We start from the raw sequence: 56,439 nt of genomic DNA, 5'->3' as shown, positions 1-56,439 counted from the left end.
GGCGGAAGAGGAGTAAATGCGGAAAGTGGCGGGCATGGGGGGAGGCTGGAAGAATAAGAGCTATCCATGGTTTACCCAATAGTAGGGTAAAAAGGAAGATACACTTAGCTTGTATGCTAGTAAGCTAGAGGACAAAAATTGCCAATCAATTATGACAAAAGCGAAGTCTTGGGAAACGATTGAGAGTCATTACGCAAAGGGCGTAAGCTCTGGGAGAAAGGTTGAGCCGCTGTTGAAAGTTGTACAGTTGATAAGCGCATCTTCACTTTCTACAAGGCTCCACGCGTTTACTTCCTTGGATAGATTAATCGTCAGCATTTATCCTGACATCATACCGGATAGCGAGGCGCTGCACATAACATTCGATCATTATGGGCAGCGATGGGAGTTTAAATACTTTGCCAAACCCCATCAAGAGCCAGAATTTGTGCGGTATTACCCTGCTGAAGCCGTGGTAGAGAAATTCGAACAATTCATTCGAATGATTCGCTGGTAATCTTTATTCCACCGTTCCCCACAGCCGCTCCACCATTTCCGGTGTCATGCGCACCGGGCGCTTGGTCTGCGGGTCCAGCAGCACCCACTGCGTCTCGGCTTCGCAGAGCAGCTTCCCATCCTCGGCCCGCTCGATGCGTACGAACCGCTGGCTTTGGGCCCCGCGCACCTCGCCAATCCAGGTGGTGCAGCGCAGCTCCTCGCCCAGCAGGGCCGGGTGGCGGTACTGGATGCGGTGCTCCCGCACCACCCAGATAAAGGCGTGGCCGGCGGCGGGCGGGTAGGCGGCGTGCCAGTGCGCGGCGGCCGTGTCCTGCACCCAGCGCACGTACTGCACGTTGTTGGCGTGGTCGAGCTCGTCGATGTCCTGGGGCTGCACCGTGAGCAGGTGCTGGAAGCGGAAGGCGGGAGTAGCGGGCAGTTCCATAGCGGCCAAAGGTAGGGTCGCCGCTGCGGATGCGGCCGAGGGGGCGTTGGCTACACTAAAAAAAACGGCTCATCGTTGCCCCAGCCTTCCATATCTAAAATATACCTGTATCTTTGGACCAAGTTAAGAAAAAGCGGTTTCGTCGCCCGGTTGAGTCCTTTCGTAAAGTCAGGAGTAATCAAGCCCTAGGCTGCCTTTCTTAAGGAATCATCCATCATCATCAGAGTACCCATGCAGACAGGAACTGTAAAATTCTTCAACGAAACCAAAGGTTTTGGTTTCATCAAAGTGGACGAAACCGGCGAGGACGTGTTCGTACACGTAACCGAGTGCATCGACGAAATCCGCGACCAGGACAAAGTTGAATTCGAAATTGCTCAGGGCCGCAAAGGTCCGAATGCTGTTAAAGTGAAACTGGCTTAGTTGTAAGCCCGCTTCCTTTGCAGGATAGCACACTGAAAAAGCAGGTTCCCCCGGGGAACCTGCTTTTTTTGCGTTCAGGGAAAGTAGAGTAGTCGAATTGCTATTCCGCCGAAGGAGGAATCTGGCTGGCGAAGTTGAATAATGTTACGTTGGCTCATTCCTGCCGGATTCCTCCTTCAGCAGAATGACATTTGTGCTATTCTCGCTTTTCTAAATAAGAAACCGTATCTTTGCACCCGCATTTGAGAACGGCCACGTTCCGCGCAGCTTGTGAGCTGCCTTAAAGAAACTTGTTGGGCCGGCTTTGTCTTCCGTCCGTTGCTTCCGTCACTTGTCGTTGTGTTGAGTGGGAGAGAAGAGCGTCGCTGAATCCGCTGTTTTCAGAGCTATTCACTCCACTCCATCCACACTGACATGGAAAACGAAACCGTTAAGACCAAGTTCAGCGAGCTGACCCTCTCTGAAGAAATGCAGCGTGCCATCACCGAAGTTGGCTACGAAGAAGCATCCCCCATCCAGGCCGCCGGTATTCCGGTCCTGCTCCAGGGCCGCGACGTAATCGGCCAGGCCCAGACCGGCACCGGCAAAACCGCCGCCTTCTCCATCCCCGCCATTGAGCGCATCGACACCGACTCGCGTGAGGTGCAGTGCCTCGTGCTCTGCCCCACCCGCGAGCTGGCGGTGCAGGTTTCGGGAGAAATCCAGAAACTGGGCAAATACAAGCGTGGCCTGGCCGTGGTGCCGATCTACGGTGGCTCCTCCTACGACCGTCAGTTCCGCGCGCTGGAGCGTGGCGTGCAGATCGTAATTGGTACGCCCGGCCGCGTAATGGACCACATCGAGCGGGGCACCCTCAAGCTGGAAAGCTGCAAGATGATCATCCTCGATGAGGCCGACGAAATGCTTGACATGGGCTTCCGCGACGACATCGAGACGGTGCTCAAGAAAATGCCCGAAGACCGCCAGACGGTATTCTTCTCGGCTACCATGAGCAAGCCGATCATGGAGATGACTAAGCGCTACCAGAAGGATCCGCAGATCGTGAAGGTAAACCATCAGGAAATGACGGTTACCAACATCGAGCAGAGCTACTTCGAGGTGCGCGGTCCGCAGAAAAAAGACGTGCTGACCCGTCTCATCGACATGTACAACATCAAGTCGGGCATCGTCTTCGCTAACACGAAGCGCATGGTGGACGAGATTGTGGGCGACCTGCAAGCCAAAGGCTACTTCGCCGAAGGCCTGCACGGCGACATGGGCCAGCAGCAGCGCCAGAACACGCTCGATAAATTCCGCAAAGGCACCCTCGAAATCCTGGTAGCCACCGACGTAGCCGCCCGCGGCATCGACGTGGACAACGTGGAAGTAGTAGTGAACTACGACCTGCCCGCCGACGAGGAGTACTACGTGCACCGCATCGGCCGCACCGGCCGCGCCGGCAAGCAGGGCAAGGCCTTCACCTTCGTGAGCGGCCGCGACATCTACAAGCTGCGCGATATCATGCGCTTCACCAAAGCCACCATCAAGCAGGAGCGCGTGCCCAGCTTCGAAGATGTGTCGGAGGTGAAAACCACGCTCATGCTCGCTTCCATCAAGGAAGTGGTGGAGAAAGGCAACCTGGAAAAATACGTGGGCCGCGTGCAGCGCCTCATTGACCAGAGCGCCGACGAGAACATCACCTCCCTCGACATTGCGGCGGCCCTGCTCAAGATGACGATGAAGGAAGACAAGCGCGCCCAGGAAAGCCTCGACGCCAGCCGTACCCAGGGTGCCGCCCGCGCCGGCTTCACCCGCCTATTCGTCACGATGGGCAAGAAGGACCGGCTGCACCCCCGCGACATCGTGGACCTGATTGCCGAGAACACCAGCCTCACGGCCAGCAAAGTCGGTGATATTGCCCTCTACGACAAGTTCAGCTTCGTGGAAGTACCCAACGAGTTTGTGGAAGAGGTGGTGAGCCAGCTCGGCCGCAGCTCCATCCAGGGCCGTCCGGTGGCCTTCAATATTGCTACGCCCCGCCAGGAAGGCGACGCCCAGCAGGAAGGTGGCAACCGCGGCGGCTTCGGCGGCGAGCGTCCGCGTCGGGGCCCGGGTGGGTTCGGCGGTGGCGAGCGGCGCGAAGGCGGCGGCAGCTACGGCGGCAACCGCGGCGGCTCCTATGGTGACCGTCGCGAAGGTGGCAGCTACGGCGGCAACCGCGGTGGCGGCTCCTACGGGGGCAACCGCGGCGGCGGCAGCTACGGCGGTAACCGCGACGGGGGCTCCTACGGCGGCAACCGCGGCGGCAGCAGCAGCTACGGCGGCGGCTACAAAGGCAAGCGCCGCGACGACGAATAAATCACGGATTGACGCTGATTAATCGTGATTCCACTGATTTCTGTTCAGTAAATCGTAATAAAAAAGCTGCTTCTCCGGAAGCAGCTTTTTTTGTTGGGCTTTGTATAGACTCCACGATGTAGCTCGAACTACCAAGTTCGAGCTACGGTATGCCGACCTGAAGATTGCGCCAAATCGTATTAGCCAGCCACGAACCTGCCATCAGATTTATCCGCCGCCAAGCTATCCAATCAGATGGCAAAACGCTTTAAACAGAAAGACCCCGCTTCAATGAAGCGGGGTCTTTCTGTTTGTGTGATGACGTTAAAAAATCAGTGAAATCACGATTAATCAGCGTCAAGCAGTGATTTACTTCTTGGCGGCGTCGCGCAGGTCACGAATTTCGTCGTGGCCTTTCTTGATGCCGGCGGCCTGCTTCTCGATAACGGCTTTGAGGTCAGCAGGAATATCCTGGATTTTCTGCGCTTTCTCGTAAGCGGCTTTGGCGTAATCCTCACCACGCTCACACTCGGCCAGAATGCTGTAGCGGTCCTTGCCGGTAATCAGCCCTTTCAGGTTGATGAAGGCGCGGTGAATGGTGCCAGTGATGGACGACTCTTCCTCGGGGTGGAGGTTGAGCTTGTGCATCTGGTCTTCGAGTTCAGTGATATAAGAAGAGCGCTGAGCAGCGTATTTTTTGAACGTCTCTTTCAGGTCGGCGTCCTCTACGTCGGTCATGGCTTCGGCGTAGCCTTTCTGGCCGTCTTTGAGGGTTTCAAGAAGTTCGTTGAGGCCGGCTTGCATTGCTTTAGCTTCCATAAGGAAAGGGAATGTAGGTTGGGTGTTAGTGGAAAGGTATTGTGCCTCTCTTTACTGCTAACCTCCCGTTGGGGTTGCCGGAAGCCATGATTTTGCAACTTACTCCGCCCGGCTCAGGGCCCGGCCGGCCAGGTAGCCGGTCGTCCAGGCGGCCTGAAAGTTGAAGCCCCCGGTGATGCCGTCGATGTCGAGCACCTCGCCGGCGAAGTGCAGGCCCGGCACGAGGCGGCTTTCCATCGTCTGCATATTGATTTCGCCCAGCGTAATGCCCCCGCAGGTCACGAATTCGTCCTTGTAGGTAGTCTTGCCGCGCATGGGCAGGGCCGTGCGCAACAGGGCCTCAATCAGACGGTTCTGGAGTTTGGCGGGCAGCTCATTCCAGCGGGTTTCGGCCCCGATGCCGGCCTGCTCGGAGAGAGTGCGCCAGAGCCGCTGGGGCAGCCCGAACAGCGGGTTGCTGCCGACGGTTTTGCGGCCGTGGGGGCCGCGGTGCTCCTGCAGCTGCTGGCGCAGGGTATCCTCCGTGAAATCGGGCAGCCAGTTGATGAGGGTGGTGCTCTGGTAGGCCAGTTCGTGGAGGCGGCGGGCGCCCCAGGCCGAGAGCTTGAGCACGGCCGGCCCGCTCACGCCCCAGTGCGTAACCAGCACGGGCCCCTCGTATTCGAGCTTTTCACCGGCCACCTTCACCCGGGCCCGGGCCACGCTCACGCCCGGTAGCTCGCGCAGGGGCGAATCGGGGACGTTGAAGGTGAACAAGCTGGGCACGGGCTCCTGCACGGCGTGGCCCAGCTGCCGGAGCCAGTCGTACTGCCCTGATTTGGGCGCGCCGCCCGTGGCCACCAGCACCCGGGCCACCTTCAGCTCCGGCGCAGCTACGCGGGGGCCGCTAAGCACCAGCTGAAACCCACCGCCGGCCAGGGGCTCAATGTGCTCGGCTGTGGTCTGGAGCAGGATTTCCACCCCGGCCCGGCGGGCGGCCTCGAGCAGGCACTGGGCAATGGTTTCCGACGAATCGGTGGTGGGAAACATGCGGCCGTCGGGCTCCGTTTTGAGTTGCACGCCCCGGCTCTCAAACCAGCGGACCGTATCGGGGGCGCCGAATTGCTTGAACGGTTCCTTGAGCTGGCGGGCGCCACGGGGGTAGTGTTGCACAAGCTGGGCGGCGGTGTCGGCGGCGTGGGTTACGTTGCAGCGCCCGCCGCCCGAAAGGCGCACCTTACTCAGCAGCTTGCCGGTTTTTTCCAGCAGCAGCACCCGTAGATTGGGGTTGGCTTCGGCGCAGGCAATGGCCCCGAAAAAGCCCGCCGCCCCGCCGCCCAGCACGGCTACAATAGTTCTTTCTTCCTTCACAGGAGCAAAGATAACCTACACCAACTCGTGGTCAGCAGAAGTTGAGGGCGGCCACCACGTCGTCGTGGCGGAACTGGTAGCGGGTCAGGTCGCGGATGAGGGTGGAGTCGATTTGCTTGCCGCCGCTGGTGCCCTCGGCGAAGGTGGGCGGCTGCAGGCTCAGGTGAGTAGCGGCGGCGGTGTAGAAGGTGCGGCGGCTGGGGTGGCTGTTGGCGCTGGCATTGAGCGTGTGGCCCCAGAGCCCCAGTTCCAGAATCCGCACCAGCAGCCCCACGCAGTCGTGCAGATGAATCAGGTTGACGGGCGCTTCGCCGTGGGCCACGCCGCTGCGGCCGGCCAGGAAGCGCCCCGGCGGCCGGCCCGGTCCCATCAGCCCCGACAGGCGCACCACGGTGTGGGCGGAACCCTGAAACAGGGCCTCGGCGCGCAGCAGGGGCGCGTTGGCGTCGAGACTGGCGCGGGCGTCGGTTTCCTGCATGAGGCGGGCCTCGTCGGGGTAGACGCCGGTGGAGCTCACCAGCAGCACGTGGGCCACGCCGGCGGTGGCGGCAGCTTCGGCCACCAGGCTCAGCAGGGCCGGGTAGGCTTCCGGGGAGCCGGCCCCGCGGGTGGGCGGCACGTTCAGAATCAGGGTTTCCACGCCCTGAAGCAGGGCCTGGAGGGTATCGGAATCGGTGGCGGTGGGGGTAGGGGCCAGGCGCAGCAGAAAGGGGCGGATGCCGGCGTCGCGCAGGGTCAGCAGTTGGCCGGGCGTGGTGGTGGAGCCGTGGACCGGGTAGCCGGCCGCTACCAGGGCGCGGGCCAGGGGCAGGCCCAGCCAGCCGCAGCCCAGCACGGCCACCGGGCGAAGAACAGCAGAAGGAGCGGGTTGAATCATGCGGGGTAAAGGTGGCAAAAAAACTTTCCCGGGCAAGCACGCCGCCAAGGAATCCGTAAACTGTTACCTTGCGTCCCAACAAGTATGCAAGCATACTATCTATGCCCGCCCCGTACCGCCTGTATCCTGACTTCCCCCGCGACTTCGAGGCCCGCGTGCGGATACTGCGGCCCGAGGAGAGCGGGCGGCAACGGCCCCCCTACAACGGTATCCGCTGGGATTTTAGCTATGCTCCGGTTACCTCCGGGGTGCTTCACATGATGCTGTACCCCGACTTCTTCGACCCGATTACCGGCGACTCGTGGCGGGAAATGCCTTTGCCGGTGGATAAATGGCTGCCCGCGCGGGTCAGCGTCGTTTCGGAGCAGATGCGGGTCGGGACGAGTCTTTACTACTGCGAGGGCAGCCGGATAGTGGCCGAGGGTACCGTTACCCGCATAATCGGTTTATTTGAGTCCTGGCCGCAGGCCTGATTTTCGACCTTTACTTTTCCCACTTCACCTTTCTTTCGCTTATGTCCTCTGCGCATCCCTACGCCCAACCCATGCTCCGCGACAACGCCCTGCAGGGAAAAACCATCGTCGTGACGGGCGGCGGCACCGGCCTCGGCCGGGCCATGACCACGTACTTTCTCCAGCTCGGGGCCAACGTGGTCATCAGTTCCCGCAAGCTGGAAGTGCTTGAAAAAACGGCCGCCGAGCTGCGCGAGCAAACCGGCAACGCCAACGTGCTGGCCGTGCAGTGCGACGTGCGCAAGTACGACGAAGTAGAATCCCTGCTCGAGAAAACCATCAGCACCTACGGGGGCGTGGATGTACTGCTCAATAATGCGGCCGGCAACTTCATCAGCCCCACCGAGCGCCTCAGCCACAAGGCTTTCGACGTGATTGTGGACATCGTGCTCAAAGGCTCCTACAACTGCACCCTGGCTTTCGGCAAGCGCTGGATTGCCGATAAAAAGCCCGGTACCATCCTGAGCATTGTCACGACTTACGCTTCCGTGGGCTCGGCCTTCGTGGTGCCCTCGGCGGCCGCCAAAGCCGGTGTGCTAGCCATGACCCGCTCCCTGGCCGTGGAATGGGCCAAGTACGGTATCCGCTCCAACGCCATTGCCCCCGGCCCGTTCCCGACGGAAGGCGCCTGGAGTCGCCTCTTCCCCGAGCCCCTGGCCTCCAAGCTCGACCCGGCCGCCAACGTGCCCCTCAAGCGGGTGGGCAACCACCAGGAGCTGGCCAACCTGGCCGCCTACATGGTGTCGGATTTCTCGGCCTACATGAACGGCGAAGTGGTGACCCTCGACGGGGGCGAATGGCTCAACGGCGCCGGCGAGTTCAACAAGCTCGAGCTGCTGACCTCCGAAATGTGGGACCAGATCGAGAAAACCATGCGCCGCTAAATCACAGATGATGCAGATAACGGGATGCCGCAGATTCGTTCACCTTCACCATTTAGCAAGCTGAACGAATCTGCGGCATCCCACTATCTGCATCATCTGTGATTAAAGTTTGTACCCCTTGAAATCCTTGGTGAACTCCTGGGCGGGGATGGGCTGGTTGGCCACTACGTCGTGGAATTCGAACTTCTCGAACAGGCCCTTGTCGTCGTGGACCTGCACGACCAGGGGCAGGAAGAGCTTCTGATCCACGCAGAGCAGGATGCGGCGGCCGTAAGCGTTGGGTACCTGCAGGGTTTTGCCGGCCGGTACTATGGCGCCTACACTCAGGTTGTTGCGCTCCAGAATGCGGTATTCGCCGCAGCCGAATTTGTCAGCAATGGTTTTGGTGCTTTCCGCCTTGGTGGGCTTGTAGCTCACGTATCGGAACTGCGGGTACACGGAGCGCAGCACGTAGGCCGGGCGGCCCTGCACGGTGGTATCGGCGGTGTAGCGGAAGGTTTTTTCGAAGCCCGGATTCAGGCGCTGGCCCGAGCCGTCGAGCATTTCGGCAATGGTACCGTAGCCGGCTTCCAGGGCGCTGTGGTGGATGCTTTTACGCATCAGGGAGCCGTTCGGGTCCAGGCTCAGCGTCACGTACGGAAAGCTGTTGGGGTACACCCAGGCGTCGCCGTTGTTCTGGCCCGTCACGTAGAGCACCTCAATGCCCTTGTCGTTGCGCAGATACACTTTGTAGGGGTTGAAGCTCATCTTCATGGCCGTGCGGTTCTGCTGGTAGGCGGCGCCGATGCGCTCCTGGGCCCGCACGTTGCAGCGCAGCGTTTTGAGGTTCTCGATGGCGCTGCTCAGGCGGCTGACGAGGACATCGGTGGTGATTTTAGGCTCGGCGGGAATGGTAGCGGTGCTGCCCAGGCCCAGCAGCAAAACGGGCGCCAGGCGGTAAGAACGAAGCATACGTAACAGATTCAGAGGAAAGTAAGGAGGTAAGTCGGCCCGTTAACACAAACCGCGCCGGAAGGAGGGAGGAAGAAGCTGTTGAATGGCTTTGCGGCTCTGCTCAGGATGAAAATTACCCCACCCACCCAACAGTCCACTCAATTCAGGCTGATGGGCGGAAACCGGCTGGCTTTGCTGTCGAAGACGAAAAGCTCGTCAATTTCCACGGCTTGCAGAAAGCGGAAAAGGGGAAACTGCTCCACCACAGCCTGCACAGCGGGGGCATCCTGGCCATTCATCGTGACCCAACCCCGGCTCCGGTCGGCGCTGATGGCGTAGGCCTCAATCACGTTTTGCTCGATCAGGCGGCTGATAAAGGCGCGGTGCCGGGGAATGAGGGCAATAAATTCTTCGTCGAAGAAATCGGGCAGGCGCAGGGTGACAACGAATTTGGGCATGAGCGCGAAAGGCTAGTTTCTGCTAACGCCCGGCCGCCGTCGAAAGTTGACTTGTAGCTCTTCGCGGCAACTTTTTTTGGCTTTTAACAGAATACCCGCCCATGCACTTTACCGTCATCACCCCCACGCACAACCGCCTGGCCTACCTGCCCGAGGCCGTGCAGAGCGTCCGCGCCACCGTTACGGCTCCGCTGGATTTCTCCTTCGAGCACCTGATTTGTGAAAATGCCTGCTCCGACGGCACCGCCGCGTGGCTGCCCGAGGCGGCCGCCCAGCCCGGAGCGCCCCTGCGCTTCCGCCGCCAGTCCGAGCTGCTGCGGGCCGGGCCAGCCCGCAACGTGCTCATCCGCGAAGAAGCCCCCGCCGACGCCTGGCTGGTGCCCCTCGACGACGACGACCTGCTGCTCCAGCGCACCCTGTTCCACTACGCCAGCCAGATCCACCAACACCCCGGCCGCCCCTGGCTGGTGGCCGATTTCCTGCGCGTGGACCAGGACCGCCGCTACCTGCCCGCCGACGATTACTACGCCTGGCAGTTCGACTCGCCCCAGGACATGCTGCGGGCTATTTTTCGGGCCGAGCACTTCATTCAGGGCAACGTCTGCTACAGCCGCGCCCTGTTCGAGGAAGTCAACGGCTACGACGAGCAAATCGAAATGGCCGAGGACCTCGACCTCTACGTGCGCTTCCTGCTGGCCGGGCACCTGCCCGTCATCTGCCCCCACATCAGCCACCTGCACCGCTTCCACAGCAGCAACGTCAGCATCGGCGTCGATGCCGGCAAGCACGCCCAGGACCTGCGCGTCATCTACGATAAGTACGCCGCGCAACTGGGGGAATGGGGGATTGAACGGCCGTAGTAACGACTATCCGTGAAATAGAACGGTCATTTTGAGCGGAGCGAAGAATGACCGTTCTAGTTTTCGACCACCACCCCGCCCTTCACCACCAGCTTCACCTGCCGCAGGGCGCTAATGTTCTGGGTGGGGTCGCCGGAGACGGCGACCAAGTCGGCGAGGAGGCCGGGTTTGAGCTGGCCGCGGTCGGGGAGCTGGAAGAGGCGGGCGTTGGTGCTGGTGAGGCCACGCAGGGCCTGCAGGCTCGTGAAGCCATATTCGCGCACCAGCAGCTCAGCCTCGCGCAGGTTGTCGCCGTGCGCGAACACGCCCACGTCGCCGCCGATGGCCAGCTCCACGCCGCTTTGGAGGGCGGCTTTCAGGCTGAGGCGTTTCTGCTGGATGCGGTCGGGCTCGGGGCTAGTGCCTTTTTGCCAGCCGCGGTACCCGGCAATGGCGTCGCCGGCGGCTACAGTGGGGCAGAGGGCCACGCCGCGCTGCTTCATGAGCCTGAATACTTCCAGCGTGCCGCCGTCGCCGTGCTCGATGGTTTGTACGCCGGCCAGGGTGGCGCGGCGCATACCTTCGGGGGTGCTGGCGTGGGCCACCACGGGGCGGCCGGCGTTGCGGGCGGTCTGCACTAGCAGGTTCAGCTCGTCCTGCGAGAAGGTGGGCCGGCTGGGCTCGTTGGGACCCCAGCGGTAGTCGGCGTACACCTTGATGATGTCGGCGCCCTTGCCGATTTGTTCCCGCACGGCCCGGATGAGGCCGTCCACGCCGTCGGCTTCCTGGGCGCCCTGGGGCACGTCTACGTCGGCGGAGAGCTTGGGGCCGTAGGAGCCGGTGGCGACCAGGGCCCGGGTGGCCACCAGCAGGCGCGGGCCCGGAATCAGACCCTGCTCAATGGCCTGTTTGAGGCCCACATCGGCGTAACCGGCGCCTTCCGAGCCCAGGTCGCGGGCGGTAGTGAAGCCGGCGGCCAGCGTGGCGCGGGCGTGGGCGGTGGCGCGCGCCACCCGCAGTGCTTCGGATTCGAGCAGCACCTGATCGTTCCAGGGCGTTTCGTTGTAGGGGTGGAGCAGCAGGTGGCTGTGGCCCTCAATCAGGCCGGGCAGTAGCGTGAGGCCCGGCAGCTCCAGGGTGCGGGCCCCGGCCGGCGCGCTCAGTTGGGCCGCCGGCCCCACGGCCTTGATTTTGTCGCCCTCCGTGAGCACGGCCCAGCCGGGGTGCAGGGTTTCACCATCGAAGACGGCGGCGGGCCGCAGCAGCAGGGCCGCGGGCGCGGGAGAAGCGGCGGGCAACTGGGCCAGGGCCGGGCCGGCCGCCAGCAGGAAAGCGAGGAGGAGAATGGAGCGCAAGGACGGGGCGTGAAGCGGGTGGAGCGAAGCCTAAAGCTACGGCTGCTTCCGCAAATCGTACGACAGGCCCACCTGCGCATCCCAAACACACAAGCGCCGGTTTTTGAACCGGTAATCGGCGTCTTCTACCGGTAGGCTGGCAAGAAGTAGGCGGGGATGGAAAACGGCCTCCAGATTAAATCGGCTGCCGCCTAACTGCCGATAGGTGAGCGACGACCACAGCCCGAATCCCGCTTTGGCTTCTGTACTCCGCTGCCGGGCCCCCACCAAATAAAGGCCCGCGCTGGGGCCGGCCAGCACTTCCAGCCGGGGCGCGAGCTGCAGCCGGCCGGCCACAAAGCCTTGCAGGGAGTAGAGCGAGTTGTGGTACTCCGTAATGACGCGGGGAAGGCTGGCCGGATCAAACGGATCATCACTCGGAATGATATCCTGGTAGTTCTGGCGGTGGCGGGCTACCGTCAGGCCCACGCCCGCCGCTACGTGGCGGCCCAGCGGCAGCACGGCATGCAGGCCCCCGGAAGCCGCGCCGGTGAAGGACGTTTCGCCCACCCGGGTATAACCGCCCGTGAGCAGCACTTTCTGACTGAAAGCCGGAGTAGCTGCGAGAAAAAGCAGGAGCGGGATAAGTAGGAATCGAGTCATAGTTGGGGAAATCAATAAAAGAAAAGCGGCCGGCTACAAACAGAGTAGCCGGCCGCTTCATAGGTTGCAAGGAAGTAGCGAACCAGCAATCGGGTTTCCGCATAAACGGAAACCCGATTGCCGGTGTATGCCCCGGGATTTAGCCCCGGTCCTGAGGTGCTACGCTTTCTTGCGCTTCACTTTCACCTTCTTCACTTTCTTATCCGGAGCCGAATCGGCGGACCCGGGGCCGCCCACGAGGGTCATTTCCTTCACGAGGTGGCCGGCGCCAGCGTATTTGTCTACCACGAAGAGCATGTAGCGCACATCGAGGGTGATGTTGCGCACGCGGTCGGGGTCGAACATGATGTCGGACATGGTGCCTTCCCAGTTGCGGTCGAAGTTGGTGCCGATGAGCTCCCCGCGGCCGTTGATGACGGGCGAGCCGGAGTTGCCGCCGGTGGTGTGGTTGGTGGCAATAAAGGCCACCGGCACGGAGCCTTTGTAGGCGTAGGGGCCGTAGTCCTTGTTCTGGTACAATTCCGCGAGGCGGGCCGGAACTTCAAACTCGGGGTTGGTGGGGTCGGCCTTCTCCATGATGCCGTCGAGGGTGGTATAAAAATCGTAGTGTACGCCGTCGGCGGGCTCGTAGCCGGCTACCTGCCCGTAGGCCAGGCGCAGGGTGGAGTTGGCATCGGGGTAGAACTTGCGCTCCGGCTGTTGCAGGCGCAGGCCCGCCACGTAGGTGCGCTGGAGCAGGGCAATCTGGTCGGTAGCGGCGGAGTAGGTGGGCAGGATGGCCGCGCGGTAGTTGCCCACAATGGTCGTGGCGAGCTGCACGGCGGGGTCTTGGCGCAGGGCGTCGGGTTTGCCGTTGGCTACCTCATCGAGCACGGCCAGGGCGCTGGCCTGTTCCGTGAGGCGCGACTTATTGAACAACTGGGTCGTGTAGGCGTCCCAGCCGGTGGCGGCGTACTGCTTGCTGAGCGTCTTTACATAGGCGGGCAGCAGGGCCGCCGGGGTGCCGGTGGCGTAGAGGGGCAGCAGCTGGGCGGCCACCTTCTGGTCGGTGGGGGCGTTGTAGTTGCGGAAGAAGCCGGCGGAGCCCTTTTTGGCTTTTTCCACGGCGGCAGCCAGCTCGGCGGCGGGCACTTTCTGGTCCACCAGGTCCAGCAGGGGCAACAGGCTGTTGGCGTAGCTGACCAGCTCCACGCCCAGGGCCGCCTCGCTCACGTAGTCGCGGGCCAGGGTGTAGTCGCGGGCAGTGGCGTAATGGCGTTGCAGGTCGGGCAGGAGGGTGGCGAAGGCGGCCCGGCGGGCGGCGTCGCCCGATTCGGCCCAGCGCTGGAATTCAACTTCCTGCTGCTGTTTCACGCCTACGGCGTCGAGCTTTTTGAGGCCCCGGTTCTCGCCAATCCACTTTTTCCAGTAGTTGGCAATGCTGGCGTACTTGGCCGCGTACTGAATCCGGACTTTATCAGAAGCCTTCATATCGGCATCGAGCACCTTGAGCTTGGCGTCGCGAACGGCAATTTTGGCCGGGTTCGAGACGGCGTAGGTTTCCTCGACGCCCCAGCTGGTGAGGTACTCGTTGGTGCGGCCGGGAAAGCCGAACACCATGGTAAAGTCGCCGGGCTGCACGCCGGCCAGGGAAATGGGCAGGTGGTGGCGGGGCTTGAAGGGCTTGTTGTCGGGCGAGTAGGGGGCGGGCTTGTTGTCGGGGCCGGCGTAGATGCGGAAGATGCTGAAGTCGCCGGTGTGGCGGGGCCAGGCCCAGTTGTCGGTGTCGCCCCCAAATTTGCCGATGCTACTCGGCGGCGCGCCCACCAGGCGGATGTCCTGGAAAACTTCCGTCACGAACAGGTAGTACTCATTGCCGTTGAACATGGGCCGCACGAACGCCTGGTAGCCGGTGCCCTGCACGGCGGCCTGGGCCACGCGCTGGGAATTCTGCTGCACCAGCTTCTCGCGCTCGGCCTCCACAATGCCCGTGGTGGGCACGCCGGCCAGCACCTGGCTGCTCACGTCCTCCATGCGCACGATGAAGGTGGCCGTCAGACCGGGGTTGGGCAGCTCCTGGCTGCGGTCCATGGCCCAGTAACCCTTGGTGAGATAGTCCTTCTCCACCGAGGAATGGCTCTGAATCTGGCTGTAGCCACAGTGGTGGTTGGTGAGCAGCAGGCCCTGGTCGGAGATGATTTCGCCGGTGCAGCCGCCGCCAAACTGCACGATGGCGTCTTTGAGGCTGCCCTGGTTGATGGAATAAATCTGCTCGGCCGTGAGCTTGAGGCCTTTTTTCTGCATGTCGGCCTCGTTGAGCTGCTTGAGCAGCAGCGGCAGCCACATGCCTTCATCGGCGCGGGCCGAAAGGGTGATAAGGAAAGTAAGGGCCAGCAGCGCCAGCCGGGTACGAAGGAGCATAGAAACGAAAAAGGGTGGACGAATCAAGACGCTAAAATACGCTTTTGGCTGCTTGGATGATGTTCTTTCGAGGCACATACGCTTCCCACAGAGGTTCGTAGCGCCGACAAAAAAACGCCCACCCGGCAACCGGGTGGGCGTTAATCAAGCCTGATAGCCGTCAGAACGAATCTGCGTTATTGGCGGCTTTGTCGGCACCATCTGTGATCTAGGAATGCCCGATTTCGGCCACGGCGGGCAGGTTTTCGGCCTTGGTGTAGGACTCGGACGGCTGCTGGGCGGCGGCCGGAATGTCGTTGGTTTCCTCGGCGGCGTGGGTTTGCTCCCACTCGCGGAAGCGCAGGATTTCGCCTTGGAACTTCTCGATAAACCAGCTGATCAGGGCCAGATCATCCAGGAAGCCTACTACCGGAATAAAATCGGGGACCAGATCAACCGGCGAGAGGGTGTAGAGCAGCACGCCCAGCGCCGACACGATGGTGCCGGTGTCAATCTGCCGGTACTCGCCGCTGACGTAGTTGCGCACCAGCCGCACCAGGGTGCGGCCCACGTCGAATACCTGCTTGAATTTGTTGTCGCCGCTGTCCTTGCTGGCCAGCTTGTTGGCTACTTCGTTGAGCACCATCACCACCTTGAAAGGGCGGCCCAGCAGCTTGCCGGCGCGGTTGAGGAACACGCTGAACAGCGCGTTTTTGGAAATCGAAAGACCTTTTTCGACGAGAGAGGACATAGGGGAATAGTTGAGGTTGTGGGGGCGTGTACGCGTGCCCCGCACCCGACGTTGCAGTGGCCGCCTCAGAAAAGCCAGGCCCGGGCGTAGGCCGGCACTTCGCGCAGCAGCGCCTAAGCGTCGCGCGGTTTTGCCGATGACGAAGGCATCATGCTATGCCCTCCGGCCTCATACTTCCCGCGGTACTTCTCCGAAGTTATCCGGATTCCGCTACTTTCGTGGCCATGAGCCCCTTCCTCACCCCGCCCGCCGCCACCGAGTACGGCCCATATTACTACACCTACGTGAAGCTGATTGCCGGTGACCCGCTGGAGGCCCTGCGGCGGCAGCCCCGGGAGCTGCGCCAGCTGCTGGCCGGCCTCACCGAGGAGCAGGGCACGTTCCGCTACGCCCCGGGCAAGTGGAGCATCAAGGAAAACCTAGTGCACATGCTGGATACGGAGCGCATCTTCGCTTACCGCGCCCTGCGCATCAGCCGCGGCGACACCACTCCGCTGCCCGGCTTCGAGCAGGACGACTACGTGCCCGCCTCCGGCGCCGATTCCCGGCCGCTGGCCGCTATTCTGGCCGAATACGACGCCGTGCGGGCCGCCACGCTGAGTTTGTTTGAGTCGTTTACCCCGGCGGCCATCAGCCGGCAGGGCACGGCCAGCGGGCAGCCGGTGAGCGTGCGGGCTCTGGCCTACATTCTGCCCGGCCACGAAGCCCACCACCTCAACCTGCTGCGCGAGCGGTATTTGCCGGGCCTGCCAGAAGCGGGACTGCAATAATCGCAACCGATTCACAACACCGCCTCCGGGGCGTGCGTTATATACGCCTCATCCACTCTCAACCCACACCCCATCATGGCCAAAGCCCAGGAGCCCCGCAAAGAGAAGAAGAAAGAGCCCGCCAAAACCACCAAGGAAAAAAAGGCCGCCAAAGAGGAGAAAAAAGCCCTCAAGGCCCGCCAACAAGACTAACAACAAGAGGCCCGTCTACCCGACGGGTCTCTTTTTTGCATTTCATTCCTATGTCTCAGCGTATCGCACTCATTACCCTCGTGGTGGCGGATTACGACGAGGCCATCCGGTTTTACACCAATAAGCTGGGCTTTCGGCTCGTGGAAGACACGCCCCTGAGCCCCGAAAAGCGGTGGGTACGGGTAGCCCCGCCCGGTGCCGGCGGGGCCGAGTTGCTGCTGGCCCGGGCCGCCACGCCCGCCCAGCAGGCCGCCATCGGCAACCAGACCGGCGGCCGCGTGGCCCTGTTCCTCTACACCAACGACCTGGCCCGCGACCATGCCCGCCTGCTGGCCCACGGGGTGCGCATTGTGCGGCCACCCCGGACGGAGCCCTACGGCCAGGTGCTGGTTTTTGCCGATCTGTACGGTACCCTCTGGGACTTGCTCCAGCCCGCTCAGAGCGTGTAATACACCTCTTTCTGCTTGTCGTGGTGCTTGATGTAGCCGTGCAGGGTGAGCTTGATGAGGGTGCGGTGGGCCCGGCGCTGGCCGATGTTGAGCAGCTTCATGTACTGGGCCAACGTGATGCGCGGGTGCTGGCGCAGATACTCCAGCACGGCCAGCTCCTCCCGGTTGAGTGGAATCTGCTCGAACTGGCTCTGGGGTTCCTGGCGCTCCAGCACTTTTTCGGTGAGCTGGCTGGTTTGTACGCTTTGGTCGCGCACGCGCACGTAGGAGCGCCAGTCGCCGTCGGCAATCTGGGCGCGGTGGGGTTTCTGGCTGCTTTCAGCTACCAGTACCAGCAGTACCACCCGGCCCTCGCCGGCTTCGATTTCCCGGTAAGTGAACTCCAGGGGCGGGTCGATATAGTGCCGGGCGGCCTCGCGGAGCTGGTAGAGCTCCTCCTCCACGTCGCGCACGCCCGTTATCCGGCCGTTATCGTCCACGCCCACCAACACCCGCCCGCCGTGGGTATTGGCCAGCGACGACAACGTGCGGGCCATGCGCGTGGGGTGGGTGGTGCGCTGCTTGAATTCCAGCCGCTCCCCCTCGCCCTGCCGAATCAGCTCCAGTAAATCCATCGGGAATAAAGTAAGCGGATGAAACAGATGACAGGTCGAAACAAGAACATCCTTCCGAGCGGAGCCGAGGAATCCCGCGGGCTGGTATTGGATTACCATTACAACGTCAGCACGCGGGATTCCTCCGCTCCGCTCGGAATGACGTTCTGCATTTTTGCCTGGCCTACTCCACGCCGGTTTCTTCGGCTGAAATACGCCAGAGGCGGTTAGCCTCGGTGGCGCTGCTGGCGCGCTCCGAGCAGCGGGCTACTTTGCGGCCGGCGAAATACTGCCCGCTCACCCGGGCCGTTTCCGGGGCCGTGGCGAGGTACAGCGTGGTCTGAGCACCCTTCTCGGGCGACACCATCAGGGGGCGGGCCGTCCACCAGAGGGCCTTCATGACCTGGGAGGTATCGGCGCGCATGAGGCTGGTATCCACCATGCCCGGGTGCAGGCAGTTGGCCGTGATGTTGGTCAGGTCGAGGCGGTGGGCCAGCTCCTTAGTGAACAGAATGTTGGCCAGCTTGGAGTCGGCGTAGGCCGTGAGCCAGCTGTACTTGTCGGGCGAGTTGCGGGCTTCGCGGTCGGGCTCAATCTCGCCCACCCAGTGCGCCACCGACGATACCGTGACCACCCGGGCCTGCTCAGCAGCGTCGAGCAACGGCAGCAACTGGTTGGTGAGGGCGTAGGGCGCCAGGTGGTTGGTGGCCCAGCTCAACTCGTGGCCTTCCTCGGTGAGGGTGAAGCGCCCGGGCATAATACCCGCGTTGTTGATCAGAATATCGAGCTGGCTGAATTCCTGCTGCATCTGCTCGGCCAGGGTGCGCACGTTGCGCAGCAACGACAGGTCGAAGCACTTGACATGCACGTGGGCCTCGGGGCCGGCCGCCTGCTGAATGGCCGCCTGGGCCCGGGCGGCCTTTTCCGGGTCGCGGCCCACCAGTACCACCCGCGCCCCGCCCCGGGCCAGCTCCTGGGCCGTAACCAGCCCGATGCCGCTGGTGGCTCCGGTAACCAAGGCAGTTTTGCCCGCCAGCGGCAGGGAGGAAGCAGAAACCATACGGGACGGGGGTAGCGTGAAGTCAGATGACGGGTAAAAAGGGCCGGAGCCGGCAAGAAGCGGGCCAGTAGCGGTAAAACGTAAAAACAAGCCCCGCGGGTTTCACCCCGCCGAAACCGCCGCCAGCTCCCGGAGGCGGCAGCTGACCTCGGCCAGCGTGGGCCGGGCGGCCACCGTAGGTTGCTGACAGCGGGCCTGCAGTTGCCGCAGTTCTTCCTGCAGTCCGGCTGCCGGCTCTTCCTGCGGCGGGCAGCGGTCCAGCAGTTCTTCCAGCAGGTTGCCGAAGGCCCGGGTTTCCAAGCGGGGCAGAAGCTGGGCGGCCACGTCGTCGGAATCGGGCAGGAATCCGGCCGCCCCGAAATCACCCAGCAGGCTTTCCCCGGCTGGCGTGGTGAGGATGTTGTGGCCGTACAGGTCGCCGTGCAGAATGCCCCGGGCGTGCAGGTGGGCCACCGCCGCCGCAATGCCCCCGGCTAGGCGCAGCAAAACCGGCAGCTCGAAGGTGGCGGCGGGCGCGTACACGTCGCGGGTGCAGGTGGCAAAGCTGGGCGGCCCGGCCAGGGTGGTAAAGGCGGGGTCGATGAGCTCGAGCACCAGACCCTCGCGGCCGGTGGGGTGGTCGGGGAGGGTGCCGCGCACGGCTATCAGGTGGGGGTGGGCGCCGGCGCTCCGGCAGGCTACCATTTCAGAGTGGGGCAGCCCGTCGCTGGTGACGGCCCCTTTGAACAGCTTCACGGCCACTGGCTCGGGCGCAACTCCGGCGGCGCGCTGCCACTCTCCCCGGTAAATAATGCCCGAAGCGCCTTCGCCCAGTACCGGCCCGGTGCTCAGGTGGCGCCAGGCAATGGCGGGCTGGTCGGCGCGGGCCAGGGCGGCGGCTTCGGCAGCGGTGGCCAGCGGGTTGCCGGCGAAGGCCAGCCAGCTTAGCCGGGGCATGGTCAGCAGCCACTCGGGCAGGGTGGTCAGTTGGTTGGCGGCCAGGCGCAGCAGCTCCAGGTGGGTGCAGCGGGCCAGCTCCGGGGGCAGCTCCCGTAGGCGGTTGCCGGCCAGCATCAGCTTCTGCAGCTGCCCGCAGTTCCCGATTTCCGGCGGCAGGGCGGCCAGCTCATTATCGGTGAGGATGAGCCAGCGCAGGCGGGGCGGCAGGGCGGCCCCGGGCAGCTCCCGGATGTGGTTGGCCTTGAAGCCCACCATTTCCAGGTTCGGGCACTGGCCCAGCACGGCGGGTACCTGGGTAAACTCATTATCGGAGCCGAAGAAAATCCGCAGGCGGTGTAGGCGGGGCAGGTCGGCGGGCAGCTCGCGCAGGGCATTGCCCGAGAGGTTGAGGATTTCGAGCGTGTCGGAGAGCTCGAAAATTTCCCGTGGAAATTCGGTCAGCCCTTCGGCCAGGTCCAGGCGGGTGGCCCCGGCCAGGGCGCCGGCGCGTAGTTGGGCAAGCGTGTGCATAGCAGTAGGCAAAGTAGAGGCCGGCTTCTGAAGGGAAACCGGGGCGGCACAAAAAAGCCGCTGCCGGAAACGGCAGCGGCTTTTTTTAGGAGGTAGGAGCGAGTAGGAAAGGAGCTAGGAGGTCGGGCAATTTCCCCGTTCAGCTCCTGACTTCTAACTCCTGTCTCCTGGCTTCTTCCAATTAGAACGGCAGGTCGTTGTCGTCGTCCGAGGCAATGGGAGCGGCCGAGGCGCGCAGGTTCGGGTTCTGGTTTTGGGCCGGAGCCGCCGCGCGGGGAGCGGCCTGCTGGTAGCTGCCACCCTGGGGAGCGGCGGCACCACCACCGGAATTCTCGATGCGCCAGGCTTCGAGGTTGGTGAAGTACAGCATCTGGCCGTTCTTGTTAAAGCCGCGGCCACGCAGGTTAAACGACACCTTCACTTCGTCGCCCACTTTGAACGGGTCGATGAGGGCGGTCTTGTCCTGCACCATCTGGAACTTGATATGCTCGGGGTACTGGCCGTCTACGACCTCCAGCACGAATTCGCGCTTGCGGAATTTTTCGCTCACCTGCTGTTCGTCGAAAATTTCGTGCAGGCGGCCGGTAGCTTCGTAAGCCATAAGGTTGATATGTTTGGGAAGTTGGAAACTGTTAACCAAACCTACGAAAAAAAACGCGGTTCGTTTCCGGCGCTCCGGGGCCGCGGCGGGCAGTTGCCTGCCTACCTTTACCTTGCGTTTTTGCCCACCCACTACTTTTTTTTCGCGCTATGAATTCTCCTTTCGCCCTGGCCCTGCACGGCGGTGCTGGCACTATTTCCCCCGCCCTGATGACGCCCGCCAAAGAGCAGGCTTACCAGCAGGCCCTGCGCGCCGCCCTGAGCCGGGGCTACGCCGTACTGGCCGGCGGCGGCGCGGCCCTCGATGCCGTGGAGCAAGCCGTGCGCAGCCTCGAAGACGAGCCCTTGTTTAATGCGGGCCGGGGCGCGGTGTTCACCCACGAAGGCCACCACGAAATGGACGCGGCCATCATGGACGGCCGTAACCGCGCCGCCGGCGCCGTGGCCGGAGCGCGCGCCGTGCAGAATCCCATCCGGGCGGCCCGCCTCGTGATGGAGCACACCGACCACGTGCTGCTGGCCTGGCCCGGGGCCGATGCGCTGGCCCAAGAGCACGGCCTGCCCACCCAGCCCGCCGAATATTTTTTCACCCAGCACCGCTACGACCAGCTCCAGGAGGCCTTACAGGAAGGCCGCATGCGTCTCGACCACTCCCAGGCCCTGCCCACCGATGAGGACCCGAAAAGGAAAATGGGCACGGTAGGGGCGGTGGCCCGCGACCAGCACGGCCACCTGGCCGCCGCCACCAGCACCGGCGGCATGACCAACAAGCGCTACTCCCGCATCGGCGACTCGCCTATCATCGGCAGCGGCACTTTCGCCGACGACCGGACCTGCGCCATCAGCTGCACCGGCCACGGCGAGTTTTTCCTGCGCGCCGTGGTGGCTCACGACATCAGCTGCCTCATGGAGTACCGGGGCCTGAGCCTGGCCGAAGCCTGCCGCATCGTGGTCCACGACAAGCTGGCGCCCATCGGGGGAGAGGGGGGACTGGTAGCCGTGGACGCAGCCGGCAATGTGGCCCTGCCCTTCAACTCCGAAGGCATGTACCGCGCGAGCCAGACTTCCCACGGCGCCGCCGCGCCGTACGTAGCCATCTACAAATAAGGAGTGTCAGGCCGCTTCAGCAGCTATCATTTTCCCGCGGCCCAGAATGCGGCCGGCGGTGGGCATATATATAAGGAGTGAGTCAGCGTTGTAAACCCGGCGCGAAACGCCCCTTGTTCAGCAATTGAGTGCCGGTCGATTAATTAGATTGGTGTAACACGAAAAAAGGCCTTTCCTGGCAAGGAAAGGCCTTTTTTAACATTTGGGTAAACCTGTCAATTAGCTGGAGTAGGCTCATTGGCTCCCTGGCCGGCCGTGAGCAGCTCCGATTCGGCGGCTTGCTGGCGCAGCTTGAAATCGGGGTAGAATTCGCGCCGGGTCACGTCGTAGAGGTTGCCCTTCACCAGCACGTGCAGCAGCATGTTCTCAATGGAAATGGCCTCGCCTTTGCGGGCGGCGGCAGCATTGCTGTGTTCGAGCTTGTGGCCGTCCATGATGACGACCATGTTCGAGCCGATGGTTTCGAGCTGGTTGCCTTCCGTGATGAGCACCCCCGTATCCTCGCCCAGGCCGATGCCGATGAGTTTGGGGTGGAGGGCTACCGCCTCGATGAGGCGGCCGAACCGGCCCCGCTTCACGAAGTGGGAGTCAATGACCACGTTATCGAGAAAGCCCAGGCCGGGACCCATCTTCACGGCCCCCTTCATGAGGGCATCGGGCACGCTGCCGCCCTTGATCATAGTTTTCGACATACCCATGGCCCCCGCCGAGGTACCGGCAATAACGAAGTTGGGAGTGGTCTGGTAACGGTGCTTAAGGGCAGCCAGAAACTCGGTGTCGCCGAAAATATCCACCAGCCGCGACTGGTTGCCGCCCGACATCATCACAATATCGGCCTGGCGGATGCGCTCCACGTAGTCGGGGCGCAGAGCGTCCTCGCGGGTGCGGATATCGAGCACGTTCACGTTGTTGCAGTTGAGCATCGTGAACGAGGAAATATAGATGCGCGCCACCTCATCCGGAATCATGGACGCGGTGGTGATAACCTCAATGCGCGGATCCTCCTGGCCGGATTCCAGCACCACGCGCTTAAGAATACCGAGCTCAAAAAAGTTGAGGTAGTATTTCTTCTTGGTCCGGGGGTTGGGGTAGGTGCCCTTGTCTTCGTTGCCACCAATGGCAATGAGTTTACCGAGCGGTTTGGAGTTTTTCAATGCAAAATCAGCTTAAGCCACACAAAAGGAAAAGTCCCGGTCCCGAGTAAGCAAGCTTCGGGCCACGCGGGCTGATCCGGAAAAAGGAGGAATCAGCGGACCGGAATTTCCGGCGCCAAGGCCGCGCCCGGCCCGCTGATGAACAGTAATGAACAAAAAAAAGCCGAAAAAGGCCGGCCGGGCCGGCCGAAAGTCCCGGCTTACTCGGTGGGGCGACCCAGTAGCGCGTCGAACGTGACGGTGGCCACGGCGTGGTAGTTGGGCCGGGCTTCGGCGTAGAGGCGGCGGGCCCGCTCCCGGCCGTTGGGGGTGGCCAGCAGGGCTTTGTAGAGCGGGGTCAGGAATTTGCGCCGCCCGACGCGGGTCAGGAAACGGTGCAGGGCCGCGTCGGCGGGAGCGTACCCGGCCGCAATGGTGAGCGGGAACCAGGCCGCCAGAATTTCGGCATTACCCGAATCCGTGAAGCCGAAAGCCGCATCCAGTTCGGCCAGTTGCGCCGCGCTCAGGCCGGCGGGCAGGCCGTGCAGGAAGTGCACCCACTCGTGGCTGCTCCAGGCGGCGGTGGGCAGCTCAGCGGCGGCCGTGCCATTCTGCCAGTGGCGCAGAGCCGCTTTCACGGCGGCAAACCGCTCCGAGGCTACGGGCGGCGCTCCGGCCGGAATTCCGGGCCCGTTAATCCAGGCATCAAGCTGCAGCTTTTCTTCCAGCCCGGGTTCCGGGTCGAGTAATTCCCGGCGCAGGTAGTCCAGAAAGGAGGCCGTGTCCATGCTCTGGAAACTGTGACGGGCGAAGTACTCCTTAATAAAGGTGTCGAGCCGGGCGCGGCCCACCAGGTGCTCCAGGGTCAGCAGCAGGTAGTCGCCCTTCTCGTAGGCAATGTCGGTCAGGCCCTCGTCGGGGTCGCGGCCGGCCAGGTTCAGGTGCAGATGAGTATCAGGACTGGTGGGGCCGATTTCCTGAATCGTGTGCAGCAGGCCGGTGTGGCCCAGCACCTGGAGCATGTCGGCGTAGGGGCGGCCGTAGAGTTTTTCCATGATGCGCCGCTCGAAGTACACGGTGAAGCCTTCGTTGAGCCAGAAGTCGTTCCAGGTGGCGTTGGTCACGAGGTTACCGCTCCAGGAGTGGGCCAGCTCATGGGCCACCAGGCTGGTCAGGCTCTGGTCGCCGGCCAGGATGGTGGGCGTCACGAAGGTGAGGCGCGGGTTTTCCATGCCCCCGAACGGGAAGGAGGGCGGCAGCACCAGCAAATCGTATCGGTCCCAGCGGTAGGGGCCGTACAGGTCCTCAGCAGCCGTGACCATCTGCTCGAGGTCGGCAAACTCGGCGGCGGCCCCGGGCAGGGTGGCGGGCTCGGCGTACACGCCGGTGCGCGCGCTCAGGGGCCGGAATTCCAGCTCGCCCACGGCCAGGGCCATCAGGTAGGCCGGAATCGGCTGGGCCATGCGGAACTCGTAGCGGCCGTCGGACCGGAGCTGCTGCGGGTTTTCGGCACTCATGAGCGGAAGCAGGTCGGCGGGCACCTGCACCCGGGCCTCGTAGGTGAAGCGCACGCCCGGCGAATCCTGGCAGGGCAACCAGGTGCGGGCCAGAATGGCCTGCGACTGGGTGAACAAAAACGGCCGGGTGCCGGCCGTCTGCTCCGGGCTCAGCCACTGCAGGGCCGCCGCGCCGGGCGTGGTCTGGTAGCGGATGGTCACGGCCGTAGTGTCGGGCCGCAGCCAGATGCGCAGGGCCTGGCCGAGCACGGCGTCGTCGGGGCCCAGCTCGAACTCGGTGGGCTCGCCCTCGGGCGAGTTGCCGAGCAGGACGGCTTCGATGTGCAGGTGGCGCACGTCGAGCACCAGCTCGGTGGCCGAAGAACCGGCGGGGCGGCTGAGCTGCCAGGTGGCGTGGCCGGAGAGGGTCCGGGCGTCGAAGTCCACGCGCAGGTCGAGGGCCAGGTGATGGACGCTGACTTCGGCGGGGCGGGCGTGGCTGTGCGGGTCGGCCGAAAGCGGGGGAGTGGGCATAAGCGGAAGGGCAAGCCGCCGGAAAGCGGCCGGTGAATGAGCGGACAAAGGTAGCGGCGGCCAGCCGGGAAGCCGGAAGAGCGGGCCGGTCAGTACGCAGGCTTTAGGAACGTAGCCCGGCAAAAAACCGTTATCTTGCCGCACCAGGACAGAAGCTCCGGTGCGCACAACTCCGCCGGGCCAAACGAAGTACAAGGCCCTGACTGCCCCATCCGGCGGCTAAGTCAGTATTTCGCTTTCTGTTTTCTCTCCTGTTTTTCTCCATGATCGAACGTACTCGTCCTTCTTTTTTTACTTCCTTCTTCGGCTGGCTACTGGGCCTGCTGCTCGTTACCGCCACGGTATCGTGCAGCCAGGATCAGAAGGCGCAGCTGCAGGAGGCCCTGCCGGACGCCCTCACGAAAGGCGGCGGCCCCCAGCCCAAACTCGACAGCGTGTACGTGGTGAAGGCCATGACTGCGGAACCCAAATTCAAGGGGCAACTCGACTGGGCCAAGAAGTTCTATAAGGAGCGGGATTTCCGCCTGGGCTGGTTCCGAAATCACGAACTTGTGCCCCAGGCCCAGACCATGCTCGGCGTCATCAACAAAGCCGCCGATGAGGGCCTGAACCCCAAAGACTACCAGATCAAGAACTTCGACAAACTATTCCAGGATCTGGAAGCGGCCCAGTCGGACACTACCCGCCGCAATGCCCTGGAAAAGGAAATCGACGTGGCCTTATCGGCTACTTACTTTACCTACGCCTCTGATTTCTACCGCGGTACCGTGGACCCGCGGGCGGTAAAGTCCATCGACTGGGACGTGAAGCGCAACAAAGTGAAGTTGCACAAGGCGCTCATGACCATCCTGAAGGAGCGCGAAAGCACTTACGGCTACTACGATTTTGAGCCCCTGCACCCCGAGTACGACCGCCTGAAAAAGGTGCTGGCTGACTACCGCGCCATCCAGCGCAACGGCGGCTGGCCGGCCATTCCGGCCGCTACCAAGCTCAAGCCCGGCGCGGCCTCCCCGGCGGTAGCCGCCCTGCGCGGCCGCCTGCTGGGCGCTAGTGCCGTTCCCGCGGCTTCGGCCGAGACGCCGGCCGTAGCCGTATCCAACAGGCCCGGCGACCCCGCCGCGGCTCCGGCCGCTCAGAAATACGAGGGCGAACTGGTGAATGCCGTAAAGGAGTTCCAGACGCTTAACGGTCTGAAGCCTGATGGGGTAGTAGGTGGCGAAACCCTGCGCGAACTTAACGTGTCCGTGTCCCAGCGCATCGACCAGATCCTGATGAATATGGAGCGGTGGCGCTGGATCCCGAAGAAGTTCGAGGCCGACTACCTGCTGGTCAATATCCCCGAGTACACGCTCCACGTGGTAGAGGATAATAAGGAGGTCTTCAATATGCCCGTCATTGTGGGCAAGCGCCTGCACGAGACGCCCATCTTTTCCGACAAGGTGGAGTTTGTAGTACTGGCTCCCTACTGGAACGTTCCCTTCAGCATCATCGGCAATGAGCTGCGCCCGAAGCTGGTGGCCAATGCCCAGGCTACCCTCGACCGCCTCGATATGGAAGTGGTGAAGGGCTGGGGCGCCAAGGCAACCCCCGTTGACCCCAACAGCATCGACTGGGCCAACGTGTCGGAAAAGACCTGGAAGTACACCCTGCGCCGCCGCCCCGGACCCAAGAATGACTTGGGTGACGTCAAGTTTATCTTCCCGAATTCGAACGACGTGTACCTGCACGACACGCCCCATGATGAGTTGTTCAGCCAGACCAAGCGTGGCTTCAGCCACGGGTGCGTGCGGGTAGCGGAACCCATCAAACTGGCCGAGTACCTGCTGCGTAACAAACCTGGCTACGACCGTTCCACCATCATGGAAACCATCGCCGGCCGCGAAGAAAAATACGTGACCCTGCCTGAGAAGCTGCCCGTGTACTTGGTGTACTTTACTACCTGGGTAGACGAGGCCGGCAAGATTCACTTCCGCGACGACATCTACGGCCACGACAAGTCCCTGGCCAAGGAGTATTTCAATTAGGCTGGCACGGCCCCCGGGCCACCCGCACTTCTTATTCCCCGTTGGCCAGGGCCGACGGGGAATTTTTGCGTCTAAAGGGCCACTCTAAAGCCTGCAGTCAGCCGCTACGCAGCCACGTGGGCGCAGTCCCCGGCTCAGTAATTACGCTCCAATCGAGTGCCCGCCGGCACCCCAGGAGCGGGCAGAAGAAGCCCCAGGGCCGGGAACCAGGGGAGGAGCAGCCCGATGCGTGCTACGGTGCCGGCCGCTCTCCGCCAGAAAATCGCGCGGGCCGGCCACTCCCCGTACTGAAACAGCCGGCGGCCCGTGCGTTTATCTGGGTTGGCGGCAGCAGAGGCGTGTGATCAAGGACTCGCAGGAAAAAAGCCTTCTTTTGTTACAATTGTAAAGCGGGGATATAACGCATTAGCGCGTTTGTGAATAAATGTAAACAGTGTGCAGGGTGATTTACGAATGTTTACATAGATAAACAGGCGAACAGGCGGATTAGCGCTTTGCTTTGATTTGCTACATTTGTAAATCATATGGCGGAACCCATGCTAGAACGGATTCGGGAGTTACTGGCTCAGCGGGAGCTGAGCTCTACGCAGTTTGCGGACGCTATTGGCGTGTCCCGGCCCGTCGTGAGCCATATTCTAAGCGGCCGCAATAAGCCCAGCCTGGAAGTGGTGCAGAAGATTGTGGCAGCATATCCTGATTTGTCTCTGGCCTGGCTGCTGAGCGGCACTGGCCCTATGACGGCCCCCGTAGCGCCTGTTACCGTATCTGCCTCTGCTCCGGTACCTGTTCTGAGGCCTGCTCCGGCGCCAGTAGCTGCTCCCGCCTCTGAGCAGCCCCTTCCCAAGCCGCAGGACGTGCCGGGACCCACAGAGCCTCGGAATCCGGCCGCCACGGCGACGTCGAGAGTGGCAGGGCCCTCTGCTGGTGCATCTACGGCTCCAGAGGGTCAACACCCGGCCGAAACGCCGCTGGCGGGCCCTCCGGCGCCCGTGCTGCCACTGCCGCACCAGCCGGCGCCCACTGCCCCGGCCGCAACACAGGCAGCTGCCTCGCCGCTAGAAGAACCTAGGGCAGAAATCCAGCCAGCAGGCGTGGACATGGCCCAGGCGCTGGCGACGCCGGGCAAACGCATCCGCCGCATCGTAATATTCTACCAGGACGGAACATTTGCCGACTATCAACCGGAATCCGCCAGCTAGTCAGCCACGTACGTAAAATCGGTCAACTGGTGGTATTTGCCGGCCAGTGGAGGATAAAACCGGCTGAATGCAATTTGTCAGGTAGGGTGCAGAGGCTCTCAAGCCAGGGTTTAAGGCTTTGCCAACGGGTAGTCACACACGGCTTTATACTATCGTGCTGACCGGTTTAAGTCCTGCTGGTGATGCTGCTAACAGCGTTGTTAGATTGAATATCGAAAGTTTTTTAAAAAACTGTTTTTCAGTGTATTAGGCGTGTGCGAATTAAGCTCTGCCTCAGATGGTGTGGCTTGGGAGTTGAAGTGCTTCAAAGTCGAATAGTTAAAATATAGTCTTTCCTATTCTGGGGCCCGAATCGGGATGGTAAAGGGGGCTGGCGGTGCTAAATTCCTTATCGGGGAGCGGCCCTAGCAAAGTGCTACTCGTCTACCGGACCGCTGCGCTAATCTGCTTAGCGCAAACAGAATCCCGCCGGAGCCGTGGGCTACATCGGGGATGTGGACGCGACACGGGCCTGGTACAAGGTGTTTCGATCCGGTAGGTGCCGGTTTACAAGGGGCCTTACGGTTCCAACGGTACCAAGTACCCAGGCCCGGGTGTGCAGTCTTGTAAACAGGAGGCCGGCTGGGTCCTTATGACTTGGCGTTGCCGGGTGCCGTTTACAATCGTTACGCTTGGGGGCGGGGGCAGGGGTGGCGGCTAATAGAAAGGGGAAGGCGGTAAAACTTGTCCGGTTTCGGGGTGGTGCTTACCTTTGGGCCATGAAAAATCTTCGTCTGCTCGTTCTGCTCGCCGCTGGCGCCTCGCTGTTCCTGTCGTCCTGTTCGCAGGCTCCCGATGCGGAGAAAGACCCCAATGCCGATGCGGCCTACAAGCGCAGCCACCGGCCGGAACAATACCGCGAAGCCCAGCGCAGCAACGTCAACTACTAACCGCTTCGCCCCACCGGGGCCCGGCTAGAACGCAGAAGCCCCGCCAGCAGCAGCTGGCGGGGCTTTTACGCGGGTAAGGAGGTCGTTTTGCCGCCCCGGAGATTAGGCGGGCACGGCTACGGAGGCCGTCAGGCGGGGAAGCTCGATGCCGGCCAGCAGTTCGGTCTCCAGCAGATCGGCCCAGGCCCGCAGATAGAGCACCACGTCGTCGCGCTGGTTGTGGCGCAGGGCGTTGCGGCGCTCAAAGGGAATGGTGGCCCGGATAGCGGGGTCGGAGAGACGCTCGAGGTGGGTGAGGTCGGCGCGGGTGAAGCCCAGGGCCAGCATCTCGTCGATGGTGGCATCAATGGGCAGGCCGCTGGTAGGACAGTAATCAATCAGCTGCCGCTCCCAGTCGCCGTAGCGCTGCATGGCCCGGCTGTGGATTTCAGCTTTGGTGAGGCGCGTAACCGTCTGGGCCAGGTGGCCACAGTTACAGCTACCCATGTGGCCCCACTGGTAGGGAGCCTGGGCGAGCAGGCGCTGGGCCGTCGTGCGCAGCGCCTGAATAACGGGAAGAGTGCGTTGAGCCATAGCAAAAGAAGAAAAGCCGCCGGAGCGGATGATACACAGCCTACTAAGCGGCTGAGCGGGCATTTTGTTTGGCTGCCCTGTCCAAGATAGGATTCCGCCCACCAACTTCCGAGCAGAGCCGGCCCGGCCAGCCCGGAAACGCGTATCCCCACCGCCGGCCGGAACAAGCCAACGGTGGGGATGCGTGTTTCAGAATGGATGGCGCATGGCGCCGGCCCACCGCTAGCGGTTGCCGCCGCGGCCCCGACCCCCGCGGCCGGAGCCGCCGCCGGCCGGGCTGCGCTGCCCATCAGTGCGCCCAGCCTGGCTGCTGGTCTGGCTGCGCTGACCCTCGCGGCTGCCACCACCGGCGGGGCGCTGGCCCTCGCGGCCCCGGCCGCCACCGGCCGGACCACCCTCACGGCCCGGGCGGGCGGGCCGACCGGCCGGACCCTTGGGGCGTTTGATGGGCGGCCCACCCGTGAGCGGTACGGGCTGCACCGCCGACGTGGCGTAGGGGTGGCTTTGCACCACGGGCACCTGGCGGCGGATGAGCTTCTGAATGTCCTGGAGGTAGGCGCGCTCCTCATCCTCGCAGAAGGAGAGGGCCGTGCCGTCGGCGCCGGCCCGGCCGGTGCGGCCGATGCGGTGGACGTAGGTTTCGGGCTCGTTGGGGATTTCGTAGTTGATCACGTGGGTCAGCTCGTCCACGTCGATGCCGCGGGCGGCAATGTCGGTGGCCACCAGCACGCGGGTGGAGCCGGCCTTGAAGTTGGCCAGGGCCCGCTGCCGGTGGTTCTGACTCTTGTTGCCGTGGATGGCTTCGGCCGGAATATTGGCCTTGGCCAGGGTCCGCACGACCTTATCGGCCCCGTGCTTGGTGCGGGTGAAAACGAGCACCCGGCGGATGTTCTTGTCCTGGAGCACGTGTTCGAGCAGGTCGGCCTTGTCGTTCTTCTCCACCATGTACACGGCCTGGGTCACGGTATCGGCGGTGCTCGATACGGGCGTGACGGCCACTTTTACGGGGTTGGGACGCAGGATGCTGCCGGCCAGCTCCTGAATCTGGCCCGGCATGGTGGCCGAGAAGAACAGAGTCTGGCGGCTGGTGGGCAGCTTGGGCAGGATGCGCTTGATGTCGTGGATGAAGCCCATGTCGAGCATGCGGTCGGCTTCATCGAGCACGAATACTTCAATGTTGCGCAAATCCACGAAGCCCTGACCCATCAGGTCGAGCAGGCGGCCGGGCGTGGCAATGAGCACTTCCACACCCCGCTTGAGGGCCTGCACCTGCGGGTGCTGGCCCACGCCCCCGAAGATGACGGTGGAGCGCAGCTTGGGCAGGTGGCGGCCGTAGGATTTGAAACTTTCGCCGATCTGGATGGCCAGTTCGCGGGTGGGCGTGAGCACGAGGCAGCGGATGCGGCCGGGCGCGTGGCGCTCCACCTGCGCCGTCTGGTGCAGAATCTGAAGAATGGGAACGGTAAAGGCGGCCGTTTTGCCGGTGCCCGTCTGGGCAATGCCCAGCAGGTCGTGGCCTTCCAGCACCTGCGGAATGGCCTGCTGCTGAATGGGCGTGGGGGTGGAGTAGCCTTCCTCATGCAGGGCACGGAGGATGGGCTCAATCAGGTTGAGTTCGTCGAACGACATCTAAAGAAAAAAAGCAGCCGCCCGAGGGCAGCGAGAATGGCACGGGAATAAATGAGCCGGCAAAGATCGGGTTTTTTAACTTATAGCGCCGCAAAAGGCGTATAATGGGCCGGCCGGCGCGGCGCAGGGCATCCGGCCGCTACAGAAGTCGGCCACAAATAGCCGGCCACCTTTCCTTACGAGTTACTTTTAGCGGAATTCATGCACGTAATCGACAAGCAACTAGCCTACGACGGCCACTACAAACTCAGCCAATTACGGGTCCAGGACGGCGCACAGGTGCTAAAGCGGGAACGGTTCGAGCCGGGCACGGCCGTGGCGGCCCTGGTGCGCCATACTGGCAGCCACCGCTACGTGCTCACCCGCCAGTACCGCATCGGGCCGGAAGCGGAAATCCTGGAGCTGGCCGCCGGCATGGTCGATGCGGGCGAGGAGCCGGCCCAGGCCATCCGCCGCGAAATTCAGGAGGAACTGGGCTACGACGTGGACCACCTGGAGCAGATTGCCCGCATCCTGCCCTCGCCCGGCACCAGCGCCGAGGTCATCACCCTCTACTACGCCGAGGTCAGCCACCAGTCGGGGGCCGGCGGGGGGCTGGCCGAGGAGAACGAACAAATCGAGGCCGTGGAATTTTCCGCCGAGCAGCTGTTCGCCGCGCAGTTCGAGGATGCCAAAACCATCATTGCCGTGCAGTGGGCCCGGCTGCGGGCGGGCCGCTAACCGGCGTAACACCCACACAAAGCCAAGGCCGGTCGTTCCGCGGAGCGCCCGGCCTTGGCTTTGTGTGGCAAGGCCGCTGCTTACTGCGCCTTGATGATGTACTCGAACTCCTGACGGGTTTTGGCGTCGTTGATGGTCAGGAATACGTCCTGCTCGCCTTCCACTTTGGTGAAGGGAATCACGCGCTTACTCATATACAGGTCGCGGTTCCAGAAGCGGCCCTGGCCCCCGGGCAGCTCGGCCAGGTTGAGCAGCTCCTTGCCGTCCTTGGTTTTGGCCACCACGCTCAGGTAGGAGGGGTCGGCGTTCTTGGCCCCGCGGCGGTACATGGTGATGGTGAGCTGGCCACCGGCCGGCAGCTGGGCCAGCTTGCGCTGGTAGGTGGTATCGGCCCAGCTGTTGATGCGCTTGAGCTCGTTGGTCTGGGCCAGCAGGTCGGTGTAGGGCAGGTAGGCCACGCGGGTCACGCAGGCGTCCACCTCGGCGTCCTCGTCGGTGTTCTTGGTGACGTTGAGTACGTAGGTGCTTTCCTCGTCCTTTTTAGGGAAGGTGTATTTTTTCCGGGGCTTGCCGGGCATATACTGGGCGGAGGCCGCCAGCGTACCCAGCACCAGAATCGTGAGGAGGATAAGTTTCTTCATCATAGAAAAACGAAAAATGACTGAAGCGGCCCGATGAGGCTCCGCCGGGGCAAAGGTACGCAATAACCGGAGCGCGGATGCAGATTTCGGCCAACAACGGTATGGTTTCGACGGAAAAACCCGCCCGGTGGGTTAATGGCCGGCCTTGATAAAAGCATAATCCGGGAGTAACGCCCAGGTAACGGGCCCGTGGGATATTTGCCTTGGTTTAACTTCCTGACCCTATGCGGACTTCTGTTATCCGGCCACTGTTGCGCCGCCTCGGGCGGGCACTGGCCTATCGGCTGTTTCAGGGGGCGCTGGCCCTGGCCTACGCCCTGCGCTCGGTGGGGGCGCTGCGCCTGCCCCTGCACTTTCAGCACGGGGCCGATGAGGCCGCTGCCCCGGGCCGGGGCCGGCCCCGCGTGCGGCCCCGGGCGGGGCTGGCCACCCGGCCGGCGCTGTAGGTTGCGTTGCTCTTGCCCCGCTTTATGAAGAAAAAAACGGTTCGCCGCCGCCGCCTCGAGGTGTGCGTGATTTCTGACGTGCACCTGGGCACCTACGGCTGCCACGCCCCCGAGCTGCTGCGCTACCTGAAAAGCATCCGGCCCCGGGTGCTGGTGCTCAACGGCGACATCGTGGACATCTGGCAGTTCAGCAAAAGCTACTGGCCCGCCGCCCACATGCGGGTGGTGCGCTACCTGGCCAGCCTGGCCGCCAAGGGCACCGCCATCCACTACCTGACCGGCAACCACGATGAGCTGCTGCGCCAGTTCGCCGGCACCCGCCTCGGGGCTTTGCGCATCGATAACAAGCTGGTCCTCGACCTGCCCCACGGCCGCACCTGGCTTTTCCACGGCGACGTATTCGACCTGACCATGCGCCACGCGCGCTGGCTGGCCCGTCTCGGCAGCCACGGCTACGACCTGCTGATTCTGCTCAACCGCCTCGTGAACTGGGGCCTGCGCCGGCTGGGCCGGCCCCGGGTGGCGCTGTCGAAGGCGGTCAAAGACCGGGTGAAAAGCGCCGTGAGTCTGGTGAGTGATTTCGAGCAGACCGCCGCCGCCATTGCCGCCGACCGGGGCTACCGCTTTGTGGCCTGCGGGCACATTCACTGCCCCGATATCAAAACGCTGACCACGCCCCGGGGCGAAGTTGGCTACCTGAACTCCGGCGACTGGGTGGAAAACCTGACGGCCCTGGAGTACACCGCCGCTGCCGGCTGGCAGCTCTACCGCTACCACCACGACGCCCGCCTGCAGGAACCGCCTGCGGCAGCCGGCGGCGAGGTCGGGGAGGAGGAGGATCCCGCTGACCGGCCGCCCGCCGAGCGGCTGGCCGGCCTGCTGCGGGAAATGGGCGTGGCCTGAGTCCGAAGGCCGCCCGGGACATTGCGAGTAAGAGGGGCGTGCGGACTGACGGAAACAATTAGCCACCTTTGGCGCGCCAATCATTCCCCTAACCCCTTCGTCCCGCATGAAAATACTGTATGCTATCCAGGGCACCGGCAACGGGCACCTGGCCCGGGCCCTCGATATTGTACCGCTGCTGCAGCAGCGCGCCAGTCAGGTGGACGTGCTCATCAGCGGCCCCCCGGCCGATATTGAGCTGCCGTTTCCGGTGCGCTACCGCTGCCACGGCATGGGGTTCGTATTCGGCAAGAAGGGCGGTATCAGCTTCTCCAAAACGTTCTGGCAGCTCAACTCCAGCGCCTTCGTGCGCGAAACCCGGGAGCTGCCGGTGGGGGAGTACGACGTGGTCATCAGTGATTTTGAGCCCGTCTCGGCCTGGGCCTGCCGGCTGCGCAACGTGCCCTGCTTCGCCCTGAGCCACCAGTCGGCCGTGCTGAGCGACTACGCCCCCCGGCCCCGCAAGCCCGACCCCGTGGGCCGGGCCGTGCTCCGCCACTACGCCCCGGCCACCCGCCACTACGGCTTCCACTTTCAGCGCTACGAGCCCCACATCCACACGCCCGTCATCCGCCGGCAGGTGCGCGAGCTCACGCCCCACAACGACGGCCACTACACGGTGTATCTGCCCGCCTTCGAGGAAGCCACCCTGGTTGAGCGCCTGCGCTACCTGAGCCGGAGCGTGCAGTGGGAGGTGTTCAGCAAGCACAGCCGCCAGGAATCGGTACATGGCAACGTGCTGGTGAAGCCCGTGAGCGGGGCCGCCTTCACCCAGAGCCTCGCGCGCAGCGCGGGCGTGTTCTGCGGGGCCGGGTTCGAGACGCCGGCCGAGGCCCTGTACCTGGGCAAGAAGCTGCTGGTGGTGCCCATGAAACAGCAGTACGAGCAGGCCTGCAACGCCGCGGCCCTGGCCGGCATGGGCGTGCCGGTGGTGAAAAACCTGCGCGACAGTTCCCTGGACGTGCTCGACCAGTGGCTGCAGGTGGGCCGCCCCGTGCCCGTGCACTACCCCGACGAAACCGCCGCCGTTATCGATAAGCTCCTGCTCGAAGCCGCCGCGGGCGTGCGCCGCCGCTAGGTCCGGTGCAGGCCCAGCCAACCTCTGCGGCCCGCTCGGGCAGCGGGGGCGGGCTGCCGCGCCCCCCGTCGTTGCCGCCGCCTCGCCGGGCGGCGGCCGCTGTTTTTTGTTGCCTCCTTTTGTTTTGCCATGTTACCCCCCGCGTTTTATCCCGCTTCCACACCGCCCCTTTTTTCCCGGGCCGATTTCGGTCCGGACTTCCGGTGGGGGGTGGCGGCGGCGGCCTACCAAACCGAAGGAGCCTGGGACCAGGACGGCAAGGGGCCCAGCATCTGGGACGAGTTTGTGCGGCGCCGGGGCAAAATCAAGCGGGGCGAAACGGGGGAAGTGGCCACCGACTTCTACCACCGCTGGCCCCGGGATCTGGCCGCCGCAAACCAAATGGGTATAGATAATTTCCGCTTCTCGGTGGCCTGGTCGCGGATTTTGCCGCAGGGAACGGGCGGAATTAACCAAAAGGGTATAGATTTTTACAGCCGCCTGGTAGATGGCTGTCTGGAGCGCGGTATCACGCCCTGGCTCACGCTCTACCACTGGGATCTGCCGGCCGCCCTGCAGCGTCGCGGGGGCTGGGCCAACCCCGGCATTGTGGGCTGGTTCAGTGACTATGCCCAGCACGTGGCCGCCGCCCTCGGCGACCGGGTGCAGCACTGGATGGTGCTCAACGAGCCCATGGCCTTCACCGGGGCCGGCCATTTGCTGGGCCTGCACGCACCCGGCCGCCGCAGCCTCGGGGCCTTTCTGGCCGCCACCCACCACGCGGCCCTGGCCCAGGCCGAAGGGGGCCGGGCCCTACGCGCCGTCCTGCCCGCCACGGCCCGCATCGGCACCACCTTTTCCGGGGCCCACCTCACGCCCTGGCGCCCCGGTCATGCCCGCGACGAGCAGGCCACCCGCCGGGCCGATGCCCTGCTCAACCGCCTCTTCCTGGAGCCCGCCCTCGGCCTGGGCTACCCCGTGGCCGACGCGCCGGTGCTGGGCTGGCTAGACCGCTACATCCGGCCCGGCGACGAGGCGCGGCTGCCCTTCGACTTCGACTTTCTGGGCGTGCAGAACTACACCCGCGAGGTGGTGCGCCACGCCTGGTACGTACCCCTGCTCTGGGCTGCGCTGGTGGGCGCGGGCCGCCGGGGCACCCCCGCCACCGACATGGGCTGGGAGGTGTATCCGGAAAGTATTTACCATTTGTTAAAGAAAGTATCGGCTTACCCAAATGCTCCGCAGTTGTTGGTAACCGAAAACGGCGCCGCCTTTCCCGACCACGTAAATGCCCGGGGCCAGGTGCCCGATCCGGCCCGCCAGGCGTTTCTGCAGGCCTGCATCGGGCAGGTGCTGCGGGCCCGGCGCGAAGGTGTGCGCGTGGACGGTTACTTTGCCTGGTCGCTGACCGATAACTTCGAGTGGGCCGAGGGCTACGCGCCCCGCTTCGGGCTGGTACACGTGGATTACGAAACCCAGCAGCGCACCATTAAAGAATCGGGTCACTGGTACGGGCGGTTCCTGGCGGGGGAGATGGTGGCGTTTGCGGCCGGGGCGGGCCGGTGAGTCTACGGATGGGGAAGTTCAGCGGCATCATTATTCGGTAACGGGTTGGTAAAGGTGTCATAATAGGCCACGGGTAGCTTTGGCCCATCCCTTCACCAACTTCTTCCGGCATGCGCCAACCGCTACTCCAACCCTCGTGGCCCGTCCTGCTCCTACTGCTCGGCACCGCCTCCGCCTCCGCCTCCGCCCAGTCGCTGCGCCAAGGCTTCGAAGGCTCGGCCGCCGACACCTGGACCTTCGCGGCCACGCCCGCTACCTACAACATCGTGGCCGCCAACGACCAGTGGGCCGCCTTGCCCACGGTAGGCAGTACCAGTTTCGCCGGTGTGGCAGCTCTGCCGGCCGCCGGTGCTACGTTGTGGGCGATGCGTGATCTGCAGGGGCCGCAAACCAACGACGCGGCAACCTGGCACTTCCTTGATTTTGCGCCGGTAGCTATTCAGGGCGGCAGCGCGGCGGCCAACGAAGTCTCGTTCCGGTATTTCAGCAATGGCCTTGATGCGTCCGACTCGCTGGCTTACGTGGTGGTATTCGACAACGGATCGGGCTGGCCGGCTACCAAATCGTATGTCCAGATAGACAAAGACACCCGGGCCTACCAGACCATAGCAGTGGCCGTGCCGCCTACGGCGACCCACGTCCGGCTGCGGCTGGCCGCCAAGCAGAACGGCAACGACGACTGGGCCGCCTGGGATGAGGTGATGATAGGCCAGGCGGCAACCCCCGTGGTGCCTAGCCTGCGCCTGAACGCGGCCTCGGCCGTGGTAAACGAAAACGCCGGTACCGTGAGCATTCCGGTCAGCATCACCAACCCTTCGGCCACCATCCCTACCACCGTGGAAGTGGCTTTGGTGCCCGGCCTGGGTACTGCCACGGCGGGCACCGATTTCACCTACGCCGCCCCCCAGACGCTGACCTTTCCGGCCGGCAGCCTCACCGACCAGATGCTCACTATTCCGCTGACGGATGACGCCTTGGCTGAGGGCGCGGAGTACTTTTCCCTGCGCCTGCAGAACCCCGTCAATGCCAATCTGGAAGCCGGTAAATCCGAAGTGCTGGTTTACATCAACGATAACGATGGCCTGGCTCCGGCACCAAGCCGGAGTATAGTTCTTACCCATTTGGGTAGTTATCAGAATGGTGCGGCCGGGGCAAATTCGGCCGAAATCATTGCCCATGACCCCGGCAGCCAGCGCCTGTTCGTGGCCAACTCGGTGGGCGGCAAGCTGGATATTCTGAGCCTGGCCAACCCGGCCAGCCCGGTGCCGGTAGCATCTGTCGATATGCGGCCCTACGGCAACATCAACTCGGTGGCCGTGCGGGGGGGCATTGTGGCCTGCGCCGTCGAAAATGCCATGCCTCAGCAGAATGGCTTCGTGGTGCTCTTTGATCAGGACGGGAAGTTCCTCCGGCAGGTAACGGTAGGGGCGCTGCCCGATATGGTGACGTTCTCGCCCGATGGCCAGCTCATTCTCACGGCCAACGAGGGCGAGCCCAACGCCGCCTACACCCAGGACCCCGAGGGCTCGGTATCGGTTATCGATTTCAGCGGGGGCGTGGCGGGCCTCACCCAGGCCAGCGTGACCACCGTGGGCTTTACGGGCTATAACGGGCAGGCGGCTCAGCTGCGCCAGCAGGGCATCCGGATTTTTGGAGGTCCGGCCGGCACGCCCAGCTCCGTGGCCCAGGATCTGGAACCGGAGTACGTGGCCGTGTCCGCCGATTCGCGTACGGCCTACATCACGCTCCAGGAAAACAATGCCCTGGCCACTCTCGACCTGACGACCCGGCAATTCACCGCCCTGCGCAGTCTGGGCTACCAGGACCACCGCCAGCCCGGGTTCGCCCTCGATGCCTCCGACCAGACCCCGAACGTGCTGCTGGCCAACTGGCCCATTAAGGGTATGCGCCAGCCCGATGCCCTGGCCGTCTTTGAGGTGGGTGGCCAGCGCTACCTGATGACGGCCAACGAGGGCGATGCCCGCGAGTACGACGGCTTTTCGGAAGTCGGCCGCCTGGGGGCCAGCAGCTACAAGCTCGATGAGACGGCCTTCCCTCAGGCGGCTTTGCTTAAAAACAACCAGGTGCTGGGCCGCCTGAACGTAACCAACCAGCTCGGCGACACCGATGGCGACGGCGACTTCGATGAAATCTACGCCTTCGGGGGCCGCTCGTTCAGCATTTTCAACGCCACTTCCGGGGCCCTGGTACACGACAGCGGCGACCTGCTGGAGCGCCTTACCAGCACCGACGCCGCCTTCGGGGCCATTTTCAATGCCAGCAACACCACCGGCGTGCCGGTAGCCAAGAACCGCTCCGACGACAAAGGCCCCGAGCCCGAGGGCGTCACCACCGGCATCATCCGCGACACGGTGTATGCCTTCGTCTCGCTGGAGCGCATCGGCGGGGTGGCCGTGTTCAACGTGAACGACCCGGCCGCGCCCCAGCTGGTGCAGTACGTGAACAACCGCAGCCTGACGGCCGGCACCGGCGACCAGGGCCCCGAGGGCGTCGTGTTCATCCCGGGCTCGAACAGCCCCACCGGCCAGCCGCTGCTGCTGCTCGCCAACGAGGTCAGCAGCACAGTTTCGGTGTACGATATCCGCCCGCGCGGGCCCCTCACGGCCACGGCTCAGGGCCGCCGCGCCGCGCCCTTGCAGCTGTATCCTAACCCCACGCAGGGCCGGGTGCAGCTGAGCCGTCCCGTATCGGGCACCTTGCACGATGCGCTGGGCCGCCCGGTGCGCACGCTCACCAAAGCCCAGCAGCTGGAAACCGCCGGCCTCGCGCCGGGCGTGTACGTGCTGCGCGCCGAGGATGGCGCCAGCTCCAAACTGGTGGTGCGCTAACAGCAACTGCTTGGAGCTGGTAATTACAACGCCCCGGCCGGTTATGGTCGGGGCGTTTGATGTTTGGTCGGGGAGGTAGTAGAACGTCATTCCGAGCGAAGCGAGGAATCTCGCGTGCTGCCGTCTGGGTAGCATCCGAACATCAGCACGCGAGATTCCTCGCTTCGCTCGGAATGACGCTCCGGGAAATCAAACGGGCGCGGCGTTACGCCACTGTTATCGTAGCCAGCTGATTAGGTGGCGGAAAGTAGCAGTTCAGTAACGAGCCGATAACGCGGAAATAATGCCCGGGAAAGTCCTTTGCGGCATCCTTTCACCTTCCTCTTTTCCCTGCTATGTACGCCAACCGTTACGCCTTCGTGCCCAAGCTGCCGGCCCTGCTGCTGCTCGCGGCGCTGGGCGCCTGCAACGACTCCGAAACCGAATCCAACCCCGCGTCGGAAGTCGAGCTGAAAGCCCACTCCGTGAACCCGGCGCTGGTGAAGGCCCTGCCCGGCTTCGAGAGCCTGGAAATCATGCCCCTCATCAGCTCCGACGACGTGCTGCCGGAGTCGCCGAACTTCATCTTCGGGGGGCAGCCCGACGGCATGGGCATCCTGAAAAACCCGAACGGGGAGGGCTACGTGCTGCTCAACAACCACGAAATCATGTTCTCCGTGTCGAGGGTGTACCTCGATAGAACCTTTAAGCCCACCAGGGGCGAGTACCTGCTCGACGGCGACGGCGGCAACTTCCGCCTGTGCTCGGCCACGCTGGCCACGCCCGAGGAGCACGGCTTCGGCCCGACGTTCCTGACCGCCGGCGAAACCGACGGCGAAAGCATGGTGCACGCCCTCGACCCGCTGGGTGCCGTGAACAAGAAAGACCGCAGCCGCATGAAGCCGGCCCTGGGCAAGGGCTCGATGGAAAACGCCGTGCCGCTGCCCAAAGACGCTTTCCCGGGCAAAACCGTCATCCTCATCGGCGAGGATGAGAGCAGCCGGGTAGGGGCCGGCCAGCTGATTGCCTACGTGAGCAACACCGTCGGCGACCTGGACAACGGCAAGCTCTACGTGCTCAAGCGCACCTCCGGCGACCCCATCGAGACGAGCATGGCAACCGGCCAGCAGTACGACGTGGAGTTTGTGGAAATCGAAGACGCCAAAACCCTCACCGGCGCCCAGATTGCGGCCCAGACCGTCACGAAAAGCGCCATCCAGTTTGCCCGCGTGGAAGACGTGGACTACCGCAAGGGCGGCAACGGCGCGGGCCGGGAGGTGTACTTCACGGCCACCGGCGTGAGCCAGTCGGATAAAGTGACGCCCGTGACCGGCTTTACCATGTGGGGCCGCGTGTACAAGCTCACGCTGCAGGCCGACAACGCCCTGAAGGGCAAGCTGGAAGTGGCCGTGGACGGGGCGTCGGACCCCGGCAACAGCATCGTGAACCCCGACAACATCTGCGTGACCCGGGACTTCGTTTACGTTCAGGAAGACGGCGACTCGTTCTACGCCAACAACCGCCACGACGGCCGCGTGTGGCAGTACGGCGTGGGCAGCAAGCAGCTCAAGCCCATGCTGGAAATGGACCACCGCCGCCAGGAAACGGCCTTCAACGCCAAGTACAACACCCGCAACGACCAGCGCCTGAGCAGCTGGGAGTACGGGGCCATGCAGGATATTTCCGATCTGGTGGGTGTGCCCAACACCTTCCTGCTCAACCTGCACCCCCACACCTGGCAGGACGACAAGTTCCTGAACGCCGACGGCTCCGGCGAAACCCGCAACAAAAACAAGGAAGGCGGCCAGGTAGTCATCGTGCGCGGTGTGCCGCGCTAAGCACCGCCGCCCAACGTCTGGCCGGGGTGCCGGAACGTGCTTCCGGGCGCAGCCAGAGGAGAAGTCCAGGAAGCTCACGGGCTGCCGAAACTGCTCCGTAGCCCAGGGTTTAAACCCTGGGCTACGGAACCGCCGCCACCCGCCCACGCCGGCCGGTTTATTCCGCTAAAAATCTATTCCTACGCGCGTATTGCTTACTCCGCACGCAGCCCTTCGCCGGTTATCGGCGGAGGGTTATTGCTGTCCGAGCCCTGGCCCTGCTTTTTGCTTTTCACCCATGCTTCCCGCTGTTCTCACTGCCCTCCGAACCTGCGCCCCGCTGCTGCTGGCGGCCCTGCTGGCGCTGGCCGGCGCCTGCTCCCGCACCGATGCGCCCGCCCCGCCGCCCGCCGCCGATACCGCCCCCCACCGCGCCGCCCGGCGCGTGCACCGGCACGTAGGCCGGGAGCTGGCGCGGCTGCAGCGGCACGTGCAGCATCAGCTGCTGCCCCTGGCCCGGCGCGGCGCTTCTCCGGATTCGCTGCGCCGCAGCTTCCGGGTGGCCCGGCTGCTGTATAAGCGCGTGGAACCTTTCACCGAGTACTATATGCCCGGCACGGCCCGGCTGCTGAACGGGCCGCCCGTGGGGGAGGTGGAGGTAACCGAAAACAAGGACTTCGAGCCCGGCGGCCTGCAGGTGCTGGAAACGCTGCTCTACCCCACGTATGACGCCGCCAACCGCGCCGAGCTGGAGCGCGAGGTGCGGGCCGTGCAGCGCGAAATCAGCAACGCCCGCACCCGCTGGCAGGTGCAGGAGCTCACCGATGCCCACGTCTTCGACGTGCTGCGGCTGCAGGTGTTCCGGGTGGTAGCGTTGGGCATCACCGGGTTCGATACGCCCCTGAGCCCGGCCGCCACCTTTCCCGAAACGGCCGCCGCCCTGGCCGCCCTGCGGCCGGCCCTGGCCTGTTACGCGCCCGGCCCGGCCGCCCCCGCAGCCGTTCGGCAGGCGTACGCCGCCGCCCAGCGGCAGCTGGCGCAAGCCGGGCAGTACGCCCGCCGGCACCCTGATTTCAACGGCTTCGACCGGCTGGCGTTTATCAAGGACTACGCCAACCCGCTGGGCCGGGCCCTGCTGGCCTGCCAGCAGCAGCTGGGTATCCGGCCCTTTGAGGAGGTGCGGGCGCTGCGCCCCGATGCCGCCACGCTGTTCGATTCGGCGGCCTTCAACCCCGATTTCTACGCCCCCACCACCCGCCACTACCGCACCGAAGCCCGGGTGGCGCTGGGCCGCCAGCTGTTCCACGATGCGGTGCTCTCAGGCAGCCGGGGCCGCTCCTGCGCCAGCTGCCACCAGCCCGACAAGGCCTTCACCGACGGCCTCGCCAAAAACGCCACCCTCACGCCCGGCGGCCTCGTGCACCGCAACACGCCCACCATCCTCAACGCCGCGCTGCAGGCCGGCCAGTTCTACGATTTGCGCTCGGGTACCCTCGAAAACCAGGCCGCCGACGTGGTGGGCAACCCCGACGAGATGCACGGCTCCCTGGAAACGGCCGCCCGCCGCCTGCAGCGCCGCGCCGCCTACGTGCGGCAGTTCCGGCGGGCGTTTCCGGGCAGCGAGGTAGGAGCGGAGCCCACCATCACGCCCGTGCAGATTCAGACCGCCCTGGCCGCTTACGAGCGGAGCCTGGTCCGGCTGAACTCCCGCTTCGATGAGCACCTGCGCGGCCGGCGGGCGGTGCTGAGCCGGGAGGAAGTCCGGGGCTTCAACGTGTTTATGGGGGCGGGCAAGTGCGGCACCTGCCACTTCGCGCCGTTGTTCAACGGCACGGTGCCGCCCGGCTTCACCGAGGCCGAATCGGAGGTGCTGGGCGTGGAAACCGCCCCCGGCGCCCGCCGCCTCGATGCCGACCAGGGCCGCTTCGCCCAGGTGCCGCTGCCCCAGCTGCGCCGCTCCTTCAAGATTCCGACGGTGCGCAACGTGGCCCTTACCGCGCCCTACATGCACAACGGCGCCTACCGCACCCTGGAGCAGGTTATTGCCTTCTACAACGAAGGCGGGGGCCAGGGTCGGGGCCTGCACGTGCCCAACCAAACCCTGCCGCCCGACCCGCTCCGCCTCTCCGCCGCCGACCAGCGCGCCCTCAAAGCCTTCCTGCTGGCCCTCACCGATACGGCCGGCACCCGGTAGCGCGGAGCCACATTCGTGGGCGCGGGAGCTGGTAGCGGCCGGCGGGTGCGTATCTTGGCGCTTCGTGTATTGTATCCGTTAGCGGCCATGCTCCTTACTATCACCACCACCCACCAGCCCGCCACCGATCTGGGCTACCTGCTGCACAAGAACCCCGCCCGCCTCCAGACGCTGGAGCTCACCGCCGGGCAGGCCCACATCTTCTACCCCGAAGCCACGGCGGAGCGCTGCACGGTGGCCCTGCTGCTCGAAATCGACCCGGTGGGTCTGGTGCGCAGCCAGAAAGGCGCGGCCGAGAACTTCGCCCTGGCCCAGTACGTGAACGACCGGCCTTACGTGGCCTCCTCGTTTCTGAGCACGGCCCTGGCCAAGGCCTTCAACACGGCCATGAACGGCACCTGCCAGGACCGCCCCGGTCTGCCCGACGAGCTGCTGCCGCTGGCCGCCACCGTGGCCGTGGTGCCGGCTGCCCACGCCGGGCAGCTGCACCGGCTGTTCGGGCCGCTGGGCTACGATATCGAAACCGAAGCGCACCCGCTCGACCCGACCCGGCCGGAGTGGGGCGAGAGCCCCTATTATACGCTGCACCTGCGCCATCCGGCCCTGCGCCTGCGCGACCTGCTGACGCACCTCTACGTGCTGCTGCCGGTGCTCGACAACAACAAGCACTACTACATCGGGCCGGCCGAGGCCGAGAAGCTGCTGCTGCGCGGTGGCGAGTGGCTGCCGCGCCACCCCGAGCGGGAGTTCATCACGCGCCGCTACCTGCGCTTTGCCGAGTACGTGAACCCCACGCTGGCGCGGCTGCTGGCCGTGGAGAAGGATACCGACGAGCCCGCTCCTGCGGCCGGGGCCACTGCGGAGCTGACTACCGCCCCCGCCGACCCGGCCGCCCCCGGCCAGAAGCTCCACGACCAGCGCCTGGACCGGGTGGCCGAGGAAATCCGGCGGCTGGGGGCGAAGCGGGTGCTGGATCTGGGCTGCGGCGAAGGCAAGCTGGTGCGCCGGCTGCTGCAAAACCCGCAGATTGAGCACGTGCTGGCCCTGGATGTGAGCTGGCGGGAGCTGGAGCGCGCCGCCCAGCGCCTGCACCTAGCGGAGATGCCCCCGCGCCAGCGCGAGCGGCTCACGCTGGCCCAGGGCTCGGTGCTCTACCACGATGCCCGCCTGGCTGGCTACGACGCGGCCGCCGTAGTCGAAGTCATCGAGCACCTCGACGAAAACCGGCTGACCACCTTCGAGCAGGTGGTGTTTGCCCGCGCCCGGCCCGGCAGCGTGCTCGTCACCACCCCCAATGCCGACTACAACCAGCGCTACGAAACCCTCGCGGCCGGCGACTTCCGCCACCACGACCACCGTTTCGAGTGGACCCGGGCCGAGTTCCGGGCCTGGTCCGAGGCCGTGGCCGCCCGCCACGGCTACCGGGTGCGCCTGGAGCCCCTGGGCCCGGAAGCGGCCGAAGTAGGCGCCCCCTCGCAAATGGCCGTATTTGAGCGGCCCGCGTAGGGGAGCTGCGGCATTGATGTAGTGACGCGTAGCCACGTTTTGTCGTTCGGGTTGCTTGTCTGGAAAGCCGCGGCCACCTGATCCGAATGCAACGGCACCAGCTCCTGATTTTGTAAGCCTGGGCTGGTATCGTTCACGGGGAGGCGCGAATCCGCATCCCTACAACCCCCGGTCAGTGAGGTGCTTGGGGCTATTGGAAGTGGGAGGGAAAGTAGTCAGGGAGTTACCGGCGGGCTTCCCGAATTGGGGGGCGAGGGGGGGGGATTCCCGGGTTTTGGCACCAATAAAGTGGCAACATCCGGTCCGGCTGCCTATTTTTGGGGAATGACCAACCGTCTGCGTTCCGGTTTTGGGAAGTTCTGGCTGTTCTGGCTGCTGATGCTGAGTCAGTTGCCGGTTTCAGCCCAGCGCCCGGCCGGCCAGACTTACACCGATGCCCGCCTGGGCTACCAGCTGGTGTACCCGCCCGGCTGGCTGGTGCACTTCGCCGACGAGCGTACCACCGATTTCTACCAGGGCGAAACCTGGGAAACGGCCGCGGCCGTTGTCACCTTCCGCCTGCGCCCGCTGCCCGACAGCCGCAAGGACCTTAACCTGCTCGCCGCCGGCCAGCTCGACTCGGTGTGGCAGTACGTGCGCACGCTGCCCCGGGCCCGGGTACTGAGCCTGCGCGAGCGCGAGGCCGGCCGCGTCCAGCAGCTGCAGTACGAGTACGCCTACGACGCCCCGGCGGGCCGCACGCGGGTAATCGGGCGGCGGCTCTGGCGCAACGGCTACGAGTACCGCCTCGAATTCCGCTCCCCGGAGGGCCCCGCCGACCGGTTGCGGGCCGCCGGCCGCCAGCTGGTCGAGTCGCTGCGGCTGCTTGAGCCGGGGCCGCCCAGCCGGCGCACGGCCCCGCCCGCTCCGGCGGGCTGCGACGACAAGTTCTACGGCATTGCCGCCCTGCGCGTGCACGACGATATCTGGGAGGACGACTGCCGCACGATCCACGAGTTTTCGAGTCTCGACCCCGCCCACCCGCCCCGCATCCACCGCCAGGTGCTGCCCTTCCAGTCCTACGCCCTGGCCAAGGGCTTCGATAACTGCCTGTACTCGGTCACGAAGGCGCCCACCAACGCGCCCGAGTACGTGTACCGCTACAACCCGGCCACCCGCCAGGGCGAGTACACCCGCTGGCAGCTGCCGGCCCAGGGCTCGGGCGGCGTCTGGATTTCGGGGGCCACCGACGACCGGGGCGACCTGTACTTCAGCACCACCGACGGCAACCTGCTGGTGCGGGTGAGCCCCACCAAAAACACCGTGAGCACCGTCTGGAGTACCGATCCGCTGCGCCGGGCCAGCTACTTCAAAGCCCTGGGCTTTGCCGGGGCGGGCACCCACGCCAACTTCTGCTTCGACGCCGACCGCACCCTCTACGAGGTGTATAGCACCGACGGCTCCCTGCTGCGCATCCACCTCGACACCCGCCAGCCGGCCCCCGACATCCTGCCTCTGGATGGGCTGCCCGAGCGCGGGGGCTACAGCGGCATTCTGCTCCAGAACGACGAGCTGGGCAACCGCCGCCTGTTTCTGGCCGGTCCCAAGGCCATTTATCAGGTCGATTTGGATGGGCAGAAGGTGGCCAAGGTGCGCCGGGGCGTGTACACCGATCTGGCCGGCTGCAACCTGTTCCGCCAGCTACCCCCCGAGGAAGCTCCTCCGCTGGCGCCCGCCCTGGCGCCCTGGCGGGGCCGCATCCTCGATGCGACTACCCTGCGGCCCCTGCCCCGCACCCAGCTGCGCCTGCGCCCCAGCGCGGCCGCCCGCCCCGATACCAGCTTCGCGGCCACCGACGGGTTCCGGTTCCCGGCCCGCACCGGCCAGGCCTACGCCCTGCAGCTGCGCCTGCCCGGCTACGTAGCCCTCGATACGGTGCTGCCCGCTGCCGCCGAGCCCTACGCCCACGACATCCTGCTGCGCCCCCTGACCGTGGGCGCCACCCTGGAGCTGGAAAACGTGCAGTTTGCCCGGGGCCAGGGCGAGCTGCTGACCAGCTCCTTTCCCGCCCTCGATTCGCTGGTGTCTCTGCTCACCCAGTCGCCCGGCCTCATCATTGAGCTGCGCGGCCACACCGACAACGTGGGCGACCCCGAAAAGAACGTGGAGCTAAGCCAGCGCCGGGTGGGGGCCGTGAAAGCCTACCTGGTCAGGCACGGCGTGGCGGCCGAGCGCATCAGCGGCATCGGTCTGGGCGGGGCCGAGCCCAAGGCCAGCAACGCCCAGGAAGCCACCCGCCGCCTCAACCGCCGCGTCGAGTTCCGGGTGACGGGGATAAGGTGAGAGGTGTGAACTGGGGTGGGTGACTAATCAGTTAGCAAGCTCAGATGCCCAGTCAAGCAATCCAAAGACGCCGCCCTGTAAGAATCGGTGGATAAATAAGGCCAGCGAATCGGTCAGAAAGACCGTTTCTCCATCCGGCTCCTGGCTTAGAATCCGGTAGCTACCACTTTCCGGTAGTATTTCCACTATCCAAAAATCAACGCAAACGGCATACTCGGCAAACAGGAATTGATGAGGCTGGTAGTCTTTGAAATGGATAACCTCCTCAATTGGCGTAATATGAAACAGAAGTTCAGCGGATTTAAACCCGTTGCAAAAGGCGTAAAACTCCCGAAAGTCAGAAGGAAGGGCTACCCCCAATGCTGCCTCTAATTGCTGCATCAGGTGTGCGCTGGCAGGTGGGTACAGCGTGATATCCGTCTGCGCCAGACCTGCTTTGAGGGTTGCTATGAGTTGCTGAATAGTCATGAAGGACTGGAGCTAACGGCCGATGGTAGTGTTTGTATTGCCTAACAGATGCAATGCAAATCAGGAATTGAGTGCTTTAACTTCTTCAGGCCAATGATAGAGGCCTTTATTACCGAACACACCACCCTGTAGAAACCGATTGAGGAAGACTACTAGTGAATCCGTCAGTGTAACATTATGATGAATTCGATATACAAACTGAGTTGTAAGTTCCACCTCCCACATGTCACAGTAGATCATATACTCAGCTATGTAAAAATGATGGTGGGTAAACTCTTGCTTTCGCTCAAGTATCTCTTCCAGAGGAATCATCCGAAACAGATCTTCCGCTGATTCAAAACCGTTGCAAAACAGGTAAAACTCGCGAAAGTCAGTGGGAAGAGTTAGCTGCATTTCTCGTTCAAACTGGAGCAGGAGCTTCTCACTCGCACCGGGATATAGCGTAATATCTGTTTGGTTCAGATTAGCTTTGAGCGTCGATAGTAACTCGTGAATCATCATAGAAACCTGCTTTATGGCGAATGATGGTCCAATATAAAGTGACTGTCTGTTTAGCTGTTATTCATGCCCCCGATGCCCCAACCTACTACCACGCTCCGGCTTCCCGAACTGTCCCTGGTTTTGCTCATTGGCACCTCCGGGGCCGGTAAATCCACGTTTGCGCGGCGGTTGTTCGCGCCCACTGAAATTGTGTCGTCGGACCAGTGCCGGGCGCTGGTGGCCAATGACGAGAACGACCAGTCGGCCACGCCAGAGGCCTTTGCTTTGCTGCACTACCTGGTGGGACTGCGCCTCAAGCGCGGCCTGCTGACGGTGGTGGACGCCACCAACGTGCAGCCCGAAGCCCGCAAAACCCTCGTGCAACTGGCCCGCGACTACCACGTGCTGCCCACCGCCGTCGTCCTCGACGTGCCCGACCGCGTGGCCGAGGACCGCAACCGGGCCCGGGCCGAGCGCCAGCACCTGGGCCGCCACGTCATCCCGAACCAGCGCCAGCAGCTGCGCCGCAGCCTCAAGAGCCTCAAGCAGGAGGGTTTCCGCCACATCTACCACCTGCGCGGCCCCGAGGAAGTGGACGCCGTGCAGACCGTGCAGCGCGACCCGCTCTACAGCAACCGCCAGCAGGAAACCGGCCCCTTCGACATCATCGGCGACGTGCACGGCTGCTACCAGGAGCTGGTGCTGCTGCTCGCGGAGCTGGGCTACGCCGTGGAGGAAACGCCCGTGCTGGATGCGCGGGATCTGGGCGTGCGCCTGACGCGGGTGGCCTCACCCCCCGGCCCCCTCTCCGGAAGAGAGGGGGAGCCTGACGATTCAACGGTGGCCGGAAATGGCTCCCCCTCTCTTCCGGAGAGGGGGCCGGGGGGTGAGGCAATACGTAAGGTCCTCTTCCTCGGCGACCTGGTGGACCGCGGGCCGGCCTCGCCGCAGGTGCTGCGGCTGGTGATGAGCATGGTGCGCGACGGGCTGGCGCTGTGCGTGCCCGGCAACCACGACATCAAGCTGCTGCGCTACCTGGGCGGCAAGCAGGTGAACGAAAAGCACGGCTTTGCCGAAACGGTGCGGCAGCTGGCCGCGGAGTCCGACACGTTCAAAAGCCAGGTGCGGCAGTTTCTGGATGGGCTGGTGAGCCACTACGTGCTCGACGGCGGCAAGCTGGTGGTGGCCCACGCGGGCATGCGCGCGGAAATGCAGGGCCGCGGCTCGGGGGCCGTGCGCGCCTTCGCGCTGTTCGGCGAAACCACCGGCGAAATCGACGAGTTTGGCCTGCCGGTGCGCTACAACTGGGCCGCCGAGTACCGCGGCCGGGCTATGGTGGTGTACGGCCACACGCCCGTACCTGCGCCCGAGTGGCTCAACAACACCATTGATATTGATACGGGCTGCGTATTCGGCGGCCGCCTTACCGCCCTGCGCTATCCCGAGCGGGAGCTGGTGTCGGTGCCCGCCCAGCAGGTGTACTGCGAGCCGGTCCGGCCCCTGCGGGCCGAGTTGCCAGTTGCCAGTTATCAGTTGTCAGACCCGGGTGGAAATCAGAATGAACTGACAACTGACAACCAACAACTAACAACTCAGCTAACCGCCCAACAAGCCCACGACGACCTGCTGGATTTGCAGGATGTGCTGGGTAAGCAGATTATCAAGACGCGGCTCTTGCCGTCGGTGACGGTGCGGGAGGAAAACGCGGCGGCGGCGCTGGAGGTGATGAGCCGGTTTGCCCTCAACCCCAAGTGGCTGCTGTACCTGCCGCCCACCATGAGCCCCTCCGAAACCTCGGCCCTGCCCGACCTGCTGGAGCACCCCGCCGAAGCCTTCGACTACTTCCGCCGCCAAGGGCAGGAGCGGGTGGTGTGCGAGGAAAAGCACATGGGCAGCCGCGTGGTGGTGGTGCTGGCCCGCAGTGAGGACGCCGCCCGCCGCCGCTTCGGAGTAGTGGGCGAGGGGCCGGGCAAGGTGTACACCCGCACCGGCCGCAACTTCTTCACCGATGCCACCCTGGAAGCCGCCTTCCTCACCCGCCTGCAGGCGGCCCTCACGGCCAGCAGCTTCTGGGAGCGGTTCGGCACTGATTGGGTATGCCTCGATGCCGAGCTGCTGCCGTGGTCGGCCAAGGCCCAGGAGCTGATCCGCAACCAGTACGCCGCCGTGGCCGCCGCCGCCACCGCGGCCCTGCCCGAAGCGGCGGCCGTCCTCACCCAGGCTGCCGGCCGGGGGCTGGAGGGGGTGGAGGCGCTGCTGGCCCGCACCAGCGCCCGCCAGCAAGCCGCCCGACACTACGCCGAAGCCTACCGCCGCTACTGCTGGCCCGTGGACAGCGTGGAGGATCTGCGCCTGGCCCCCTTCCACCTGCTCGCCACCGAAGGCCGCACGTACTTTGACAAGGACCACGCCTGGCACATGGAAACCCTGCGCGCCGTCTGCCTCCAGGATGAAGGCCTGCTGCGGGCCACGCCCTACCGCGTGGTGCACCTGCGCGACCTGGCCGATGTGGAAGCCGCTACCCAGTGGTGGCTGGACTTGACCGCCGCCGGGGGCGAAGGCATGGTGGTGAAGCCCTACGACTTCATCCCCGCGGGCCAGAAACACCTGGTGCAGCCGGCCCTCAAGTGCCGCGGCCGCGAGTACCTGCGCATCATCTACGGCCCCGACTACCTGCTGCCCGGCAACCTGGAGCGCCTGCGCGAGCGAAACGTGAAAAGCAAGCGCAACCTGGCCCTGCGCGAATTTGCCCTGGGCGTGGAAGGCCTCGAGCGGTTCGTGGCCGGCGCCCCCCTGCGCGAGGTGCACCAGTGCGTATTCGGCGTGCTGGCCCTGGAAAGCGAAGCCGTGGACCCGCGGCTGTAGAAAATCTGTAAGGGACAGTAAACTCCAGCAAAAGGCCTGAATTTCTGTAAATTCAGGCTTTTTGCTGGTAAGCTAATAGCATTGTAAGATAACCCAGCTTTTGTCAAAAGCTCGGGCTTGCAAATCCTGCTCCTTGATCCAGAAATATAGCCGCCCAGCATCACCCCACATCATTTCGTTTTCTTCTTCGTTGCTATCAACCTGCAATAACAGGCGCCAATCCGCAGCCTTAGATTCCAAGTCTTTGGCGCGCGGGTCTTGGTAGCCGGAAGGGTCGCCGCAATACAGGCCGTTGGTCACCAGCTCACATTCCAGCTCCATTTCTCCTTGAATGGTATCCGCGTAGCCCAGCATTTTGTTGCTTGATCCTCCCTCGTTGAAAATTTCGAAGATGGTTTCCTGTTCATCTTCGCTGAGGTTGTTGAAGATAGGCGAGTCGAAGCACATGCTGATTTCGGCCTGTGGCACCAGGGCACAAGGCGTGAAACGGGCATCTTCAGCCAGGGAATCCGGGAAGGAGGCACTTAGCAGGTTGCTACCATCTCCATGGTAGAACTGTACGCTGAACATACCGGCATCCTGGATGTCGTAGCCCCAGGCTTCCTGCTCAGCAGAGTAGAAGAAATAGAGTATTCCGGTTTTGGGTAGTAACCCCTGCTCGTCAAACGGGGCCACCTCCTGCAGATTGATTTGGGCAATAAAGGAGAGCGGCTTACCGGTTTGCGGTTCCGTGGGCCAGGTGTGGTGAGGAGGTAAATCGGGACTTCCGCCCGTGTGAGAGCTGCCGGTGGAGCTGAGTTCGGTGGTATCGGGAGCCAGGTGCAGCCGGATAGTGGGCCGGGTAATGGTGCGCAGGGTATCCCAATGATGCGCCAGCTTGTTCTGCGTCAGGGCTTCAACGAATTCGGCTTCGGTCATGAGTAGTGATAATGGGGGATAAAAACGGTGATTGATGGTGCAACTGATTTTATGGACATAGCTGAACTAATAGCCCGGTGACTGGCCCAGCGGGGAATTCACTGGCCGGGGGCTGCCCACTGCGCCACTATTTCACCTGCATGGCCTGCTCAATATCCGAAAACGGAATGATAGTCTTAACGCCGTAGTCGGCCACGGGCCACGACTGCACCACGGTCTGCACGTCCAGGTTCAGGGCACGAACCGCCTGATACAGGCCGGCCTGGCGGGCGCTGGCTTTGCGGGGCGGCCCTTCCCGCCTGATCCACACCAGGTCGTCCTCGAAGAGCAGCTTCTCGCTCGGGAAATAGTACACCAGATAATCGTTGGTATGCGCGGAGCTGGCCCCGATAAAATGAATCTGCATCTCAAACCGGCCATCGGTGATGGTCTTGCTGCTCGTCACTTCTTCCACCTGCAACGGGCGCGGGCGCAGGTGCAGGCTGTCGGGGCGAAGGGTGCGCGGGGCGCCGGCGAGTGTGCGCACGTAGTCGGCGGTGCCCGGCCCGCACAGTATGGTGGCGCCCTGCCGCACGAAGGGGCGCAGGCCGCCCAGGTAGTGGGGGTGATAGTGGCCGGCGACAAAGTACCGGACGGGCTTGCCCGGCGCAAGCCGGCGGGTTTCGGCCAGAATAGCTTCGCCGTTTTCGCTGGTAAGCGGGGCTTCGGCCACCACCAGAAAGTCGTTGAATTCCACCACCAGCACCCGGTCATCGGTGTGCTTTAGCTCCAGAAAGTGCAGGTGCGGGCTGTACGTCTGAACTGCTATCGGCGGTATAGATGGGCTAACAGCCCGCATCTGGTAGCCCTCGGGGCGGCTCAGGACCGGCGAGGCCCCCGGCACAATCCCTGCCGCCGACAGGCGCACGTCGTCCCGGATCCGGCCGTTGAGCTTGCTGATGCCGATGGTGGTGGGATACCGGACTTTGCCGGTGCGGGCGTAGCTCTGATAGGTGTAAGTAGTCAGTACGTCGCCAAACAGCTCATCGGGCTGCAGCACGGTGGCGTGGTCCAGCAGCCCATCGGCCTGGCGAATGAAGAGCCTGACCCTGGCGTCGGCAACGGGCGCGCTGTACACCGCCAGGCCCGGCTCGGCCGACCTGGTTACGGCAGCCGGGTGCTGCACAAAGTACTGGAGCAGCAGCACGGGAGAATAGCGGGCGGTGGTGAGCACGTAGCCGGCAAACCTGGCGGGCGTAACGGCCAGCAGCTCCTTATCACCGTAGTCCAGCAGCAGCAGCTCTTCGGGACTGAGCTGGCTTTTGGAGGAATAGGTTTTGCCGTCCTGCGTAAGCGTATCCTGCCGCAGGAAGTTGCCGGCGTTAAGCCAGGCGGTGCCGTGCTTGTCGTAGCGGGTGGGCTGCCACGGGTACTGGCTGTGCTCCAGCTCGTTGGCCGTTTCCTGGTACCTGAACGTCAGGTATCCGGTGGCCAGCGGTTGGCCCTGCTGGCTCCAGCATTGTTGCAGGTAGTCCTTGGGCTTGGCTTGTGCCTCGCTTGGAAGCAAACCCCAGGTGATGAGTAGCAGGGAATAGAAAACGCGCATAGTAGGTGAATAACCGGAAAGCACCCGGGGTATGACGCAGGTAAATGTAGCGGATAAATGCCTCGCTGCTAGCCGGCAGTACGGTCTAGGGCCCGGCGGGGCGTTCGAGGCGGGTATCGGGCACCAGTCACAGCAGGGCTACCGGCACATAGAATAGTTGATGGTGCAGTTTAGGGATTCGGCGGAAAAACGCAACGCAGCACGCTACCTTAGCGGGTAAGCCGCTACCCGTATTACTTCCTGTTCCCCGTGCAGCACCGCATCCAGACCGCCCTCACCCAGCTCGAAGACACGCACAACATCCGCATCCTGTACGCCTGCGAGTCGGGCAGCCGGGCCTGGGGTTTCCCCTCAACCGATTCCGACTACGACGTGCGCTTCATCTACAGTCATTCCGCTGACTGGTACCTGACCCTCGAAGACGGCCCCGACACGCTCAGCTTCCCCGTAGACGATGAGCTGGACCTGGGCGGCTGGGAGCTGCGTAAGGCCCTGAAGCTGCTGCGCGGCGCCAACGCGGCCCTTTTTGAGTGGCTCCAGTCGCCGGTGGTGTACCGGGAGGCGGCCGGGTTTCGGGCGGCGCTGGGGCCGCTGCTGCCCGCCTGCTGGAACCCCCGGGCCGGCCTGCACCACTACCTGGGCCAGCTGCGGCGCGGGGTGGAGGAGGACCTGACCAGCGAGCAGGTGCGCCTCAAGCGGCTGTTCTACGCCCTGCGCTCGGCCCTGGCCGCTAGCTGGATTCAGCAACGCCCCACCGAAGTGCCGCCGATGGAGTTTGCCCGGCTGCGCGAGCTGCTGCCTGCGGCCCTGAACAGCACGGTAGATGAGCTGCTCGCCCAGAAAGCCACCGCCAACGAGAAAACCACCGTGCCCCGGCCGGCGGCGCTGGTGGCCTACCTGCAGCAGGAATACGAAGCCGGCCCGGCCGCCCGCGCCACCCTGCCCGTCCCGCACCAGCCCAACCCCACGCCGGCCCTGGACGACGCGTTCCGGGCCTGGCTGGCTGGCGATAAACGATTGTAGAGACGCGACCCTTCGCGTCTCCCGCTAGAACGACCGGCAACGGCCCCCTCCATTATCACCTCAGCAACGACGAAACGCGAAGGGTCGCGTCTCTGCAATCGTTCTACTATGACCATCGACGACCTGCGCCAGCGGGGCCTGATCCTGTTTGAAGCCCTGAGCGGCAGCCGCGCCTACGGCACCGACCTGCCCCACTCCGACGTGGACCTGAAAGGCGTGTTCATCCTGCCCGAAACCGAGTTCTACGGCCTCGACTACGCGGCCCAGGTGGCCAACGCCACCAACGACGAGGTGTACTATGAGCTGCGCCGCTTCGTGGAGCTGCTGCTCAAAAGCAACCCCACGGCCCTGGAGTTGCTGGCCTCGCCCGCGGATTGCGTGCGCGTGCGGCACCCACTGTTCGAGGCGTTTCAGGTGGAAGATTTTCTCTCGCAGCTGTGCCGCCAGAGCTTCGCCGAGTACGCCGTGGCCCAGATCAAAAAGGCCCGGGGCCTCAACAAGAAAATCAACCACCCCGAGCCGCCCCAGCGCAAATCGGTGCTGGATTTCTGCTACGTGACGGCAGGAGCCGGGGCGCAGCTGGTGGCCACCTGGCTGGCGCGGCGCGGCATACAGGCCAGCCAGTGCGGCCTGGCCAACGTAAACCACCTCCACGACCTGTACGCCCTGTTCGTGGACGAAACGCCCGGCCGCCGCCACGGCTACCGGGGCCTGCTGCGCGACGCGGAAACCTCCCAGGACGTGCTGCTCTCGGCCGTGCCCAAGGGGGAGGCGCCCGTAGCCTACCTGAGCTTCAACCGCAACGGCTACAGCACCTACTGCCGGGTGTTTCGGGAGTACCAGGAGTGGGAGCAGAAGCGCAACCCCGAGCGGTACCAGAACACGGTGCAGCACGGCAAAAACTACGACGCCAAGAACATGCTGCACGTGTTCCGGCTGCTGGGCATGGCCGAGGAAATTGCCACCACCGGCCGCCTCCACGTCCGCCGTCCCAACCGGGAGTTCCTGCTGCAAATCCGCCGCGGCGAGTTCGGGTACGAGCAGCTGGTAACCGAGGCCGAAGCCCTGGTAACCCGCGTGGAGGCCGCTTTTGCTGCTTCCGGCCTGCCCGAAACCCCCGACCGGGCCGCCGCTGAGGCCCGGCTGGTGCAGGTGCGGCGGGCCTGGTACGCGGGGCGGGCGGCGGGTGAGTAGCTACGCCGCCCGCAAAGGGTGTAATAGAAAAAGCCTTTCCTGCCGTAGCGGCAGGAAAGGCTTTTTTATCGGTTTCCGGAACGGCTAGTTGTTCGAGCCGATGGTCGTGTTGCGGGAGCGGCGCGGGGTGCGCTTGCCGTCTTTCTTGCGCTTGCGCCAGAACTGGAACCACCGCTGCCGGTAGCGTACGGTACGCTTCATGCGGGCTTTGCGGCTGCGGCCTTTGTAGGTGCGGTAGTTGGGGCGGTGCACGTACACCTTGCCCCGCATTTTGGCGCGGGCGGCCGGCCCGGGCCCGGCCAGGGCCGGACTAATGTCGGCCAGCCCCATCAGCAGTAGGCAGAGAAAGAGAAAAAAACGGGTCATAAAGAAAAAGGTAAAGCCGCGAAACGCAGGGCGAAGGTACGGGTCCGGCTGGCAAGTATTCGGCCAGAAAGAAGACTCTACGAAAAAAAATCCGGGCTTGGTTTGTGGAAAGTTCCCCCGGGGCGCATCAGCAGGAGGAAATATCTTTTGCTCCCCGCCCTATGACGCAAATTCTACTAGGACTTACGCAAACGGCTTTCTCAGCGTACCAAGCCCATGAAAGTCACCGCTCAATTGTATGGCCAGTTTCTGCTCAGCAGCCAGGTCAACTACACCGGCACTTACTTGGCCGAGCACCTGGCCG

General features: G+C 63.9%; 49 protein-coding genes and 1 pseudogene (1 of these 50 only partly in view). 25 read left to right on the top strand and 25 right to left on the bottom strand.

The features are described 5' to 3' along the window. On the bottom strand, positions 1–36 hold the beginning of the coding sequence (locus KLP40_RS16015; protein ID WP_215594851.1) for a UvrD-helicase domain-containing protein. The gene continues 3,513 nt to the left of window position 1, outside the view; the window shows 36 of its 3,549 coding nt (coding positions 1–36); the start codon lies at positions 34–36; the stop codon falls past the left edge of the window. Between the two features lie 115 nt (positions 37–151). On the opposite strand from KLP40_RS16015, the gene KLP40_RS16010 reads away from it, so the two are divergent. After that, positions 152–496 (top strand): hypothetical protein, encoded by a 345-nt coding sequence (locus tag KLP40_RS16010; protein ID WP_215594850.1) that lies wholly within the window; start codon positions 152–154, stop codon positions 494–496. A 3-nt stretch (positions 497–499) separates the two neighbouring features. On the opposite strand, the gene KLP40_RS16005 is transcribed toward KLP40_RS16010, so the two are convergent. Further along, entirely contained in the window at positions 500–922 is a 423-nt protein-coding gene (locus tag KLP40_RS16005) for an acyl-CoA thioesterase (protein ID WP_215594849.1), read from the bottom strand. Between the two features lie 231 nt (positions 923–1,153). Between KLP40_RS16005 and KLP40_RS16000 the strand changes: the two genes are divergently transcribed. Next, positions 1,154–1,345 carry a cold-shock protein gene (locus KLP40_RS16000; RefSeq protein WP_019947277.1) on the top strand — a complete coding sequence of 64 codons (192 nt, stop codon included), beginning with the start codon at positions 1,154–1,156 and terminating at the stop codon, positions 1,343–1,345. Between the two features lie 414 nt (positions 1,346–1,759). After that, the gene (locus tag KLP40_RS15995) at positions 1,760–3,682 is read left to right on the top strand and encodes a DEAD/DEAH box helicase (RefSeq protein ID WP_215594848.1); all 1,923 of its coding nucleotides are present in this window, start codon (positions 1,760–1,762) and stop codon (positions 3,680–3,682) included. A gap of 348 nt (positions 3,683–4,030) precedes the next feature. Here the strand turns inward: KLP40_RS15995 and KLP40_RS15990 are convergent, their stop codons facing one another. From KLP40_RS15990 to KLP40_RS15980, 3 genes are all read right to left on the bottom strand, one after another. Next, entirely contained in the window at positions 4,031–4,480 is a 450-nt protein-coding gene (locus KLP40_RS15990) for a PA2169 family four-helix-bundle protein (protein ID WP_215594847.1), read from the bottom strand. Between the two features lie 99 nt (positions 4,481–4,579). Next, positions 4,580–5,830 carry a BaiN/RdsA family NAD(P)/FAD-dependent oxidoreductase gene (locus KLP40_RS15985; RefSeq protein WP_317196783.1) on the bottom strand — a complete coding sequence of 417 codons (1,251 nt, stop codon included), beginning with the start codon at positions 5,828–5,830 and terminating at the stop codon, positions 4,580–4,582. Positions 5,831–5,861: 31 nt separating this feature from the next. Next, positions 5,862–6,707: an NAD(P)H-binding protein gene (locus tag KLP40_RS15980; RefSeq protein WP_215594846.1), complete on the bottom strand. Its 846-nt coding sequence runs from the start codon at positions 6,705–6,707 to the stop codon at positions 5,862–5,864. Between the two features lie 101 nt (positions 6,708–6,808). Here KLP40_RS15980 and KLP40_RS15975 point away from each other — a divergent pair, with 101 nt between their 5' ends. Together KLP40_RS15975 and KLP40_RS15970 are read left to right on the top strand one after the other, a co-directional pair. Beyond that, positions 6,809–7,180 (top strand): hypothetical protein, encoded by a 372-nt coding sequence (locus tag KLP40_RS15975; protein WP_215594845.1) that lies wholly within the window; start codon positions 6,809–6,811, stop codon positions 7,178–7,180. A 41-nt stretch (positions 7,181–7,221) separates the two neighbouring features. Beyond that, positions 7,222–8,103, top strand: coding sequence for an SDR family oxidoreductase (locus KLP40_RS15970; RefSeq protein ID WP_215594844.1), 882 nt, complete (start codon positions 7,222–7,224; stop codon positions 8,101–8,103). Positions 8,104–8,205: 102 nt separating this feature from the next. Here the strand turns inward: KLP40_RS15970 and KLP40_RS15965 are convergent, their stop codons facing one another. Next, positions 8,206–9,054: a DUF1571 domain-containing protein gene (locus tag KLP40_RS15965; protein WP_215594843.1), complete on the bottom strand. Its 849-nt coding sequence runs from the start codon at positions 9,052–9,054 to the stop codon at positions 8,206–8,208. 140 nt (positions 9,055–9,194) lie between these two features. Next, a complete protein-coding gene (locus KLP40_RS15960) occupies positions 9,195–9,494 on the bottom strand; it encodes a hypothetical protein (RefSeq protein WP_215594842.1) in 300 nt (99 codons plus the stop codon). A gap of 101 nt (positions 9,495–9,595) precedes the next feature. Here KLP40_RS15960 and KLP40_RS15955 point away from each other — a divergent pair, with 101 nt between their 5' ends. Next, entirely contained in the window at positions 9,596–10,354 is a 759-nt protein-coding gene (locus tag KLP40_RS15955; protein ID WP_215594841.1) for a glycosyltransferase family 2 protein, read from the top strand. 56 nt (positions 10,355–10,410) lie between these two features. On the opposite strand, the gene KLP40_RS15950 is transcribed toward KLP40_RS15955, so the two are convergent. The 4 genes and pseudogenes from KLP40_RS15950 to KLP40_RS21665 form a co-directional block, all read right to left on the bottom strand. Continuing rightward, a complete protein-coding gene (locus KLP40_RS15950) occupies positions 10,411–11,688 on the bottom strand; it encodes a metal-dependent hydrolase family protein (RefSeq protein ID WP_215594840.1) in 1,278 nt (425 codons plus the stop codon). Positions 11,689–11,724: 36 nt separating this feature from the next. Continuing rightward, complete coding sequence (locus KLP40_RS15945) at positions 11,725–12,330, bottom strand: hypothetical protein (protein WP_215594839.1); 606 nt, start codon at positions 12,328–12,330, stop codon at positions 11,725–11,727. Positions 12,331–12,489: 159 nt separating this feature from the next. Then, complete coding sequence (locus tag KLP40_RS15940) at positions 12,490–14,730, bottom strand: S46 family peptidase (RefSeq protein WP_215594838.1); 2,241 nt, start codon at positions 14,728–14,730, stop codon at positions 12,490–12,492. Positions 14,731–15,106: 376 nt separating this feature from the next. Beyond that, a pseudogene (locus tag KLP40_RS21665) lies at positions 15,107–15,205 on the bottom strand (YkvA family protein); the annotation flags it as partial. 479 nt (positions 15,206–15,684) lie between these two features. Here KLP40_RS21665 and KLP40_RS15930 point away from each other — a divergent pair. Beyond that, positions 15,685–16,230 (top strand): DinB family protein, encoded by a 546-nt coding sequence (locus KLP40_RS15930; protein ID WP_215594836.1) that lies wholly within the window; start codon positions 15,685–15,687, stop codon positions 16,228–16,230. Positions 16,231–16,472: 242 nt separating this feature from the next. Then, positions 16,473–16,871 carry a VOC family protein gene (locus KLP40_RS15925; RefSeq protein WP_215594835.1) on the top strand — a complete coding sequence of 133 codons (399 nt, stop codon included), beginning with the start codon at positions 16,473–16,475 and terminating at the stop codon, positions 16,869–16,871. On the opposite strand, the gene KLP40_RS15920 is transcribed toward KLP40_RS15925, so the two are convergent. The 4 genes from KLP40_RS15920 to KLP40_RS15905 form a co-directional block, all read right to left on the bottom strand. Next, positions 16,859–17,485 carry an AlbA family DNA-binding domain-containing protein gene (locus KLP40_RS15920; protein ID WP_215594834.1) on the bottom strand — a complete coding sequence of 209 codons (627 nt, stop codon included), beginning with the start codon at positions 17,483–17,485 and terminating at the stop codon, positions 16,859–16,861. The genes KLP40_RS15925 and KLP40_RS15920 overlap by 13 nt on opposite strands. A 163-nt stretch (positions 17,486–17,648) precedes the next feature. Next, positions 17,649–18,524, bottom strand: a complete 876-nt coding sequence (locus KLP40_RS15915; RefSeq protein WP_215594833.1) for an SDR family oxidoreductase — start codon at positions 18,522–18,524, stop codon at positions 17,649–17,651. 102 nt (positions 18,525–18,626) lie between these two features. Then, positions 18,627–19,973, bottom strand: coding sequence for a leucine-rich repeat-containing protein kinase family protein (locus KLP40_RS15910; protein ID WP_215594832.1), 1,347 nt, complete (start codon positions 19,971–19,973; stop codon positions 18,627–18,629). A gap of 181 nt (positions 19,974–20,154) precedes the next feature. Then, positions 20,155–20,574 carry a DUF3127 domain-containing protein gene (locus KLP40_RS15905; RefSeq protein ID WP_215594831.1) on the bottom strand — a complete coding sequence of 140 codons (420 nt, stop codon included), beginning with the start codon at positions 20,572–20,574 and terminating at the stop codon, positions 20,155–20,157. A 149-nt stretch (positions 20,575–20,723) separates the two neighbouring features. Here KLP40_RS15905 and KLP40_RS15900 point away from each other — a divergent pair, with 149 nt between their 5' ends. Continuing rightward, positions 20,724–21,680 (top strand): isoaspartyl peptidase/L-asparaginase family protein, encoded by a 957-nt coding sequence (locus KLP40_RS15900; RefSeq protein ID WP_215594830.1) that lies wholly within the window; start codon positions 20,724–20,726, stop codon positions 21,678–21,680. Between the two features lie 215 nt (positions 21,681–21,895). Here KLP40_RS15900 and KLP40_RS15895 read toward each other — a convergent pair whose 3' ends face one another. Together KLP40_RS15895 and KLP40_RS15890 are read right to left on the bottom strand one after the other, a co-directional pair. Beyond that, positions 21,896–22,834, bottom strand: a complete 939-nt coding sequence (locus KLP40_RS15895; RefSeq protein ID WP_215594829.1) for a cyanophycinase — start codon at positions 22,832–22,834, stop codon at positions 21,896–21,898. A gap of 200 nt (positions 22,835–23,034) precedes the next feature. After that, positions 23,035–24,843, bottom strand: a complete 1,809-nt coding sequence (locus tag KLP40_RS15890; protein ID WP_215594828.1) for a M1 family metallopeptidase — start codon at positions 24,841–24,843, stop codon at positions 23,035–23,037. Positions 24,844–25,106: 263 nt separating this feature from the next. Between KLP40_RS15890 and KLP40_RS15885 the strand changes: the two genes are divergently transcribed. The 3 genes from KLP40_RS15885 to KLP40_RS15875 all read left to right on the top strand — a co-directional run bounded on the left by KLP40_RS15885 (position 25,107) and on the right by KLP40_RS15875 (position 28,995). Continuing rightward, the gene (locus KLP40_RS15885; protein ID WP_215594827.1) at positions 25,107–26,867 is read left to right on the top strand and encodes a L,D-transpeptidase family protein; all 1,761 of its coding nucleotides are present in this window, start codon (positions 25,107–25,109) and stop codon (positions 26,865–26,867) included. A gap of 524 nt (positions 26,868–27,391) precedes the next feature. Then, positions 27,392–28,066, top strand: a complete 675-nt coding sequence (locus KLP40_RS21660; RefSeq protein ID WP_394370037.1) for a helix-turn-helix domain-containing protein — start codon at positions 27,392–27,394, stop codon at positions 28,064–28,066. Between the two features lie 758 nt (positions 28,067–28,824). Further along, a complete protein-coding gene (locus tag KLP40_RS15875) occupies positions 28,825–28,995 on the top strand; it encodes a hypothetical protein (RefSeq protein ID WP_182888218.1) in 171 nt (56 codons plus the stop codon). Between the two features lie 102 nt (positions 28,996–29,097). Here KLP40_RS15875 and KLP40_RS15870 read toward each other — a convergent pair whose 3' ends face one another. Together KLP40_RS15870 and KLP40_RS15865 are read right to left on the bottom strand one after the other, a co-directional pair. Next, positions 29,098–29,568, bottom strand: coding sequence for a hypothetical protein (locus tag KLP40_RS15870; RefSeq protein ID WP_215594825.1), 471 nt, complete (start codon positions 29,566–29,568; stop codon positions 29,098–29,100). 222 nt (positions 29,569–29,790) lie between these two features. After that, a complete protein-coding gene (locus KLP40_RS15865; RefSeq protein ID WP_215594824.1) occupies positions 29,791–31,197 on the bottom strand; it encodes a DEAD/DEAH box helicase in 1,407 nt (468 codons plus the stop codon). 201 nt (positions 31,198–31,398) lie between these two features. Here KLP40_RS15865 and KLP40_RS15860 point away from each other — a divergent pair, with 201 nt between their 5' ends. Next, positions 31,399–31,917, top strand: a complete 519-nt coding sequence (locus tag KLP40_RS15860; RefSeq protein WP_215594823.1) for an NUDIX domain-containing protein — start codon at positions 31,399–31,401, stop codon at positions 31,915–31,917. 80 nt (positions 31,918–31,997) lie between these two features. On the opposite strand, the gene KLP40_RS15855 is transcribed toward KLP40_RS15860, so the two are convergent. Further along, positions 31,998–32,561, bottom strand: coding sequence for a hypothetical protein (locus tag KLP40_RS15855; RefSeq protein WP_215594822.1), 564 nt, complete (start codon positions 32,559–32,561; stop codon positions 31,998–32,000). 221 nt (positions 32,562–32,782) lie between these two features. Between KLP40_RS15855 and KLP40_RS15850 the strand changes: the two genes are divergently transcribed. The 9 genes from KLP40_RS15850 to KLP40_RS15810 all read left to right on the top strand — a co-directional run bounded on the left by KLP40_RS15850 (position 32,783) and on the right by KLP40_RS15810 (position 47,236). Next, positions 32,783–33,004 (top strand): hypothetical protein, encoded by a 222-nt coding sequence (locus tag KLP40_RS15850; RefSeq protein ID WP_215594821.1) that lies wholly within the window; start codon positions 32,783–32,785, stop codon positions 33,002–33,004. Between the two features lie 24 nt (positions 33,005–33,028). Then, on the top strand, positions 33,029–33,907 hold the full coding sequence (locus tag KLP40_RS15845; protein ID WP_215594820.1) for a UDP-2,3-diacylglucosamine diphosphatase: 879 nt from the start codon (positions 33,029–33,031) through the stop codon (positions 33,905–33,907). A 106-nt stretch (positions 33,908–34,013) separates the two neighbouring features. Continuing rightward, entirely contained in the window at positions 34,014–35,024 is a 1,011-nt protein-coding gene (locus tag KLP40_RS15840; RefSeq protein ID WP_215594819.1) for a glycosyltransferase family protein, read from the top strand. Positions 35,025–35,153: 129 nt separating this feature from the next. After that, on the top strand, positions 35,154–36,569 hold the full coding sequence (locus KLP40_RS15835; RefSeq protein WP_215594818.1) for a GH1 family beta-glucosidase: 1,416 nt from the start codon (positions 35,154–35,156) through the stop codon (positions 36,567–36,569). A gap of 110 nt (positions 36,570–36,679) precedes the next feature. After that, complete coding sequence (locus tag KLP40_RS15830) at positions 36,680–39,418, top strand: choice-of-anchor I family protein (RefSeq protein WP_215594817.1); 2,739 nt, start codon at positions 36,680–36,682, stop codon at positions 39,416–39,418. Between the two features lie 335 nt (positions 39,419–39,753). After that, positions 39,754–41,235: a PhoX family protein gene (locus KLP40_RS15825; RefSeq protein ID WP_215594816.1), complete on the top strand. Its 1,482-nt coding sequence runs from the start codon at positions 39,754–39,756 to the stop codon at positions 41,233–41,235. A gap of 277 nt (positions 41,236–41,512) precedes the next feature. Beyond that, complete coding sequence (locus KLP40_RS15820; protein ID WP_215594815.1) at positions 41,513–43,408, top strand: cytochrome-c peroxidase; 1,896 nt, start codon at positions 41,513–41,515, stop codon at positions 43,406–43,408. A gap of 87 nt (positions 43,409–43,495) precedes the next feature. After that, on the top strand, positions 43,496–44,914 hold the full coding sequence (locus KLP40_RS15815) for a 3' terminal RNA ribose 2'-O-methyltransferase Hen1 (RefSeq protein WP_215594814.1): 1,419 nt from the start codon (positions 43,496–43,498) through the stop codon (positions 44,912–44,914). 324 nt (positions 44,915–45,238) lie between these two features. Then, the gene (locus KLP40_RS15810; protein ID WP_215594813.1) at positions 45,239–47,236 is read left to right on the top strand and encodes an OmpA family protein; all 1,998 of its coding nucleotides are present in this window, start codon (positions 45,239–45,241) and stop codon (positions 47,234–47,236) included. A 27-nt stretch (positions 47,237–47,263) separates the two neighbouring features. On the opposite strand, the gene KLP40_RS15805 is transcribed toward KLP40_RS15810, so the two are convergent. Both KLP40_RS15805 and KLP40_RS15800 read right to left on the bottom strand, forming a co-directional pair. Further along, positions 47,264–47,704, bottom strand: a complete 441-nt coding sequence (locus KLP40_RS15805) for an SMI1/KNR4 family protein (protein WP_215594812.1) — start codon at positions 47,702–47,704, stop codon at positions 47,264–47,266. Between the two features lie 60 nt (positions 47,705–47,764). Further along, a complete protein-coding gene (locus KLP40_RS15800; RefSeq protein WP_215594811.1) occupies positions 47,765–48,205 on the bottom strand; it encodes an SMI1/KNR4 family protein in 441 nt (146 codons plus the stop codon). Positions 48,206–48,277: 72 nt separating this feature from the next. On the opposite strand from KLP40_RS15800, the gene KLP40_RS15795 reads away from it, so the two are divergent. Then, positions 48,278–51,049, top strand: a complete 2,772-nt coding sequence (locus tag KLP40_RS15795) for a polynucleotide kinase-phosphatase (RefSeq protein ID WP_215594810.1) — start codon at positions 48,278–48,280, stop codon at positions 51,047–51,049. A gap of 72 nt (positions 51,050–51,121) precedes the next feature. Here the strand turns inward: KLP40_RS15795 and KLP40_RS15790 are convergent, their stop codons facing one another. Both KLP40_RS15790 and KLP40_RS15785 read right to left on the bottom strand, forming a co-directional pair. Next, entirely contained in the window at positions 51,122–51,967 is an 846-nt protein-coding gene (locus KLP40_RS15790) for a YwqG family protein (protein WP_215594809.1), read from the bottom strand. Between the two features lie 127 nt (positions 51,968–52,094). Beyond that, positions 52,095–53,552: an MBL fold metallo-hydrolase gene (locus KLP40_RS15785; RefSeq protein WP_215594808.1), complete on the bottom strand. Its 1,458-nt coding sequence runs from the start codon at positions 53,550–53,552 to the stop codon at positions 52,095–52,097. Between the two features lie 249 nt (positions 53,553–53,801). On the opposite strand from KLP40_RS15785, the gene KLP40_RS15780 reads away from it, so the two are divergent. Both KLP40_RS15780 and KLP40_RS15775 read left to right on the top strand, forming a co-directional pair. Then, positions 53,802–54,575, top strand: a complete 774-nt coding sequence (locus KLP40_RS15780; RefSeq protein WP_215594807.1) for a nucleotidyltransferase domain-containing protein — start codon at positions 53,802–53,804, stop codon at positions 54,573–54,575. A gap of 108 nt (positions 54,576–54,683) precedes the next feature. Continuing rightward, positions 54,684–55,769 (top strand): DNA polymerase beta superfamily protein, encoded by a 1,086-nt coding sequence (locus tag KLP40_RS15775; RefSeq protein ID WP_215594806.1) that lies wholly within the window; start codon positions 54,684–54,686, stop codon positions 55,767–55,769. An 84-nt stretch (positions 55,770–55,853) separates the two neighbouring features. Here the strand turns inward: KLP40_RS15775 and KLP40_RS15770 are convergent, their stop codons facing one another. Then, the gene (locus KLP40_RS15770; protein ID WP_215594805.1) at positions 55,854–56,135 is read right to left on the bottom strand and encodes a hypothetical protein; all 282 of its coding nucleotides are present in this window, start codon (positions 56,133–56,135) and stop codon (positions 55,854–55,856) included. Positions 56,136–56,439: the final 304 nt, after the last annotated feature.

Source organism: Hymenobacter piscis, from assembly GCF_018760735.1.
Lineage (GTDB): Bacteria > Bacteroidota > Bacteroidia > Cytophagales > Hymenobacteraceae > Hymenobacter > Hymenobacter piscis.
This window is presented reverse-complemented; position numbering and strand designations above follow the sequence as displayed.

Coding starts and splice junctions, on each gene's coding strand:
- KLP40_RS15905 (WP_215594831.1), bottom strand. CDS start 20,574: ATGGCTTACGAAGCTACCGGCCGCCTGCACGAAATTTTCGACGAACAG.
- KLP40_RS15775 (WP_215594806.1), top strand. CDS start 54,684: ATGACCATCGACGACCTGCGCCAGCGGGGCCTGATCCTGTTTGAAGCC.
- KLP40_RS15855 (WP_215594822.1), bottom strand. CDS start 32,561: ATGATGAAGAAACTTATCCTCCTCACGATTCTGGTGCTGGGTACGCTG.
- KLP40_RS15865 (WP_215594824.1), bottom strand. CDS start 31,197: ATGTCGTTCGACGAACTCAACCTGATTGAGCCCATCCTCCGTGCCCTG.
- KLP40_RS15850 (WP_215594821.1), top strand. CDS start 32,783: ATGCGGACTTCTGTTATCCGGCCACTGTTGCGCCGCCTCGGGCGGGCA.
- KLP40_RS15910 (WP_215594832.1), bottom strand. CDS start 19,973: ATGCACACGCTTGCCCAACTACGCGCCGGCGCCCTGGCCGGGGCCACC.
- KLP40_RS15815 (WP_215594814.1), top strand. CDS start 43,496: ATGCTCCTTACTATCACCACCACCCACCAGCCCGCCACCGATCTGGGC.
- KLP40_RS15885 (WP_215594827.1), top strand. CDS start 25,107: ATGATCGAACGTACTCGTCCTTCTTTTTTTACTTCCTTCTTCGGCTGG.
- KLP40_RS15995 (WP_215594848.1), top strand. CDS start 1,760: ATGGAAAACGAAACCGTTAAGACCAAGTTCAGCGAGCTGACCCTCTCT.
- KLP40_RS16000 (WP_019947277.1), top strand. CDS start 1,154: ATGCAGACAGGAACTGTAAAATTCTTCAACGAAACCAAAGGTTTTGGT.
- KLP40_RS15960 (WP_215594842.1), bottom strand. CDS start 9,494: ATGCCCAAATTCGTTGTCACCCTGCGCCTGCCCGATTTCTTCGACGAA.
- KLP40_RS15840 (WP_215594819.1), top strand. CDS start 34,014: ATGAAAATACTGTATGCTATCCAGGGCACCGGCAACGGGCACCTGGCC.
- KLP40_RS15870 (WP_215594825.1), bottom strand. CDS start 29,568: ATGGCTCAACGCACTCTTCCCGTTATTCAGGCGCTGCGCACGACGGCC.
- KLP40_RS15805 (WP_215594812.1), bottom strand. CDS start 47,704: ATGACTATTCAGCAACTCATAGCAACCCTCAAAGCAGGTCTGGCGCAG.
- KLP40_RS15970 (WP_215594844.1), top strand. CDS start 7,222: ATGTCCTCTGCGCATCCCTACGCCCAACCCATGCTCCGCGACAACGCC.
- KLP40_RS15785 (WP_215594808.1), bottom strand. CDS start 53,552: ATGCGCGTTTTCTATTCCCTGCTACTCATCACCTGGGGTTTGCTTCCA.
- KLP40_RS15975 (WP_215594845.1), top strand. CDS start 6,809: ATGCCCGCCCCGTACCGCCTGTATCCTGACTTCCCCCGCGACTTCGAG.
- KLP40_RS15945 (WP_215594839.1), bottom strand. CDS start 12,330: ATGACTCGATTCCTACTTATCCCGCTCCTGCTTTTTCTCGCAGCTACT.
- KLP40_RS15770 (WP_215594805.1), bottom strand. CDS start 56,135: ATGACCCGTTTTTTTCTCTTTCTCTGCCTACTGCTGATGGGGCTGGCC.
- KLP40_RS15920 (WP_215594834.1), bottom strand. CDS start 17,485: ATGGATTTACTGGAGCTGATTCGGCAGGGCGAGGGGGAGCGGCTGGAA.
- KLP40_RS15875 (WP_182888218.1), top strand. CDS start 28,825: ATGAAAAATCTTCGTCTGCTCGTTCTGCTCGCCGCTGGCGCCTCGCTG.
- KLP40_RS15955 (WP_215594841.1), top strand. CDS start 9,596: ATGCACTTTACCGTCATCACCCCCACGCACAACCGCCTGGCCTACCTG.
- KLP40_RS15900 (WP_215594830.1), top strand. CDS start 20,724: ATGAATTCTCCTTTCGCCCTGGCCCTGCACGGCGGTGCTGGCACTATT.
- KLP40_RS15825 (WP_215594816.1), top strand. CDS start 39,754: ATGTACGCCAACCGTTACGCCTTCGTGCCCAAGCTGCCGGCCCTGCTG.
- KLP40_RS15790 (WP_215594809.1), bottom strand. CDS start 51,967: ATGACCGAAGCCGAATTCGTTGAAGCCCTGACGCAGAACAAGCTGGCG.
- KLP40_RS15940 (WP_215594838.1), bottom strand. CDS start 14,730: ATGCTCCTTCGTACCCGGCTGGCGCTGCTGGCCCTTACTTTCCTTATC.
- KLP40_RS15810 (WP_215594813.1), top strand. CDS start 45,239: ATGACCAACCGTCTGCGTTCCGGTTTTGGGAAGTTCTGGCTGTTCTGG.
- KLP40_RS21660 (WP_394370037.1), top strand. CDS start 27,392: ATGGCGGAACCCATGCTAGAACGGATTCGGGAGTTACTGGCTCAGCGG.
- KLP40_RS15835 (WP_215594818.1), top strand. CDS start 35,154: ATGTTACCCCCCGCGTTTTATCCCGCTTCCACACCGCCCCTTTTTTCC.
- KLP40_RS16005 (WP_215594849.1), bottom strand. CDS start 922: ATGGAACTGCCCGCTACTCCCGCCTTCCGCTTCCAGCACCTGCTCACG.
- KLP40_RS15890 (WP_215594828.1), bottom strand. CDS start 24,843: ATGCCCACTCCCCCGCTTTCGGCCGACCCGCACAGCCACGCCCGCCCC.
- KLP40_RS15830 (WP_215594817.1), top strand. CDS start 36,680: ATGCGCCAACCGCTACTCCAACCCTCGTGGCCCGTCCTGCTCCTACTG.
- KLP40_RS16010 (WP_215594850.1), top strand. CDS start 152: ATGACAAAAGCGAAGTCTTGGGAAACGATTGAGAGTCATTACGCAAAG.
- KLP40_RS15925 (WP_215594835.1), top strand. CDS start 16,473: ATGTCTCAGCGTATCGCACTCATTACCCTCGTGGTGGCGGATTACGAC.
- KLP40_RS15965 (WP_215594843.1), bottom strand. CDS start 9,054: ATGCTTCGTTCTTACCGCCTGGCGCCCGTTTTGCTGCTGGGCCTGGGC.
- KLP40_RS15990 (WP_215594847.1), bottom strand. CDS start 4,480: ATGGAAGCTAAAGCAATGCAAGCCGGCCTCAACGAACTTCTTGAAACC.
- KLP40_RS15845 (WP_215594820.1), top strand. CDS start 33,029: ATGAAGAAAAAAACGGTTCGCCGCCGCCGCCTCGAGGTGTGCGTGATT.
- KLP40_RS15915 (WP_215594833.1), bottom strand. CDS start 18,524: ATGGTTTCTGCTTCCTCCCTGCCGCTGGCGGGCAAAACTGCCTTGGTT.
- KLP40_RS15800 (WP_215594811.1), bottom strand. CDS start 48,205: ATGATGATTCACGAGTTACTATCGACGCTCAAAGCTAATCTGAACCAA.
- KLP40_RS15795 (WP_215594810.1), top strand. CDS start 48,278: ATGCCCCAACCTACTACCACGCTCCGGCTTCCCGAACTGTCCCTGGTT.
- KLP40_RS15980 (WP_215594846.1), bottom strand. CDS start 6,707: ATGATTCAACCCGCTCCTTCTGCTGTTCTTCGCCCGGTGGCCGTGCTG.
- KLP40_RS15820 (WP_215594815.1), top strand. CDS start 41,513: ATGCTTCCCGCTGTTCTCACTGCCCTCCGAACCTGCGCCCCGCTGCTG.
- KLP40_RS15860 (WP_215594823.1), top strand. CDS start 31,399: ATGCACGTAATCGACAAGCAACTAGCCTACGACGGCCACTACAAACTC.
- KLP40_RS15930 (WP_215594836.1), top strand. CDS start 15,685: ATGAGCCCCTTCCTCACCCCGCCCGCCGCCACCGAGTACGGCCCATAT.